Origin of the sequence: Streptomyces sp. NPDC058773, assembly GCF_042746015.1 — a bacterium.
Taxonomy (GTDB): Bacteria; Actinomycetota; Actinomycetes; order Streptomycetales; family Streptomycetaceae; genus Streptomyces.
On sequence record NZ_JBHYPE010000003.1, the window covers coordinates 243,344 to 300,015 of the forward strand.

General features: G+C 72.1%; 49 protein-coding genes, 1 tRNA gene and 1 riboswitch (1 of these 51 cut by a window edge). Of the genes, 26 read left to right on the forward strand and 24 right to left on the reverse strand.

Annotated elements, in window-relative coordinates:
• Positions 1–136: 136 nt before the first annotated feature.
• Positions 137–928: a DUF4190 domain-containing protein gene (locus ACFW5B_RS04465; RefSeq protein WP_386433060.1), complete on the reverse strand. Its 792-nt coding sequence runs from the start codon at positions 926–928 to the stop codon at positions 137–139.
• Between the two features lie 193 nt (positions 929–1,121).
• On the opposite strand from ACFW5B_RS04465, the gene ACFW5B_RS04470 reads away from it, so the two are divergent.
• The 3 genes from ACFW5B_RS04470 to ACFW5B_RS04480 all read left to right on the forward strand — a co-directional run bounded on the left by ACFW5B_RS04470 (position 1,122) and on the right by ACFW5B_RS04480 (position 6,040).
• On the forward strand, positions 1,122–3,335 hold the full coding sequence (locus tag ACFW5B_RS04470) for an N-6 DNA methylase (RefSeq protein WP_386433062.1): 2,214 nt from the start codon (positions 1,122–1,124) through the stop codon (positions 3,333–3,335).
• Between the two features lie 273 nt (positions 3,336–3,608).
• Positions 3,609–4,295: a hypothetical protein gene (locus ACFW5B_RS04475; RefSeq protein ID WP_386433065.1), complete on the forward strand. Its 687-nt coding sequence runs from the start codon at positions 3,609–3,611 to the stop codon at positions 4,293–4,295.
• Positions 4,292–6,040, forward strand: a complete 1,749-nt coding sequence (locus ACFW5B_RS04480; RefSeq protein WP_386433068.1) for a protein kinase — start codon at positions 4,292–4,294, stop codon at positions 6,038–6,040. Before ACFW5B_RS04475 ends, ACFW5B_RS04480 begins: the two co-directional genes overlap by 4 nt.
• A 153-nt stretch (positions 6,041–6,193) precedes the next feature.
• On the opposite strand, the gene ACFW5B_RS04485 is transcribed toward ACFW5B_RS04480, so the two are convergent.
• Positions 6,194–6,742 (reverse strand): GNAT family N-acetyltransferase, encoded by a 549-nt coding sequence (locus ACFW5B_RS04485; protein WP_386433071.1) that lies wholly within the window; start codon positions 6,740–6,742, stop codon positions 6,194–6,196.
• The gene (locus ACFW5B_RS04490) at positions 6,739–7,719 is read right to left on the reverse strand and encodes a hypothetical protein (RefSeq protein ID WP_386433074.1); all 981 of its coding nucleotides are present in this window, start codon (positions 7,717–7,719) and stop codon (positions 6,739–6,741) included. The genes ACFW5B_RS04485 and ACFW5B_RS04490 overlap by 4 nt, the downstream gene beginning before the upstream one ends.
• Before the next feature lie 540 nt (positions 7,720–8,259).
• On the opposite strand from ACFW5B_RS04490, the gene ACFW5B_RS04495 reads away from it, so the two are divergent.
• From ACFW5B_RS04495 to ACFW5B_RS04505, 3 genes are all read left to right on the forward strand, one after another.
• Positions 8,260–8,511, forward strand: coding sequence for a hypothetical protein (locus ACFW5B_RS04495; protein WP_386433077.1), 252 nt, complete (start codon positions 8,260–8,262; stop codon positions 8,509–8,511).
• Between the two features lie 382 nt (positions 8,512–8,893).
• Positions 8,894–9,532, forward strand: a complete 639-nt coding sequence (locus ACFW5B_RS04500) for a SurA N-terminal domain-containing protein (RefSeq protein WP_386433080.1) — start codon at positions 8,894–8,896, stop codon at positions 9,530–9,532.
• A 100-nt stretch (positions 9,533–9,632) separates the two neighbouring features.
• Positions 9,633–10,649, forward strand: a complete 1,017-nt coding sequence (locus ACFW5B_RS04505) for a nucleoside triphosphate pyrophosphohydrolase (RefSeq protein ID WP_386433083.1) — start codon at positions 9,633–9,635, stop codon at positions 10,647–10,649.
• A 99-nt stretch (positions 10,650–10,748) separates the two neighbouring features.
• Here the strand turns inward: ACFW5B_RS04505 and ACFW5B_RS04510 are convergent, their stop codons facing one another.
• On the reverse strand, positions 10,749–12,038 hold the full coding sequence (locus ACFW5B_RS04510) for an MFS transporter (protein ID WP_386433086.1): 1,290 nt from the start codon (positions 12,036–12,038) through the stop codon (positions 10,749–10,751).
• Positions 12,039–12,179: 141 nt separating this feature from the next.
• On the opposite strand from ACFW5B_RS04510, the gene ACFW5B_RS04515 reads away from it, so the two are divergent.
• The 8 genes from ACFW5B_RS04515 (at position 12,180) to ACFW5B_RS04550 (ending at position 20,730) form a co-directional block, all read left to right on the forward strand.
• Positions 12,180–13,046 (forward strand): LysR family transcriptional regulator, encoded by an 867-nt coding sequence (locus tag ACFW5B_RS04515; protein ID WP_386433089.1) that lies wholly within the window; start codon positions 12,180–12,182, stop codon positions 13,044–13,046.
• 59 nt (positions 13,047–13,105) lie between these two features.
• Positions 13,106–14,413 (forward strand): cytochrome P450, encoded by a 1,308-nt coding sequence (locus ACFW5B_RS04520; protein WP_386433092.1) that lies wholly within the window; start codon positions 13,106–13,108, stop codon positions 14,411–14,413.
• Positions 14,414–14,735: 322 nt separating this feature from the next.
• Positions 14,736–15,758, forward strand: coding sequence for a transglycosylase family protein (locus tag ACFW5B_RS04525; protein ID WP_386433095.1), 1,023 nt, complete (start codon positions 14,736–14,738; stop codon positions 15,756–15,758).
• Between the two features lie 210 nt (positions 15,759–15,968).
• Positions 15,969–16,180, forward strand: a riboswitch (cyclic di-AMP (ydaO/yuaA leader).
• 7 nt (positions 16,181–16,187) lie between these two features.
• Entirely contained in the window at positions 16,188–16,841 is a 654-nt protein-coding gene (locus tag ACFW5B_RS04530; RefSeq protein WP_386433098.1) for a transglycosylase family protein, read from the forward strand.
• A 313-nt stretch (positions 16,842–17,154) separates the two neighbouring features.
• Positions 17,155–18,477 (forward strand): phosphopyruvate hydratase, encoded by a 1,323-nt coding sequence (gene eno, locus ACFW5B_RS04535; RefSeq protein ID WP_085926317.1) that lies wholly within the window; start codon positions 17,155–17,157, stop codon positions 18,475–18,477.
• A 157-nt stretch (positions 18,478–18,634) separates the two neighbouring features.
• Positions 18,635–19,087: a septum formation initiator family protein gene (locus tag ACFW5B_RS04540; protein ID WP_386433099.1), complete on the forward strand. Its 453-nt coding sequence runs from the start codon at positions 18,635–18,637 to the stop codon at positions 19,085–19,087.
• A gap of 132 nt (positions 19,088–19,219) precedes the next feature.
• The gene (locus tag ACFW5B_RS04545; RefSeq protein WP_386433101.1) at positions 19,220–19,780 is read left to right on the forward strand and encodes a DUF501 domain-containing protein; all 561 of its coding nucleotides are present in this window, start codon (positions 19,220–19,222) and stop codon (positions 19,778–19,780) included.
• Positions 19,777–20,730, forward strand: a complete 954-nt coding sequence (locus tag ACFW5B_RS04550) for an exopolyphosphatase (RefSeq protein WP_386433102.1) — start codon at positions 19,777–19,779, stop codon at positions 20,728–20,730. Before ACFW5B_RS04545 ends, ACFW5B_RS04550 begins: the two co-directional genes overlap by 4 nt.
• 51 nt (positions 20,731–20,781) lie before the next feature.
• On the opposite strand, the gene ACFW5B_RS04555 is transcribed toward ACFW5B_RS04550, so the two are convergent.
• Complete coding sequence (locus ACFW5B_RS04555; protein ID WP_386433105.1) at positions 20,782–21,051, reverse strand: type II toxin-antitoxin system RelE/ParE family toxin; 270 nt, start codon at positions 21,049–21,051, stop codon at positions 20,782–20,784.
• Entirely contained in the window at positions 21,048–21,320 is a 273-nt protein-coding gene (locus ACFW5B_RS04560; RefSeq protein ID WP_386433108.1) for a type II toxin-antitoxin system Phd/YefM family antitoxin, read from the reverse strand. Before ACFW5B_RS04560 ends, ACFW5B_RS04555 begins: the two co-directional genes overlap by 4 nt.
• A gap of 29 nt (positions 21,321–21,349) precedes the next feature.
• Here ACFW5B_RS04560 and ACFW5B_RS04565 point away from each other — a divergent pair, with 29 nt between their 5' ends.
• The 3 genes from ACFW5B_RS04565 to ACFW5B_RS04575 all read left to right on the forward strand — a co-directional run bounded on the left by ACFW5B_RS04565 (position 21,350) and on the right by ACFW5B_RS04575 (position 24,967).
• Positions 21,350–21,565: a hypothetical protein gene (locus tag ACFW5B_RS04565; RefSeq protein ID WP_386433111.1), complete on the forward strand. Its 216-nt coding sequence runs from the start codon at positions 21,350–21,352 to the stop codon at positions 21,563–21,565.
• Between the two features lie 500 nt (positions 21,566–22,065).
• Positions 22,066–23,451 (forward strand): NAD(P)/FAD-dependent oxidoreductase, encoded by a 1,386-nt coding sequence (locus ACFW5B_RS04570; RefSeq protein ID WP_386433113.1) that lies wholly within the window; start codon positions 22,066–22,068, stop codon positions 23,449–23,451.
• Positions 23,452–23,650: 199 nt separating this feature from the next.
• A complete protein-coding gene (locus tag ACFW5B_RS04575; RefSeq protein WP_386433116.1) occupies positions 23,651–24,967 on the forward strand; it encodes a class I SAM-dependent methyltransferase in 1,317 nt (438 codons plus the stop codon).
• A 47-nt stretch (positions 24,968–25,014) separates the two neighbouring features.
• On the opposite strand, the gene ACFW5B_RS04580 is transcribed toward ACFW5B_RS04575, so the two are convergent.
• Together ACFW5B_RS04580 and ACFW5B_RS04585 are read right to left on the reverse strand one after the other, a co-directional pair.
• Positions 25,015–27,549: an ABC transporter permease gene (locus ACFW5B_RS04580; protein WP_386433119.1), complete on the reverse strand. Its 2,535-nt coding sequence runs from the start codon at positions 27,547–27,549 to the stop codon at positions 25,015–25,017.
• A 49-nt stretch (positions 27,550–27,598) separates the two neighbouring features.
• Positions 27,599–28,402, reverse strand: a complete 804-nt coding sequence (locus tag ACFW5B_RS04585) for an ABC transporter ATP-binding protein (protein ID WP_386433122.1) — start codon at positions 28,400–28,402, stop codon at positions 27,599–27,601.
• Positions 28,403–28,877: 475 nt separating this feature from the next.
• Here ACFW5B_RS04585 and ACFW5B_RS04590 point away from each other — a divergent pair.
• A tRNA-Leu gene (locus ACFW5B_RS04590) sits at positions 28,878–28,959 on the forward strand.
• A gap of 88 nt (positions 28,960–29,047) precedes the next feature.
• Here the strand turns inward: ACFW5B_RS04590 and ACFW5B_RS04595 are convergent.
• A complete protein-coding gene (locus ACFW5B_RS04595) occupies positions 29,048–30,217 on the reverse strand; it encodes a glycosyltransferase (RefSeq protein WP_386433125.1) in 1,170 nt (389 codons plus the stop codon).
• The gene (locus ACFW5B_RS04600; protein WP_386433260.1) at positions 30,217–33,063 is read right to left on the reverse strand and encodes a CDP-glycerol glycerophosphotransferase family protein; all 2,847 of its coding nucleotides are present in this window, start codon (positions 33,061–33,063) and stop codon (positions 30,217–30,219) included. Before ACFW5B_RS04600 ends, ACFW5B_RS04595 begins: the two co-directional genes overlap by 1 nt.
• A 463-nt stretch (positions 33,064–33,526) precedes the next feature.
• Here ACFW5B_RS04600 and ACFW5B_RS04605 point away from each other — a divergent pair, with 463 nt between their 5' ends.
• Both ACFW5B_RS04605 and ACFW5B_RS04610 read left to right on the forward strand, forming a co-directional pair.
• Entirely contained in the window at positions 33,527–33,712 is a 186-nt protein-coding gene (locus ACFW5B_RS04605; protein WP_386433128.1) for a hypothetical protein, read from the forward strand.
• A 67-nt stretch (positions 33,713–33,779) separates the two neighbouring features.
• Positions 33,780–34,667, forward strand: a complete 888-nt coding sequence (locus ACFW5B_RS04610; RefSeq protein WP_386433131.1) for a Bax inhibitor-1/YccA family protein — start codon at positions 33,780–33,782, stop codon at positions 34,665–34,667.
• A gap of 140 nt (positions 34,668–34,807) precedes the next feature.
• On the opposite strand, the gene ACFW5B_RS04615 is transcribed toward ACFW5B_RS04610, so the two are convergent.
• Positions 34,808–35,035, reverse strand: a complete 228-nt coding sequence (locus ACFW5B_RS04615; protein ID WP_018093122.1) for a DUF4287 domain-containing protein — start codon at positions 35,033–35,035, stop codon at positions 34,808–34,810.
• Between the two features lie 98 nt (positions 35,036–35,133).
• Between ACFW5B_RS04615 and ACFW5B_RS04620 the strand changes: the two genes are divergently transcribed.
• Positions 35,134–35,493: a hypothetical protein gene (locus ACFW5B_RS04620; protein WP_386433135.1), complete on the forward strand. Its 360-nt coding sequence runs from the start codon at positions 35,134–35,136 to the stop codon at positions 35,491–35,493.
• A gap of 28 nt (positions 35,494–35,521) precedes the next feature.
• Here ACFW5B_RS04620 and ACFW5B_RS04625 read toward each other — a convergent pair whose 3' ends face one another.
• The 3 genes from ACFW5B_RS04625 to ACFW5B_RS04635 all read right to left on the reverse strand — a co-directional run bounded on the left by ACFW5B_RS04625 (position 35,522) and on the right by ACFW5B_RS04635 (position 39,615).
• A complete protein-coding gene (locus ACFW5B_RS04625) occupies positions 35,522–36,487 on the reverse strand; it encodes a hypothetical protein (protein WP_386433138.1) in 966 nt (321 codons plus the stop codon).
• Positions 36,488–37,178: 691 nt separating this feature from the next.
• Positions 37,179–38,399 carry an acetyl-CoA C-acetyltransferase gene (locus ACFW5B_RS04630; protein WP_386433141.1) on the reverse strand — a complete coding sequence of 407 codons (1,221 nt, stop codon included), beginning with the start codon at positions 38,397–38,399 and terminating at the stop codon, positions 37,179–37,181.
• A gap of 202 nt (positions 38,400–38,601) precedes the next feature.
• Positions 38,602–39,615: an SGNH/GDSL hydrolase family protein gene (locus ACFW5B_RS04635; RefSeq protein WP_386433144.1), complete on the reverse strand. Its 1,014-nt coding sequence runs from the start codon at positions 39,613–39,615 to the stop codon at positions 38,602–38,604.
• A 197-nt stretch (positions 39,616–39,812) separates the two neighbouring features.
• Between ACFW5B_RS04635 and ACFW5B_RS04640 the strand changes: the two genes are divergently transcribed.
• Positions 39,813–41,201, forward strand: coding sequence for a cystathionine beta-synthase (locus ACFW5B_RS04640; RefSeq protein WP_386433147.1), 1,389 nt, complete (start codon positions 39,813–39,815; stop codon positions 41,199–41,201).
• A 352-nt stretch (positions 41,202–41,553) separates the two neighbouring features.
• Here the strand turns inward: ACFW5B_RS04640 and ACFW5B_RS04645 are convergent, their stop codons facing one another.
• The 4 genes from ACFW5B_RS04645 to ACFW5B_RS04660 form a co-directional block, all read right to left on the reverse strand.
• Positions 41,554–41,967, reverse strand: coding sequence for a hypothetical protein (locus ACFW5B_RS04645; protein WP_386433150.1), 414 nt, complete (start codon positions 41,965–41,967; stop codon positions 41,554–41,556).
• 41 nt (positions 41,968–42,008) lie between these two features.
• A complete protein-coding gene (locus ACFW5B_RS04650; protein WP_386433153.1) occupies positions 42,009–43,421 on the reverse strand; it encodes a purine-cytosine permease family protein in 1,413 nt (470 codons plus the stop codon).
• A gap of 157 nt (positions 43,422–43,578) precedes the next feature.
• Positions 43,579–44,133, reverse strand: coding sequence for a cysteine dioxygenase (locus ACFW5B_RS04655; protein ID WP_386433156.1), 555 nt, complete (start codon positions 44,131–44,133; stop codon positions 43,579–43,581).
• Complete coding sequence (locus ACFW5B_RS04660) at positions 44,130–45,047, reverse strand: amidohydrolase (RefSeq protein ID WP_386433159.1); 918 nt, start codon at positions 45,045–45,047, stop codon at positions 44,130–44,132. The genes ACFW5B_RS04655 and ACFW5B_RS04660 overlap by 4 nt, the downstream gene beginning before the upstream one ends.
• Before the next feature lie 217 nt (positions 45,048–45,264).
• Between ACFW5B_RS04660 and ACFW5B_RS04665 the strand changes: the two genes are divergently transcribed.
• Positions 45,265–46,308: a LacI family DNA-binding transcriptional regulator gene (locus tag ACFW5B_RS04665; RefSeq protein WP_386433162.1), complete on the forward strand. Its 1,044-nt coding sequence runs from the start codon at positions 45,265–45,267 to the stop codon at positions 46,306–46,308.
• Positions 46,309–46,458: 150 nt separating this feature from the next.
• The gene (locus tag ACFW5B_RS04670) at positions 46,459–47,532 is read left to right on the forward strand and encodes a sigma-70 family RNA polymerase sigma factor (RefSeq protein ID WP_386433165.1); all 1,074 of its coding nucleotides are present in this window, start codon (positions 46,459–46,461) and stop codon (positions 47,530–47,532) included.
• Here ACFW5B_RS04670 and ACFW5B_RS04675 read toward each other — a convergent pair.
• The 4 genes from ACFW5B_RS04675 to ACFW5B_RS04690 are packed head-to-tail and all read right to left on the reverse strand — an operon-like array spanning position 47,510 to position 51,045.
• Complete coding sequence (locus ACFW5B_RS04675; protein WP_386433168.1) at positions 47,510–48,436, reverse strand: ABC transporter substrate-binding protein; 927 nt, start codon at positions 48,434–48,436, stop codon at positions 47,510–47,512. The two genes, ACFW5B_RS04670 and ACFW5B_RS04675, sit on opposite strands and share 23 nt — an antisense overlap.
• Before the next feature lie 44 nt (positions 48,437–48,480).
• The gene (locus ACFW5B_RS04680) at positions 48,481–49,152 is read right to left on the reverse strand and encodes an ABC transporter permease (RefSeq protein ID WP_386433171.1); all 672 of its coding nucleotides are present in this window, start codon (positions 49,150–49,152) and stop codon (positions 48,481–48,483) included.
• A gap of 7 nt (positions 49,153–49,159) precedes the next feature.
• The gene (locus ACFW5B_RS04685; RefSeq protein ID WP_386433174.1) at positions 49,160–49,834 is read right to left on the reverse strand and encodes an ABC transporter permease; all 675 of its coding nucleotides are present in this window, start codon (positions 49,832–49,834) and stop codon (positions 49,160–49,162) included.
• Positions 49,831–51,045 carry an ABC transporter ATP-binding protein gene (locus ACFW5B_RS04690; RefSeq protein WP_386433177.1) on the reverse strand — a complete coding sequence of 405 codons (1,215 nt, stop codon included), beginning with the start codon at positions 51,043–51,045 and terminating at the stop codon, positions 49,831–49,833. The genes ACFW5B_RS04685 and ACFW5B_RS04690 overlap by 4 nt, the downstream gene beginning before the upstream one ends.
• A 206-nt stretch (positions 51,046–51,251) precedes the next feature.
• Between ACFW5B_RS04690 and ACFW5B_RS04695 the strand changes: the two genes are divergently transcribed.
• A complete protein-coding gene (locus ACFW5B_RS04695; protein ID WP_386433263.1) occupies positions 51,252–52,736 on the forward strand; it encodes an aromatic amino acid ammonia-lyase in 1,485 nt (494 codons plus the stop codon).
• A 221-nt stretch (positions 52,737–52,957) separates the two neighbouring features.
• Positions 52,958–53,983, forward strand: a complete 1,026-nt coding sequence (locus tag ACFW5B_RS04700) for a MurR/RpiR family transcriptional regulator (protein WP_386433180.1) — start codon at positions 52,958–52,960, stop codon at positions 53,981–53,983.
• 185 nt (positions 53,984–54,168) lie between these two features.
• Here ACFW5B_RS04700 and ACFW5B_RS04705 read toward each other — a convergent pair whose 3' ends face one another.
• Both ACFW5B_RS04705 and ACFW5B_RS04710 read right to left on the reverse strand, forming a co-directional pair.
• On the reverse strand, positions 54,169–55,503 hold the full coding sequence (locus ACFW5B_RS04705; RefSeq protein WP_386433183.1) for a diaminopimelate decarboxylase: 1,335 nt from the start codon (positions 55,501–55,503) through the stop codon (positions 54,169–54,171).
• Between the two features lie 326 nt (positions 55,504–55,829).
• On the reverse strand, positions 55,830–56,672 hold the 3' portion of the coding sequence (locus ACFW5B_RS04710; protein WP_386433186.1) for an ABC transporter permease. The gene runs 147 nt beyond the window's last position; 843 of the gene's 990 nt are visible here — the last part of the coding sequence; its start codon lies off the right edge, out of view; its stop codon occupies positions 55,830–55,832.

Genomic DNA, 56,672 nt, shown 5'->3' on the forward strand with positions numbered 1-56,672 from the left:
GGGGGCGTGGGTGCGGCCGGCGGGGTGTCTGACGCGGGCGTGGGGGGGCGCGTGCCGGGCGCGGGACGCCAGGCGGCCCGGCCGGGGGGGGGCGGGGGGCCGGGCCGGGGGCGGCGCGGGGCGGGGAGCCGGTGGCTCAGAGGGCCAGCTTCCAGGTCACGGTGTCGAGCAGGAGGTCCGGGGTGACCTCGACGTCGAGCTGCTTGGCCGTCGGCGGCGCGTCGAAGACCATTTCCACGCTGGCGCTCTCGCCGGGGCTGATCGCGTTGCCGAAGTCGTGGTGCAGGATGCCGTGCTTGTCGTCGTCGACCTCCTCGGCCTCCTTGCCGTTGACCCGGGCCTTGGTCTGCACGAGGGGCTTGTCGAAGGCCTTGCTGCCGGTGTTCTTGATCGTGACGGTGAGCTTGTAGGCCTTGTTGCCCTGGGTGTGGCCGCTGACGACGGTGCTGGGGTCGACGGTGTAGGGGGCGGTCTTCGAGACGGTGACCTGGACGCCGTTGTTGTACTTCGCCGTGTCACCCGGCCCGAGGTCCTTGGCGCTCTGGCCGGAGCCGCCCTTCGGCTGGCCGGAGCTCTGCTCCACCTGCTTGTGCACCTCGTCGACGGCCTCGTTGACCGCCAGGACGGTGACGATGACGCCGACGACCGCCAGGACGAGCGCGAGGGCGCCCAGGACCGTGCCGGTCACCGCCACGCCCTTGTTCGTGGCCTGGCCCTTCTTGGCGCGGCTGAGGCCCACCAGGCCGAAGATCAGGGCGAGTACGCCGAGCGGTCCGGCGAGCCAGAACAGGATCATCGGGATGCCGCTGAGCGCGCCGATGATGCCGAGGACCAGGGCGGCGACACCGAGCCCGTTGCGGGCCTGCTGGGGGGCCGGAGCGCCGGTGGGCCCCTGTGGTGCGGGCTGGTAGTGCATCTGCTGAGACATGCGAAGGGGCCCCTTCCGGGCGCTCGAATCGATTGCTGCCGAAGCGATGGGTCAATAAGAGCAGGTGCTGTGAACCGAGTCAACATGAACATCTGTGAATGGTGAGAGTTCACGCTGTGAAGGGGTGTGTGCAGTGGTGCTGGGTATGCTTGCGGACACAGCGAGTCGGGGGCCACGGATGGGAGTCAGCCAGGTGCCGGACAACGCATCACCGGACAACACGACGGGCCGCACGGGCGGGGTGGCCGCCACCGGCACCGCCGAGGTGACGGCCGCCGGAATCGCCCGGCTCGCCGGGGTCGGCCGGGCCGCGGTCAGCAACTGGCGGCGGCGGCACGCGGACTTCCCCAAGCCGGTCGGCGGCACCGAGACCAGCCCCGCCTTCGCCCTCGGTGAGATCGAGCAATGGCTGCGCGACCAGGGCAAACTCGCCGAGGTCCCGCTCCGCGAACGGGTCTGGCAGCAGCTCGTCGGACACCCCTCCGGCACCGCGGCCGCGCTCCGCCAGGCCGGCGCCGTCCTGCTGCTGGTCCACGAACGGCCCGCGGTCTGGCAGCAGTTGCGCAGCGCCGCCGACGACGCCGAACTGACCGGTGTGCTCCCCGCGATGCTCGATGCCGTCCTCGCCGGCCGGCTCGGCCCGGAGCACCCCGTACGCGGGCTGACCCGCAAGGCGCTCGCCCCGTCCGCCGCGCTGGTGCGGGCCGCCGGTGATCTCGCGGCCGCGGAGGGCGCCCCGCAGGCGTACGCCTTCCTGCTCGGCCGGCACCTGGACGCCAACCCCCGGCAGTACACCCTCACCCCGCCGGGACCGGCCGCGCTGATGGTCGAACTCGCCGCTTCCGGCGGCCCGTTGGGTGCCGTCCTCGACCCGGCCTGCGGCGCCGGCGGTCTGCTCACCGCCGCCCAGGAGCGCGCGGCTCAGGAGCCCGGCGACGCGACGGACGGTGCGGCGGGCGGCAGCGCTGAGGCGGACGCCCCGGCAGAGCCCGTCACCCTGCACGGCCAGGAAGCCGACCCCGACCTCGCCGCGCTGACCGCGCTCCGGCTGGCCCTGAACGTCCCCGGCGACCGGGTCCGGGTCCGGGCCGCGGACACCCTGCGTGCCGACGCCTTCCCGGACCTCGCCGCCGACGCCGTCCTGGTGCACCCGCCGTTCAACGAACGCAACTGGGGGCATGACGAACTCGCCTACGACCCCCGGTGGGAGTACGGCTTCCCGGCCCGCACCGAATCCGAACTGGCCTGGGTCCAGCACGCGCTGGCCCGGCTCCGGCCCGGCGGCACCGCCGTCCTGCTCATGCCGCCCGCCGCCGCCTCCCGCCGCTCCGGCCGCCGTATCCGTGCCGACCTGCTGCGCCGCGGCGCGCTGCGCGCGGTCATCGCGCTGCCCGCCGGCGCCGCCCCGCCCAACGGCGTCCCGCTGCACCTGTGGGTGCTGCGCAGGCCCGGCGGCGGCCAGCCGCCGGCGCCCCAGCTCCTCGTCGTCGACACCGCCGACCTCGCCGCCGGCGCCCCCGCCGGCCGCGACAAGCCCGACTGGCAGAGCGTGCACACCACCGCCGTCGAGGCCTGGCAGACCTTCGACCGCGAGGGCGGCATCGAGGAACGGCCCGGTGTCCACCGCTCGCTCGCCGCCATCGACCTCCTGGACGACGATGTCGACCTCGCCCCGGCCCGGCACCTCCCGCCGCCCGCCGCGGCCGGCGGCCCCGCCGAACTCGCCCGGGTCCGCGACCGGCTGACCGCCACCCTCGCCCGTACGACGGAGCTGACCCCGCGGCCCGCGGCCGACGACACCCGCCCGGACCCCGCCGCCACCGCCCGGTGGCCGCTGACCACCGTCGGCGAACTCGCCCGCTCCGGCGCCCTGGTGCTGCGCGCGGGCGGCGCCGGCACCGCCCCCGCGCAGGGAGCGCCCGCGGTGCTCACCGACCACGACGTGCTCGGCGGCTCCGCCCCGTCCGGCGCCCTCCCCGAAGCGCCCGCCTCCGGGCCCGCCGAGGAACCGGTGCTGGTCCGCGCGGGCGATGTCGTCGTCCCGGTCCTCGGCGGCGGCGCCACCGCCCGGGTCGTCGACGACACCACCGCCGGCGCCGCCCTCGGCCGCAACCTCACCCTGCTGCGCCCCGACCCGGCCGCCCTCGACCCCTGGTTCCTCGCCGGCTTCCTGCGCGGCACCGCCAACACCCGGCAGGCCAGCAGCTACGCCTCCACCGCCACCCGGCTCGACGTCCGCCGGCTGCAACTGCCCCGGCTGCCCCTCGCCGAGCAGCGGCGCTACGGGCAGCGGTTCCGCGAACTGGCCGCCTTCGAGGAGGCGCTGCGGCTGGCGTCCCGGCTGGGCGAGCAGCTGGTCCAGGGGCTGCACGACGGGCTGACGGAGGGGGCGGTGGCGCCGGATTGACGGGGCTCGGCGGTGCCGGCCCGATGGGGGCCGGGCGGTGGCGGGCCGATGGCCCGGGGAGCCGCGTCGCGATGGAGTGCCGTACGGGGCGCGGGGGCGGAGATCGGGCCGTCCAATCCGTACAACCCCGCACGCGCGCTCGGCGTCGTCTATACGCTCGCAGACACATGCGTATCGCGGCGCATCGCGGTGGCTCGCACGCCCGCGCCCGCGCGCGAGGCCGTCGTGGCAGCACGGCCCCACCGGCCACGAACCGATCCACCAGGAGCAGTGATGCACGGCCCCGTCCCGGCCCTCCCGTCGCACCGTCCCCCGGCGCGGGGCGCGGTCATCCTGCTGCGGGTGGTGTTCGTGGCCGTCACGGTGCTCAGCCTGGGCTTTCTGGCCTGGGCCGCGCTGCTGCGGGCCGCGCTCGTCCAGCGCAAGCCGCTGGGATGGTGGCTGTTCGGCGCCGATCTGGCTCTGCTCACCGGCACCATCGTGTGGTCGGGCGGCTATCCCGACACGGACTGGCACATGGACGTCGCGGTGGCCGTGATCCTGCTCCAGATGGCCGGCACCGTGGCCTACTACCTCGTGGTCGACCAGCGGGCGCAGCGCACGGCCGGGCAGATGTACGGCCCGCCGGCCGGACAGGTGCCGGGCCACGGGGCCGCGTACGGTGCCGGACCCGCGGGCTACCCGGCCGCCCCGCACCCCTACGGCCCGGCCCCGCACCACGCCCAGGAGCCCCCGCCGTACGCGGCACCGGGCGGCGCCGCCCCCGTCAACCCGTACGCCCTGACCGAGACCCGGCTGCCCCGGCCGGGGCAGCCGGGCGCCCCGTCCCACCCCGCACCGCCGCCCGCGGGCCCGTATGCCCCGCCCCCGGAGTGGCCCCAGCCGCCGCAGCGCATTGACCGGGTGCGGGCCGAGCTCGATGAGCTCAGCGACTACCTCCGCAAGGAGGAGGGCCGGTGAACGGCCGTGTCATCGGGGGGCGTTACGAACTCTCCGCGCTGCTCGGCCAGGGCGGGATGGGCCAGGTCTGGATCGGCTACGACCGCCGGCTGGACCGTCGGGTCGGCGTCAAACTGCTGCGCCCCGACCGGGTGGCGGGCACCCCGGACGGCGAGGAGATGCGCCGCCGCTTCGTCCGCGAATGCCGGGTCACCGCGCAGGTCGACCACCCCGGGCTGGTCACCGTCCACGACGCCGGCAGCGACGACGAGGACCTCTACCTGGTCATGCAGTACGTCGAGGGCGCCGACCTCTCCGACCATCTCGCCGAGCACGACCCCTACCCCTGGCCCTGGGCGGTCTCCGTCGCCGCCCAGCTCTGCGCCGTACTGGCGTCCGTGCACGCGGTGCCGATCGTCCACCGCGACCTCAAGCCCCGCAATGTCATGATCCGGCCGGACGGCTCCGTGGTCATCCTCGACCTGGGCATCGCCTCAGCCCTGGACACCGACACCACCCGCCTCACCCACACCGGCTCCCCTATCGGCAGCCCCGCGTACATGGCGCCCGAACAGGCGATGGGCGGAGCCGTGGGCCCGCACACCGATCTCTACGCCCTGGGTGTGCTGCTGCACGAACTCCTCAGCGGCCAGGTCCCGTTCGCCGGTTCCACGGCCCTCGGTGTGCTGCACCGCCACCTCCACGAGGAGCCCGCCCCGGTCCGTACCCTGCGCCCCGACGTTCCCGAAGCCCTCGAAGGCCTCGTCCTCCGCCTCCTCCGCAAGGACCCCCAGGCGCGCCCCGCCGACGCCCAGGAGGTCTACCAGGCGCTGGCCCCGCTGCTCCCCACGGCCACCATCGGCCCGCAGGCCGACCGGTCCCCGCCCGTCCCACTGGCCCCCATGGATCCCACCCGCCCCTTCCGCCTTCCCCACGCCCCCTGGCCGGCCCGCGCCTCCGGCCCCCTGGCGCCCGCCCCCACCCCGACGGCGCTCGCCACGCCGCAGGTGCCACCCCCTCCGGCGCCCGCCGGGACCGGCTCCTCCGCCCGCCCGTCGGCCGACCCTCGCCCGGCCGCCGACCCGCGCACCTCCGCCGTCCCCGCCGACCCGCGCACCTCCCGCCCGGGCGCCTGGACCTCCGCGGCCGTCCCCTATATACCCGCGCCCCCGACCGCCCCTTCCGCGGCCGGCTCCGCCACGCCCCCGGGCCCGGATGTCGCCGCCGCCGTCGACGAGGTCAAGAGCCTGCTCGACCAGGGGCGGATCACCCGCGCCGTGGACATCCTCGGCGGCATCCTCCCGGCCGCCGCCGAGCGGCACGGCGCGCACTCCCCGGTCGTCCGCACCCTGCGCAAGCAGTACGCAGCCACCCTCATGGACGACGGCCAGTACCGCCGCGCTCTGCCCGAACTCCGGCGACTGGCTGACGAGTTCGGCCAGGAGTCCGGCGCCGGCGCCACCCGCCAGGCCCTCCAGTTCCACTACGAGGCGGCCCAGTGCCTGGAACAACTCGGTGAGGTCGCCCAGGCGTTGGAGGAGTTCCGCGCCCTGCTCCCCTACTTCGAGCACTACGCCGACGATCCCGTCCGCCCCCTGGAAATCCGCCGCTCCATAGGCCACTTGCTCCTGGCCCAGGGCGAACGCGGCGCCGCCCGCGAAACCCTCTCCCGCCTCCTCCACGACGCCGAGCGCCTGCACGGCCCACACCACCCCTTCCCGGAGGAGCTGCGCCGGACGCTGTATTGGCTGGGGCGGGTGCAATGAATGCTGACGAGTCGGAGACGGTCAAGCGGTCGAAGCCCGGACCCGCCCTTCTGAGCCACGTAGCACTGTGCCCGCCTGCCGGGAGCTGGCCTCGGCATCTGGGAGCCGCGGCGGTTGACGAGGTCGCCCAGGAAACCCTCTCCCGCCTCCCTGTCAGCTACGTGCGCTGGCGCGCACCGAGCGGGCCATGCATGTCAGGACGGGTGATTCCGGCGACGGCTGGACCTCTCCGATGACTGCGTACCCCCATCCCTCGTAGAGCCGCTGAACCTTCCCGTCGCCGGCGGCCGGGTTCACCATGAGAGTCGCGTACCGTTCGCTCCGGTTGGCCAGCAGAGCATCGTGGATGCAGCGGGCAACTCCGCGTCCTCTCCATGGTGTTGTCACTCCGATCTCCTTCACCGCAACTGCGGGGGCGGCTGTGTAGAGCGCGGGAACGGGTGTGCTCATCCGGGCCCACCAGCGGTCATCGGGTTGGATGGTGTTGGCGTAGGCGTAGCCGATGGCGGCATTGCCCGCGTAGGCGATGACGCTTTGCCAGCCGGGTTCAGCGGCATGGCGGTCGAGACGCTCGGCGAACACGTCTGCGCGGTAGTTCGGCAGGTGCAGCAGCTCTGCCCGTACGTCCGTGTACAGGTCGATGAGCTTCTGCCGGACGCCCGGCAAGGCTGCGTAGTGCTGAAGCTTGACTGGTGCGGTCATGCCAGGGTCTCTCGCTCGTACTGCGTCCAGGCGCGGGTGTGGGGGCTACGCGGCGCGCACCTGCGCAGATGGTTGTCGAATGCGCGAAGCATCCCGGAAATGCGGGGATGGCGCACGGCTGCGTGCGGGATGCTCATCGCCGTGGAAACGGCCGGTTCGAGATCTCCTTGTCCGAGCTGAGCGCGGGCAAGCCGTGCCGTGGTGATGGCGCGAGACCGGTGCATGTGGGTGCGGAGTGCTGCCAGGCTGCGATGCGCGTGTGCCTCCGCTGTGCTCCAGTCGCCGAGGGCTAGGTGAGCGGCGAGGGCGAGACTGTCCAACTCGGACTGGCCGTAGAACGCTTCGAGCCATACCGGCCGAGGTGCGGTGCTCTCCGCTCGGTCAAGCGCTTCCTGCGCATGGCCGAGTAACCGGCGCACCGTTGACCGGTCGCCAGTGGTGCCGTGAATGGCGGCATGCCGGGCGTGCCCCAGGGAGCCGAAGAGCGGATCACGCCGGGCAAGGGAGAGGGTTCGCGCCACGTCGTTGGCCGCGAGTGCGTCCGAGGGACGGCCCAGGTGCCGGTACAGAGTTCCGGCGTGCGACCAGATCCGGAACTGGATCGCCTGGTCGCCGGACATTCCCGCCAGACGGGAGGCTCTGTCGTGGTGCCGCTGCGCCGCATCGAAGCGGCGCCCGTCGATCGCTGCCCACATCGCGCTGGACGTGAAGGCCGCGGCCACGGCATAGAGCTGACCGCGTACGCGCTGACCGGCAGACCCGCGGTCCTGGAGATCCAGGGCCTGGGTGGCCAGTTCGAGTGCCTGGGTTTCAATGCCGCGCATGCCGCCGTGCTGATGGTCTCCGGCCACAACGGCGGCGAACTTGCTCTGGAGACGGGCTACATCAGACATCCCGATGCGGTGAGGTGCGGTGCCGGTGGGGAGGGGCGCGACGGCGGAGGCCGCGGTGGCGGTGAGGAAGCTGCGGCGGTTCACGGGGTCCTCCTGCGAGGGTGCCGGGACGGGTGCGGCGCGGCCCCGGGGCACGAACCCCAAGGCGGTGGCCGGTAGACCGGTGACCTTCTCCAGGGCGGCCCGGGTGGCGGACTTCGGCCAGCGGACCCGCCCCGCCTTCCAGTCCCGTACCGATGACCCGTCCAGCCCTCCGGTCCGGCCGGTGAGGTCACCGACGGCCCGGTTGACCGCGTCGGCCAGTGAGTTGGAGCTGTAGCCGTGCTCAGCCATCCACGCTGTGAGCGCTTGATTCCGCGTGGTGTCCATGCCCGCACGGTAGGCCCCGGAGCACCCGGCAGTCAGGCCAAAAGACGGTCAAATCGCCCTAGGGGCGCGATCAGAGGCCTGCCGTAACGCACTAACCGTGTGCCCTGGCTGCCGCGTTGGCTGAGCGAAGCTGCCCGCGGCTCTGGGTGCCGACGGAAGTTCCGTCGGCTCTCCGACGCTGCGGCGGCTCGCGGTCCGGCGTCACCTCGCGTTGCGGACCGTCTCGCTTCAGGACGTTCAGGAAAGGACCCTCCGATGAAGACGACGTCGCAACACCGGTCGCTCGGCCTGGGCCACTGGTCGCACCCCCTGCTCGGCCAGCGCGTGATCGACCACGCCCACAGTGACCGGGTCGGGGTCCTCCGCGCTCTCGCCCCCGACGTAGAGGGCGGCAGTCTTGATCCGGTTCTCAAGGTTCCGGACACACCGCCCGTGGCATGGCTCTCGCCGGAGGGCGGCGGCATCGAGTGGACGACCGGCCTGGACACGATCGAGGCCGCGCAGTGAGCCCCGGACAGCGCCCGGAAGTCGGCGACGAGGTCGAGTACGCCCCAGGGCGTCGGGCCGTAGTGACGGACATTCGCAAGGGCGTCATTTATTTACGGGGACGAGGAAGCCGGGAGTGGCCGGCGGAGGAACCGTCGGCACTGTCCGTGTCGCGGACCCGGGCGGAACGGATCGCGGCAGACGACGCGTGGTGAGGGCAGGTCCGGGACGGGGCCGGCGGCAACACCCCCGCCCGGTCCCCCTGGGGCGCCGTTCCCTCCGCGGAAGGAGAACCCGCCCCCGCCGCAGATCGTTGGCCGAAGCAGTGGCCTGGGCCACGCCGACTCCATAGCATCGATCAATCAAGGTCGAGACTCCGTCGCACGATCTGCCGGGAGGCCATGTGTTCCGCCGAAGGACAGCGCTCTCCGTATCCGCCACCGCCGCCCTGCTGGCCGCGACCCCGTTGCTCGCCGCCTGCGGGAACGACGCCCACCCCGGTGCCGCGGCCATCGTGGACGGGAAGCGGATCACCGTCTCGCAGTTGCAGGCGAAGGTGAAGGACGTACGCGCCGCCCAGGCCGAGTCCCCGCAGGGCGGCCAGCTGATCATGAACACCGGGCGGCTGAGCCTGGCCACCCTCAACGGCATGATCTTCGACGAGGTGCTGGCCCGCAGCGCGAAGGACGCCGGGGTGACGGTCAGCCGCGGCGACATCCAGAAGTGGCGGGCCCAGGCCGAGCAGCAGGCGGGCGGCGCCCCGCGGCTGAAGGCGATGTGGCTCCAGCAGGGCGTCGCCCCGGATGAGATCGACGCGATGGTCCGCAATCAGCTGCTGCTCGACGGCGTCGCCGAGCATCTGCACGCGGACCGCCGTGCGCCGCAGGGTCAGCAAAAGCTCGCCCGCGCGCTGGCCACGACCTCCCGGTCCATGGGGATCGACGTCAATCCGCGGTTCGGCAAGTGGGACGACCAGCAGGTCATCCTCGGCGAGACCAAGGACCCGTGGCTCACCAGGGAGCCGGCGAGGCAGCAGGCCTGAGCGGGGAGACGGCCACCGGAGCCGGGCGCCGGACCCGGTGGCCGGCAGTCCGCCCGGACCGGCGCCGGGCGGTGCCGACGGGGTGCGTTACGTTCGAGGCGTGAACGCTGACGCCTCCGCCGCCGAGACCGGCGCCGCCCCCCGCCCCGAGGGCACCGGCACCGGACGCCTGGTGCTGCTCACCACCAGCCACCGGGTCGCCCCCGGACTCCTGTCCTGGCCCGCCTGGCAGATGCTGCGCGCGGCCGACCGCGTGCTGAGCGCCGATCCGGACCACCCGCAGCTCCCCTATCTGCGGGAGGCCGGCATCGAGGTGGAGACCGCCGCGCCCAGCGCCCGCGAACTGGTCGACTACTGCGTCCCCAAGGCCCGTACGGCCGTCGTGCTGACCTCCGCGGACGGCGAGAGCACGCTGACCGACGGCCTGGCCCGGCTGGCAGGTTCGGGCCGCGAGACCATGCCGGACCTGGAGCTGCTGCCCGGCTCCTACGACCTGCCCGGCGCCCGGCTGCTCGACCTCGTCCAGGTCATGGACCAGATCCGCGCCGAGTGCCCCTGGAGCAGCGTCCGTACCCACCGCGACCTCGCCAGGTACGGCATCGAGGAGGCGTACGAGCTGGTCGAGGCCATTGAGGAGGGGGACCGCACGGAGCTGCGGGAGGAGCTCGGCGATGTGCTCCTCCAGGTCGTCTTCCACGCCCGGATCGCCCAGGACGACCCGGACGAGCCGTTCTCCATCGACGAGGTGGCGGGCACGATCGTGGAGAAGCTGCTCCACCGCCACCCCCATGTCTTCGGGGAGGAGGAAGCGGCCACCCCGGAGGACGTCAAGGCCACCTGGCTGCGGACGAAGGCCGAGGAGAAGCAGCGGGAGTCCGTGACCGAGGGCATTCCGCTGGCACAGCCGGGCCTGGCGCTCGCGGCCAAGCTGGCGTCGCGGGTGCGGTCGGCCGGACTGGACGTGGCCCTGCCGACGGGCGACGGGATCGGCTACGACCTGCTGGCGATGGCCGTACGGGCGGAGGCCGACGGCGCCGACCCGGAGGCCGCGCTGCGGGCGGCGGCGCGGGCCTACCGGGACGCGGTACTGGCCGCCGAGGGCGGCGCCGGTCGGTAGCGGTGGCGATCGGTGGGCGAGCGGGTAGGCACCGGTCGCGGTCGGCAGGGGGCCGGCAGGGGCGCCGCCGGGCGTGGTCCGGCGCGGAGGCGTCGCCGGTCAGGACGTGAGCGACGACGCCGGGACGTCGGCGGTGGCCGCCGCCGTGCCCTTCCCGCCCGAGGCCCGCCGCCGCATCCGGTCCGCCACCCACAGCCCCGCCACCACGAGCGCCAGCCCCGCCCCCAGCGCGCAGACGCCGCTCCAGCCGGCCAGGCCCCAGACCGCCGAGGTGAGGGCCGAGCCCACCGCACCACCGGCGAAGTAGCTGGTCATGTAGGCCGAGTTGAGGCGGTTCCGGGCGTCGGGGCGGACGGCGTAGACCAGGTGCTGGTTGCTGACGTGGACCGCCTGCGCGGCGAGATCCAGCACGATCACCCCGGCCAGCAGCGCCGCCGGCGACCAGCCGCCGCCCGCACCGCCGAGGGCCAGCAGCCCCCACGAACCCAGCAGCAGGAACGCCGCCGCGCCGGTGATCCGGTGCGCCAGCCCGCGGTCCGCCAGCCGCCCGGCCGCCGAGGCGGACAGCGATCCGGCCGCGCCCACCAGCCCCAGCAGACCGATCGCCGACTCCTGCCAGCCGTAGGACGGGCCGGACATCAGGAACGCCAGCGCCGTCCACAGCACGCTGAAGCCCGCGAAGGTGAGGGCGCCCAGCGCGCCCCGCCACCGCAGCACCGGCTCCTGGCCGAACAGCGCCACCGTGGAGCGCAGCAGCGCCGGATAGCGCAGCCCGACGGTGGTGCGCAGGGCCGGCAGCCGGAGCCGCAGCAGCACCGCCATCAGCAGCATCAGCGCCGCGTTGACCCAGTAGACGGTGCGCCAGCCGCCCAGTTCGGCGAGCAGCCCGGCGGCCGTACGGGCCAGGAGGATGCCGAGCAGCAGCCCGGTCATGACGGCGCCCACGGTCCGGCCGCGCTCGGCGGGCGGTGCGAGGGTCGCCGCGAACGGCACCACCACCTGGGCGGCGACCGAGGTGAGCCCGGTCAGGGCGGTGCCGGTGAGCAGCAGGGCGGCGTTCGGGGCGCTCGCGGTGACGGTGAGGAAGAGCGCGGTCGCCGCGGTCAGGGTGACGGCCAGCCGGCGCCGCTCCAGCAGATCGCCGAGCGGGACGAGCAGCAGCAGGCCGAGACCGTAGCCGACCTGGGCGACGGTCACCACCAGCGCGGCGGTGGCCGCGGGCAGATGCAGATCGCGCCCGATGACGTCCAGCAGCGGCTGGGCGAAGTAGTTGCCGGCGACGGAGAGTCCGGCGGCGACCGACATCAGCAGCAGGGTGCCGCGGCCCGGGCCCGGCCCGGTATCCGGCCCGTCCCCCGCGGCCCGCTCCGGTATGTGCTCGGTTGCCATGCCCTGACCTCCCCGGTACGCCCGCGGCCACCGTGGCGGCGGGCACGTCCCAGCCTGGGGCCGGCCGATCGATGAGTCCAACACATCGTTTTCATCGCATCCATCGTGGATCGTGATCAATGCTGGTTAGGGTGGGTGGATATGGAGCTCCAGCAGATGCGGTACGTGGTGGCGGTCGCCGAGACCGGTGGGTTCACCCGGGCCGCCGAGCGCTGCCATGTGGTGCAGTCCGCGCTCAGCCATCAGATCGCCCGGCTGGAGAAGGAGCTCGGGGCCCGGCTCTTCGACCGGACCAGCCGCAACGTCCGGCTGACCACCGCCGGCGAGGCCTTCGTCCCGGTCGCCCGGCAGGCGCTGGAGGCGGCCGAGCGGGCCCGCGCCGAGGTGGCGGCGGCGACCGGTGAGCTGCGCGGCCGGCTCGCGGTGGGCGCGATCTCCACCGTCGCGGCCGTGGACCTCGCCCGGGAGCTGGGGGAGTTCCGCAGGCGGTTTCCGCAGGTGCGGATCAGCCTGCAGACCGAGATGAGCGATCGGCTGATCGAGCAGGTGCGGCAGGGCGTGCTGGATGTGGCGTTCGTCGGGCTGGTGCCCGCCGCGCGGACCGTCGGCGTACGGGAGAAGGAGCTGGCGCGCGGTGAGCTGGTCGCCGTCGTGCCGCCGGGCCACGCGCTGGCGGGGCGGCGGTGGACCACGCTGGCGCGGGAGACCTTCATCGATTTCACGGCCGGGTCCGCGGCCAGCCGGCAGCGCGATGACGCGTTCCGGGCGGCGGGGCTGACGGCGGAGGTGGCGTTCGAGGTGACCACGGTCGAGTTCCTGGCCAAGCTGGTGCGGGCGGGCCTGGGCGTCGGCATGGTGCCGGAGGCCGTCGCCTCCGAGCTGTCCGGGCTGCACATCGTGCGGGTGCGGCCGGCGCCCGAGCGGACCGAGCGGGTGGTGTGGAGCGGCCTCGGCCCGTCGCCGGCGGCGGTGGCGTTCCTCAGCGGTCTCGGGGTGGACACGGCGTAGCGGAGGCCCCCGCCGGTGCGCGGGCGCGCCGGTGTGCGCCCAGCGGTTACGGTCGGAAGGTGCACGCCGAGCCACCCACCCCCGACGCCGACGCCCCCGCGGGCTGCCCCGCCGCCGGGCCCGCTCCCGCCCTCTTCACCTGGGAGTTCGCCTCCGATCCGTACCCCGCGTACGCCTGGCTGCGCGAGCACGCGCCGGTGCACCGGACCGAGCTGCCCAGCGGTGTCGAGGCCTGGCTCGTGACGCGGTACACCGAGGCGCGGCAGGCGCTCGCCGACGCCCGGCTGTCCAAGAACCCGGTCCACCACAGCGAGGCCGCGCACGGCAAGGGCAAGGTCGGCATCCCGGGCGAGCGCAGCGCCAACCTGATGACGCATCTGCTCAACATCGACCCGCCGGACCACACCCGGCTGCGCCGGCTGGTCTCGAAGGCGTTCACCCCGCGCCGGGTCGCCGCCTTCGCCCCACGGGTCCAGGAGCTGACCGACCACCTCATCGACCGGTTCGCGGCGAAGGGCGAGGCCGACCTCATCCACGAGTTCGCCTTCCCGCTGCCGATCTACGCGATCTGCGATCTGCTGGGGGTGCCGCGCGAGGACCAGGACGACTTCCGGGACTGGGCGGGCATGATGATCCGCCACGGCGGCGGACCGCGCGGCGGTGTCGCCCGTTCCGTGAAGAAGATGCGCGGCTATCTCGCCGAGCTGATCCACCGCAAGCGCGAGTCCCTGGGCCCGGCCCCCGAGCCGGACGAGGACCTGATCTCCGCCCTGATCAGGGCCTCCGACCACGGTGAGCACCTCACCGAGAACGAGGCCGCCGCGATGGCCTTCATCCTCCTCTTCGCGGGCTTCGAGACCACCGTCAACCTCATCGGCAACGGCACCTATGCGCTGCTGCGCCACCCCGCCCAGCGTGAGCTGCTCCAGAAGTCGATCGAGGCGGGCGACACCGAGCTGCTGACCACCGGCATCGAGGAACTGCTCCGCTACGACGGCCCCGTGGAGCTGGCCACCTGGCGGTTCGCGACCGAGGAGCTGACGCTCGGCGGGCAGCGGATCGCCGCGGGGGACCCGGTCCTGGTGGTGCTGGCCGCCGCCGACCGAGACCCGGCCCGCTTCCCCGAGCCGGACGTGCTCGATCTGACCCGGCGTGACAACCAGCACCTGGGCTACGGACACGGCATCCACTACTGCCTGGGGGCGCCGCTCGCCCGGCTCGAAGGACAGACCGCGCTGGCGACCCTGCTGACCCGGCTCCCGGACATCCGGCTTGCGGCGGAACCTGATGATTTGCGCTGGCGCGGCGGGCTCATCATGCGCGGATTGCGTTCGCTTCCTGTGGAGTTCTCTCCGGAGCGGCCCTGACCAGCGACGAAGCATATGTGACGCAGAGTCAAGTGCGTGACCTTTACGTGATCCGCGCTACATCGACTTGTGACTACCCGTGACCCCGGCTACCTTTCGACCCGACGATCGACAGGTTTCACTCGATCGGCCGAAGCGGTGATGTGGGGGGCCGGTGTAACGGCGCCGCTCGCGTGCGTCGGCCGGCCGGAGACCCGTCGAGCAGCTCTCGACGAGCTCGTCGCAACAACTCAACCGCCGCGCGAAAGGCATCCGCATGCGTTCCGGGAACGGCCGACATCGTCGCCCCCGTCAGGCACCGGCCATCTTTGTCACGGCGGGAGTGACCGGCGCCGGCTTCGCCCTGCCCCTGCTCGGCGCGACCGGTGCACACGCCGCCGACACCGCGACCTGGGACAAGGTCGCCCAGTGCGAGAGCGGCGGCATGTGGAGCGCGGCGTCGGGCAACGGCTACTACGGCGGCCTGCAGCTCACCCAGGAGATGTGGGACAACTACGGCGGCACGTCCTATGCGTCGCGCCCCGACCTCGCCAGCCGCTCCCAGCAGATCGCGGTCGCCGAGTCGATCCTCGACGACCGCGGGCCGGACACCTGGCCCAGCTGTGCGGTCAACGCCGGGCTGACCGACGACGGCCGCGCGCCCGAGGTCGACCCGGGCAGCACCAGCACCCCGGCGCCCGACCCGTCGGACGCCGGGGGCTCCCTCGATCCCTGGGACACCCCCGGCTCGTCCGATTCCCACGACGACGAGGGCTCGTCCGGCAGGCAGGACGAGCCGGGCGGCCGGCCCGACGCCACCCCCTCGCCCGACGCCTCGGACTCCGGGAAGCGCGACCAGTCCAAGGAGCGGGAATCGTCCGGCCCGGCGGCGCCAGGCGACCGGGACGACGAGCCGTCGAGGTCCACCGGCCCGTCCGATGACCCGTCCGCCGAGGACCCGTCCGCCGAGAACCCGTCGGAGGACCCGTCCGACGACCCCGCCGCCGACCCGTCCGGGGACGGCAGCCGTACGGACAGCAGCGGCACCCCGCGTGACGTGCCCGCCAAGGGCAAGCACCGCGGTCCGGCGGGAGACGGGGGCGACGAGCGCGCCGGGGACGACGGCGCCGGCCGGTCGGCCGGGGGCCTGCACGCCTCGCGCGGCGACGACGCGCACCGTACGGGCCCGGCGGCCGGCGGGGACTACACCGTGCGCCCGGGTGACAGCCTGTCAGCCATCGCCACGGCGCACCGGCTGTCCGGCGGCTGGCACGCGCTCTACGACCGCAACGAGGGCGTCATCGGCTCCGACGCGGACCTGATCCAGCCCGGTCAGCAGCTCGACCTCGGGCGGAACGCAGGGTAATTCGCCCTCCTTCGCCCTCTTTTGGGAAAGTGAGACAAGGGTCTCGTTGACTTCTGTGGGGCTCGGTGTGCCCAACCCCGGCATACCGGGCCCCACCTGCGATTTCGTGACCAAACCGCCTTCAAAATCGGGCAACTCGGTTCAGAAGGTGGGGTTTGAACCCCAAGGGGATTACTGCTTAACGTCAGGACCGCTCGCCAAAGCGGGCCCTTCGATCACACGCCGAATCCTGCCGGTGGTCGGAGGCACTTGACGCGCAAGCGCCGAAGGCAGGAGCGGGGGACCCAAGGTACGTGCCGGCCCCGCCCGTGAAAGCGGGTCAACCGGCTTGGGGTGAAGCCACGTGCGCGCCGCGCACACGGCCGGGCGACTCATCAGTCCGAACCCGACAGCTCACCTCGCAGGCGTCGGTGAGGAAACGAACGAACCATGCTGATCTTCAAAGGCAAGCACCGTCGTCCCTCCAAGGCCGTCCGCGTCGCCACCCTGGCCGGTGTCGCCGGTGCCGCCGTGGCCGTCCCGATGATGGGTGCCACCTCCGCCTCCGCCGCCACCGTCGCCACCTGGGACAAGGTCGCCCAGTGCGAGTCCGGCGGCAACTGGTCGATCAACACCGGTAACGGCTACTACGGTGGCCTGCAGTTCTCCAACTCCAGCTGGGCCGCCGCCGGTGGCACCCAGTACGCGCCGCGCGCCGACCTGGCCACCAAGTCCCAGCAGATCGCCGCCGCCGAGAAGCTCCTCGCCATCCAGGGCCCGGGCGCCTGGTCCTGCGCCGGGGCGGGCAACCTGACCGCCGGCGGCCCGGCCGCCGACGTCGACACCTCCGCGCAGACCAAGTCCGCGCCCAAGCAGGAGTCGGCCAAGCCCGAGGTCAAGAAGGCCCCGTCCGAGGACCGCGCCTCGCGCTCCACCGAGCGCAAGTCCACCGGCCACGGCAACTACACCGTCAAGGCGGGCGACACCCTCGCCAAGATAGCCAAGGCCCACGGCACCGACTGGAAGTCCGTCTACAAGGCCAACAAGTCGGTCATCGGCGGCAACCCGAACCTGATCATCCCCGGTCAGCACCTCACGGTCTGAGCCACCCGCCCAGCGGGGCTCCGGGGCCCGAGCGGCGGGCCCCTCCCTCACCGTGAGACCGCCCCGCCACGGCGCGCCCTTCCCCTGCGCGCCGTGGCGGGGCTTCTCGCTTCCCCGGCCGCGCGCCCGCCCGCACGCCCGCGCCCCCGGGCCGGACACCCGCCGCAAACCGGTTGCGGTTCAGCGCCTTTTCCCGTTCGGCGAACAATGTGCCGAAAGGTCCCGTGAACTGGGACTTCGGTAAGTTTTCCGGGGCCTTCCGTCCCACGGAGCGGGCCAAGGGCAGGCGGACGAGCCCGGGGCCGTTAGGCTCATGCGCAGAACGCCAGACACCCACGAAGGAGACAACGTGCCGTCGATCGACGTCGTCGTAGCCCGCGAAATTCTCGACTCGCGAGGTAATCCCACGGTCGAGGTCGAGGTCGGCCTCGACGACGGCAGCACGGGCCGTGCCGCCGTGCCGTCCGGTGCCTCCACCGGCGCCTTCGAGGCCATCGAGCTCCGTGACGGCGACCCGAACCGCTACCTGGGCAAGGGTGTGGAGAAGGCCGTCCTGGCCGTCATCGAGCAGATCGGCCCGGAGCTCGTCGGCTACGACGCGACCGAGCAGCGGCTGATCGACCAGGCCATGTTCGACCTGGACGCCACCGACAACAAGGGCTCGCTGGGCGCCAACGCCATCCTCGGCGTCTCCCTCGCCGTCGCGCACGCCGCTTCCGAGGCCAGCGACCTGCCGCTGTTCCGCTACCTGGGCGGCCCGAACGCGCACGTGCTGCCCGTCCCGATGATGAACATCCTGAACGGCGGCTCGCACGCCGACTCCAACGTGGACATCCAGGAGTTCATGATCGCCCCGATCGGCGCGGAGTCCTTCTCCGAGGCGCTGCGCTGGGGCACCGAGGTCTACCACACCCTCAAGAAGGTCCTGAAGGAGCGCGGCCTGTCCACCGGTCTCGGTGACGAGGGCGGCTTCGCCCCGAACCTGGGCTCCAACCGTGAGGCCCTCGACCTCATCCTGGAGGCCATCAAGCAGGCCGGTTACGCCCCCGGCCAGGACATCGCGCTCGCGCTGGACGTCGCCGCCTCCGAGTTCTACAAGGACGGCAAGTACCAGTTCGAGGGCAAGGACCGCTCGGCCGCCGAGATGACCGAGTACTACGAGGAGCTGGTCGCGGCCTACCCGCTCGTCTCCATCGAGGACCCGCTGTTCGAGGACGACTGGGCCGGCTGGAAGGTCATCACCGACAAGCTCGGCGCCAAGGTCCAGCTCGTCGGCGACGACCTGTTCGTCACCAACCCCGAGCGCCTCGCCCGCGGCATCGAGGAGGGCTCCGCCAACGCGCTGCTGGTGAAGGTCAACCAGATCGGCTCGCTGACCGAGACCCTGGACGCCGTCGAGCTGGCCCAGCGCAACGGCTTCAAGTGCATGATGTCGCACCGCTCCGGTGAGACCGAGGACGTCACCATCGCCGACCTCGCCGTCGCCACCAACTGCGGCCAGATCAAGACCGGCGCCCCGGCCCGCTCCGAGCGCGTCGCCAAGTACAACCAGCTGCTGCGCATCGAGGAGATCCTCGACGACGCCGCGGTCTACGCCGGCCGCTCCGCCTTCCCGCGCTTCCGCCACGGCAGCTGACGAAGACGGCCCGCTGCCAGGCCGGACAGGGCAGCAGGGGCTGAACGGGCGAGGCAATCGCCCCGCGCCCCGTACGTCCCCGGCAACGGTCCCGTACCGTTGCCGGGGACGTACCTGCTTGAAGCAGTCAGGCGTCCGTCAGTGAAGGGGAGACGACGTGCCCGCGGACCGGTTCTCGACCGCGACCCGACTCAAGGCGCTCGGCGAGCAGGCCGCCGCCCGCGTCTACCGCGCCCGCCCGCCCCGCCGCAACCGCCTCACCGGCCGCGCCGCCCTGCTGGCCCTGGTGATGTGCTCCCTGGTCGTCGCCCTCGCCTACCCCATAAGGCAGTACGTCTCCCAGCGGTCGGACATCGCCGAGCAGCGCCGCAAGGCGCAGGACGCCGGCGCCGCCCTGGAGCGGCTGCGCGAGCAGAAGGCCCGCTGGCAGGACCCGGAGTACGTACGCCAGCAGGCCCGCCGGCATCTGCACTACGTCCGGCCGGGCGAGTCCGGCTACATCGTCCCGGACGGCTCCGGCACCGGCTCCGCGCCCAAGGGGGCGCGAGCGGCGCAGCGCCCCTGGTACGAGAATCTGTGGGACGCCGTCGACACCGCCGACAAGCGGTAGGACGGACCGCGCCCGCCGGACCGCCGGCGCCCGTACCACCGCCGCCCGGCACCCCGTACTGTCGACAGCGGACGGTCCGCACCGCCCGCACCGCCGCCCCCCGCCACACCACTCACCTCACCGAAAGCGCACATGGACACCCCCCCGCCCCAGACCGAGCCCACCGAGCCCACCGCCGCGGACATCGCCGCCTTCAAGGAGCAGCTCGGCCGCCCGCCCCGCGGGCTGCGCGCCATCGCGCACCGCTGCCCCTGCGGCCAGCCGGATGTCGTCGAGACGGCGCCGCGCCTGGAGGACGGTACGCCCTTCCCCACGCTCTACTACCTCACCTGCCCGCGCGCGGCCTCCGCGATCGGCACGCTGGAGGCCAACGGCGTGATGAAGGAGATGTCCGAACGGCTGGCGACCGACCCCGAGCTGGCCGCCGCCTACCGCGCGGCACACGAGGACTACATCCGGCGGCGGGACGCCATCGAGGTGCTCCAGGGCTTCCCGAGCGCGGGCGGTATGCCCGACCGGGTCAAGTGCCTGCACGTCCTGGTCGGCCACTCGCTGGCGGCCGGACCGGGCGTCAACCCGCTCGGTGACGAGGCCCTCGCGATGCTGCCGGAGTGGTGGCGGAAGGGCCCCTGCGTGACCCCGTGCCAGGACACCGCCGGAGACCGGGACGCCCACGAAGGAGACGCCACGTGAAGCGGGTCGCCGCCATCGACTGCGGTACGAACTCCATCCGGCTGCTGGTCGCGGACGCCGACCCGGCGACCGGCGAGCTGAAGGACCTCGACCGCCGGATGCAGATCGTCCGGCTCGGCCAGGACGTGGACCGCACCGGGCGGCTGGCGCCCGAGGCGCTGGAGCGCACCTTCGCGGCCTGCCGGGAGTACGCCGCGGTGATCAAGGGCCTGGGTGCCGAACGGGTCCGCTTCGTGGCGACCTCCGCCTCCCGCGATGCGGAGAACCGCGACGACTTCGTCCGCGGCGTCGTGGACATCCTGGGCGTCGAGCCCGAGGTGATCACCGGTGACCAGGAGGCCGAGTTCTCCTTCAACGGCGCCACCAAGGAGCTCACCGGCCACGACGGGCACGAGCGGCCGTTCCTGGTGGTGGACATCGGCGGCGGCTCCACCGAGTTCGTGCTCGGCTCGGACGCCGTGCGCGCCGCCCGCTCGGTCGACGTCGGCTGCGTCCGGATGACCGAACGGCATCTGGTGCACGGCGGCGATATCAGCGACCCGCCCGCCGAGGGCCAGATCGCCGCCATAAAAGCCGATGTCGCCGCGGCCCTGGACCGGGCCGAGGAGACCGTCCCGCTGCGCGAGGCGGCCACCCTGGTCGGGCTGGCCGGCTCGGTGACCACGGTCGCCGCGATCGCGCTGGGCCTGGACGGCTACGACTCCGAGGCCATCCACCACTCCCGGATCTCCCTGGCCACGGTCCGCGAGATCACCGGCCGGCTGCTGTCGTCCACCCACGCCGAGCGCGCGGCCATCCCGGTCATGCACCCGGGCCGGGTCGACGTGATCGGCGCGGGCGCGCTGGTGCTCCTGTCGATCATGGAACGCAGCGGCGCCGAGGAGGTCGTCGTCAGCGAGCACGACATCCTGGACGGCATCGCCTGGCACGCCGCACTCGACGAAGAGTGACCCTCTGGCTGTGAGGCGGCCCGGAGTCTCAGGGCTCCGGGCAGCCTGCTCTCAGATGTTGCGGTAGACGTCGCGCCGATCGCCGATCTTGACGACGAGGATGATGAGCTCGCCGTCTTCGACCTGATAGGCGACCCGGTAGCTGCCGACCCGGAGCCGATAGAGGCCCGACGGGCCGGTGAGTTTCTTGATGTCGGCGTCCTCACGGTACGGATCGTCGCCGAGCGCGGTCAGTGCGGCCAGGATGCGCATGGCAGCAGGCCGGTCAATGGCTCGAAGTTGCCGCTGTGCCGCTGTAGTGAACCGGAACGCGTACTTCACGCCGCGTCGTCAGTGCGATCGGCGAACAGGTCTGCCAGCAGCTCAGCCATAGGCACCGTCGGGCCGCCCTGGGCCAGGACCGCTTCCGCCTCCCGGGCCAGCAACACGTCGGCTGCTTCCTCCAGCGCGTTGAAGTCCGCGATCGGCACCACGGCCGCGACGGGCTCGCCGTTGCGGGTGATCACCGTAGGGGTGCCCTCCTCGGCACGATTGATGTGGTCCGCCAGGTGTGCCCGGGCTTCGCGTACAGTCACAGTGTTCTCGGCCATAACGGAAGTGTACGCATGATTGTGTACACGTGCACGGGCTCGGCCCGGGACCCGGGACCTACCTGGTGGACAGCGACATGGACGCCACCGACGTCTGGGTGGTGGAGGACCAGGCGATGGCGGTCGGCGGGACCAGCTCGCACAAGCTGCTGGTCGTCTACTCCCCGGACATCGACCCGTTCCTCCTCGAAGCGTTCGCGCCGGAGTACGCCGACTCGATGCGCGAGGCCATCCACCCGCGTTGATGTCCAGGGCCCTGGTCGGGCCGCGGTCTCGCCATGGCTCCGCACGAGGTCGGCAACGGCCTCTGCCGCACGGCTTTTTGAGCGGGCGGCAGGCGGGTCCGGGCGGTCTCCGGGCGGCTTTCCGGGGGCTTGGCGGGGCTCCGTGGAGGGTTCCGGAAAGAAAGTTCGTGAAATCCTTCACATGAAAAAGCCTGTCGTTGGGCGAACAATCTCAGCCCTCGGCCCTCATTCGAAGGTCCTAGGCCTTCTCGACCCGGTGAATGCGCGGTTCCGCGGAGTGCTTCGGCGCGCCCGCCGAGGCGGCGGTGCAGTGGTCCGACCGGCCGTGACGCGGGAACAACGCCTGATCAACGCGGGTCTCCAACGCCTCGCGGCATAAGGTGGTTCCGCTTTGGACTATGGCGTCGGTCACGAAGCCGGCGGAGTGTAGCAGATGCCCCTCCGGTGCTTGTGAAGGGGCTCACGAGCGACCCCCCATGTGGGGGTGGATACTCGATTGCATGAGCACCACGGAGCGTCCCAGGATCCTCGTTGTAGGCGGTGGGTACGTAGGCCTGTACGCGGCACGCCGCATCCTCAAGCAGATGCGGTACGGCGAGGCGACCGTCACGGTCGTCGACCCGCGCTCGTACATGACGTACCAGCCCTTCCTCCCCGAAGCTGCAGCCGGCAGCATCTCCCCCCGCCATGTCGTGGTGCCGCTGCGGCGTGTGCTGCCCAAGGCGGAGGTCCTCACCGGCCGGGTCACCACCATCGACCAGGACCGCAAGGTCGCCACGATCGCGCCGCTGGTCGGCGAGGCGTACGAGCTGCCCTTCGACTACCTGGTCATCGCGATGGGCGCGGTCTCCCGTACCTTCCCGATCCCCGGCCTGGCCGAGAACGGCATCGGCATGAAGGGCGTGGAAGAGGCGATCGGCCTGCGCAACCACGTGCTGGAGCAGCTGGACAAGGCCGACTCCACGACCGACGAGGACGTCCGCCGCAAGGCGCTCACCTTCGTCTTCGTCGGCGGTGGCTTCGCGGGTGCGGAGACCATCGGCGAGGTCGAGGACATGGCCCGCGACGCCGCGAAGTACTACAACAACGTGAAGCGCGAGGACATGCGCTTCCTGCTGGTCGACGTCGCCGACAAGATCCTCCCCGAGGTCGGCCCGAAGCTCGGTGCGTACGGCAAGGAGCACCTGGAGAGCCGCGGCGTCGAGGTCTACCTCAAGACCGGCATGGACTCCTGCGTCGACGGCCACGTGAAGCTCAACAACGGCCTCGAGGTCGACTCCAACACCATCGTGTGGACCGCGGGCGTCAAGCCGAACCCGGCGCTGTCCCGCTTCGGTCTGCCGCTCGGCCCGCGCGGCCACGTCGACACCGCCGCCACCCTCCAGGTGCAGGGCACCGACTACATCTGGGCCGCGGGCGACAACGCCCAGGTCCCGGACCTGGTCGGCCGCAAGAACGGCAACGAGAACGCCTGGTGCCCGCCGAACGCGCAGCACGCGCTGCGGCAGGCCAAGGTCCTCGGCGACAACGTGCTCTCCGGTATGCGGGGTTTCCCGCAGAAGGAGTACAGCCACGCCAACAAGGGTGCGGTCGCCGGTCTGGGCCTGCACAAGGGCGTCGCGATGATCGTCATGGGCAAGGTGAAGATCAAGCTCAAGGGCCGTCTCGCCTGGTACATGCACCGCGCGTACCACGGCATGGCGATGCCGACGTTCAACCGCAAGATCCGCGTCTTCGCGGACTGGACGCTGGCCACCTTCCTCAAGCGCGAGGTCGTCTCGCTCGGCGCCATGGAGAACCCCCGCGAGGAGTTCTACGAGGCCGCCAAGCCGGCGCCCGCGCCGGCCGCGGCCGCCGGTGACAAGCCGAAGGCCAAGGCTTCCTGAAACCCCGGTCGGCTACTCCGACCAGCCCGAAGGGCGTCCGCCATCCGTGGGGCGGGCGCCCTTTGGCGTGTCCGCTCTGGCGCAAAACGGGCGGTGTGCGGTTCTCTTGCGTGTGAACGGGACTAACGGGGCGCCCCATTGGCGTTTACGTGGTGGGTGAATCTTCTTTGCCCGACTCGTCAACACGGAGGTGTGCGACATGGCCGATGCCGCTGGACGGCTCACCAAGCTCGCCGAGGAGCTGCTGGGAGCCCCGCTCCCGGTACGCATCCGCGCCTGGGACCGCAGCGAGTCGGGCCCGCCGGGGGCACCCACCCTCGTCATCCGCCACCGCCGGGCACTGCGCCGGCTGCTGTTCAGGCCGGGCGAACTGGGCCTGGCCCGCGCCTGGGTGGCCGGCGACCTCGACATCGAGGGCGATCTCTACGAGGCGCTCGACCGGCTCGCCGGACTGATCTGGGAGCGCGACGACACCCCCCGGCCGCCGCGCGCCGCCGTACTCCGCGCCCTGGCCCGCCCGGAGATCCGCGCCGCCGCGAGGGAACTGCTCACCCTGGCCGGCGCCCCGGTCCCGCCCGCGCCGCCCGCCGAAGAGCTGCGCCGCCGCCGCGGACCGCTGCACACCCTGCGCCGCGACAAGGAAGCCATCAGCCACCACTACGACGTCGGCAACGACTTCTACGCTCTGGTGCTCGGCCCGTCCATGGTCTACTCCTGCGCCTACTGGGGGACCGGCGAGGACGGGGCGGCCGGCCTGGAGGACGCCCAGCGCGACAAGCTCGACCTGATCTGCCGCAAGCTCGGCCTCCGCAAGGGGCAGCGGCTGCTGGACGTGGGCTGCGGCTGGGGCTCGATGGTGCTGCACGCGGCCCGCGAGTACGGCGTCCGGGCGGTCGGCATCACCCTCTCCGAGGAGCAGGCCACCCACGCCCGCAAGCGGATCGCGGAGGCCGGGCTCGCCGACCGGATCGAGATCCGGGTGCAGGACTACCGCGAGATCCACGACGAGCCGTTCGACGCGGTCTCCTCGATCGGGATGGCCGAGCACGTCGGCCGCACCCAGTACGCGGAGTACGCCGCCGCCCTGCACGCCCTCCTGAAGCCCGGCGGGCGGCTGCTCAACCACCAGATCGGCCGGCGGCCGGTCGCGGACGAGGAGGCGTACCACGTCGACGAGTTCATCGACCGGTATGTCTTCCCGGACGGTGAGCTGGCGCCGGTCGGCCGGACCGTCGGCCAGCTGGAGGAGGCCGGGTTCGAGGTGCGGGACGTGGAGGCGCTCCGGGAGCACTACGCGCTGACGCTGCGGGCCTGGGTGGCCAATCTGGAACGGCACTGGAGCGAGGCGGCGCGGCTCACCTCCCCGGGCCGGGCCCGGGTGTGGCGGCTCTACATGGCCGCGTCGGCGCTGTCCTTCGAGCGCAACCGGATAGGAGTCAACCAGGTGCTGGCGGTCCGGACCCCGGACACCGGGGCCTCCGGGATGCCGCTGCGGGCGCGGGACTGGCGCGGCTGACACGGCGGTGCGCCGGACCCGTCCGGGCCCGGCGCACCCACCGGGTGCTACTCCGCCTTGATGGCCTCCAGGATGTTCAGCCGGGCCGCCCGGCGGGCCGGCCACAGGGCCGCCAGGACACCGATCAGCGCTGCCACCGCGAGGAAGAGGACGATCCGCCCCCAGGGCACCACCAGCTCGAATCCCCTGATCGACTTGCCGAGCACCTCACCGCCCGCCCAGCCGAAGAAGACGCCCAGCCCGATGGCGAGCACCCCGCCGAAGAGCGAGATCACCAGAGACTCCAGCCGCACCATCTGCCTGATACCGGGTCGGTCCAGTCCGATGGCGCGCAGCATGCCGATCTCTTGGGAGCGTTCGAAGACCGACATCGCCAGGGTGTTGATGACACCGAGCACCGCGACGATCACTGCCATGGCGAGCATCGCATACAGCAGGTTCAACATCAGGGTCAGTTGGCTGGCGATCTCTGCGGAGACCTGCTGTTTGTCGGCGACGGAGATCGCCGGGTTCTTGCCGAGCGCCGTGGTCAGCGCGTCCTTGGCGGCGTCGGTGGCGCCGTCCTTGGTCTTCACCAGCACCCCCTGATCGGCCGTCTGCTTCTGGTGCGGGGCCACGGTGGCGTTGTCCACGATGACGCCCCTGAACAGGTCGTTGCCCTCGTAGACACCCGAGACGGTGAACGTGCTCTTCGTGCCGTCCTCGAAGGTCACCGGGATGCGGGAGCCGGGGTGCAGGCCGCCCCTCGCGGCGGTGGCCTCGTCCACGATCACCCGGTCGCCCCGGATCTCGCCCAAGGAGCCCTGCGTGAAGTCGAGTTGGGTGAGCTTGCCGAAATCCTTGCCATCGACGGCGGTCAGGGTCGGCGAGTCGGCGCCGCTGGTGCCGGACTGGCGCAGTGGGCTGACGGCGGTGATCTCGTCCAGGGCGCCGAGCTTCTTCGCCACATCGGGGGAGAGCGGCGCGCCATCTTGGCTGGCCATGGAGACCACGTAGTCGGCCTTGAGCGAGGCGACGGCCCTCTTTTCGATATTGGTCTGCGCAGTGGTCGCGATCACCGTCAGACCGGTGATCAGGGTGAGTCCCACCATCAGCGCGGAGGCGGTGGCGGCCGTCCGGCGCGGATTGCGGACCGCGTTCAGCCGGGCGAGGGTGCCGGCGACCCCGAAGGTCTTAAGGACCGGCGCGGCCAGTGCGATCAGCGGGCGGGACAGCAGCGGCGTCAGGATGAACATGCCGACCATCACCACCGCCGCACTGAGAGCCATCACCAGCATGCTCGCCTTGTCGTCGGATATCCGGAGAGCGGCGAGCACTCCGGCCGTACCGGCGCCCGTGACGAGCGCACCGATGGTGTTGCGCACCACCAGCGACTTGAGGGTGGGGACGGCGTGCACACTGCTCATTGCGGCGACCGGCGGGATCTTCGCGGCGCGCCGGCCCGGCAGCCAGGCGGACAGGACGGTGATGAGGGTGCCGACGAGCGGGGCGCTCACCACGGCCGAGAGCGGGACCACCAGGGGACCATCGGGAATACCGCCACTCAGGCTGCCGGCCAGGGCGCGCATTCCGGCGCCGACGCCGATTCCGGTGACCAGGCCGATGACGGAGGCGACCACGCCGACGGCGAACGCCTCGATCAGCACCGAGCGGGTGACCTGGCGGCGGCTGGCGCCGACTGCGCGCAGCAGCGCCAGCTCCTGGGTGCGCTGGGCGACCAGCATGGTGAAGGTGTTGACGATGAGGAAGATGCCGACGAAGAGCGCGATTCCGGCAAAGACCAGGAGGCCCGTCCGCAACTGGGCAGAGTCCTCGCTGATCATCTCGGCCAGGGCGTCGGCGCGTTGCTTGCCGGTGCTGGCCTCGGCGTGGCCCTTGGGGAGCACGGTCTCGACCGCGGACTTCAGGGCCGTCTGGGAGGTGCCCGCGGCGGCCTTGATCTGGATCTCGTTGAAACCGCCGGGGGCACCCAGCAGTTTCTGGGCGGTCGGGGTGTCGAACAGGGCGAGGCTGCCACCGGCCGTGACCTGGCTGTCGTCGGTGGTGAAGATGCCGGTCAGCTTCTGCTCGTGGACCGGTCCGTTGCCGGCTACCCGTACGGTGTCGCCGACTTTGTAGCCGGCCTTGTCCGCGGTGTGGGCGTCCAGTGCGAACTCGTGGGGGCCGTGCGGGGGCACGCCGTTGCGCATCGGGTAGCGGGCGTCCGTGCCGTCGGCGCCGGGGAAGTAGTTGCCGCCCCTGCTGGTGGAGGCGTCGCCGATCAGCTCGCCCTTCCGGTCGGGGATGGCGGTGAAGCCGGAGACGATGCCGGTGGCGGAGGCCGCGCCGGGCACCCGGGCAGCCTTGTCGAGGAGCTTCTGGTCGATCACGGGGGCCGCCGCGGAGCTGCTGCCGGACCGCGGCTGGATGGCCACGTCGACGTTGCGGAGGTTCTGCTGCATTGCGGCCTGGGAGGCTTGGGAGATGGTCGAGGCGAAGACCAGGATGCCGGAGACGAAGGCCACGCCGAGCATCACGGCGAGGACGGTCATCAGCAGCCGGGCCTTGTGCGCGAGCACATTGCGCAAGGCGGTACGGAACATGAGGGGTCCTGGAGGAGAGATCCGAAGTACGGGTGGCGGCTGCCGCTGGTCAGTTCGTACGGCTCTGGGGGCCGGCGTGCTGGGCGTGCCCGGACAGCCGGCGCATGCGCTCCAGCACCGAGTCGGCGGTCGGGCCGGGCATGTCGTCGACGATCCGGCCGTCGGCGAGGAAGACCACCCGGTCCGCGTAGGAGGCGGCGACCGGGTCGTGGGTCACCATCACCACGGTCTGGCCCAGTTCGCGCACGGAGTTGCGCAGAAAGCCGAGGACCTCGGCGCCGGATCGTGAGTCGAGGTTTCCGGTGGGCTCGTCGGCGAAGATGATCTCGGGCCGGGAGGCGAGCGCGCGGGCGACCGCGACCCGCTGCTGCTGGCCGCCGGAGAGCTGGCTGGGGCGGTGCTTGAGGCGGTCGGCCAGGCCGACGGTGGCCACCACGCGGTCCAGCCAGGCGCGGTCCGGCTTGCGGCCCGCGATGTCCATGGGCAGCGTGATGTTCTCCAGCGCGGTCAGGGTCGGCAGCAGGTTGAACGCCTGGAAGATGAACCCGATCTTGTCGCGCCGGAGTTGGGTGAGCTTCTTGTCCTTGAGCCCGGTCAGCTCGGTGTCGCCGATCCGTGCGGAGCCGCCGGATATCGCGTCCAGCCCGGCCATGCAGTGCATCAGCGTCGACTTGCCGGACCCCGAGGGGCCCATGATCGCGGTGAACTCGGCCTGCCGGAAGTCGACGGAGACCGCGTCCAGGGCGACCACCTGGGTCTCGCCCTGTCCGTAGACCTTGGTGAGGTCCGTGGCGCGGGCGGCCGCCGTGGTGGCGCGGGTGGCGCTGGCGACGCCGGAGTGGTGGGTGGTCACGGGAGGTGCTCCTGTCGTACGAGGGGCCATCGGATCCGCCGCGAGCCTCGGGGCGCCGGGTTGCGGACGGGAGGCGGACGACTTCCATCGTGGGTCAGGAGGCGGGGCCGGAGCGTCAACCCCTGTGCTCGCTTTCGACCACCCCTGGGGCGTATCAGGGGTCCGGCCGTCATCCCTGCGGAGGAGAGGACTCCAGATGCTGTTGCCGTGCGGGCGGCGGCCGGAGGGGTAGTCCGGCGGGGCCGGCGGGCCGGCTGACGAGGCGTCGAGTTTCCGTCAATCCGGGCATGAAAATGCCTCGGGGGGCTTCCCGGCGAAGGTGGCCTTCAGGCATGTGCCGAAGGCCTGTACCGGCCGCTGATGCTCACTCAGTTGCCAATAAAATAAGACAACCTCGGGAAGAGCGGCCGATCTGCGTGGTGCCCTGCGGGCTACGCTCGTGCTGCCCTCTTTGAGGTGGCATGGGGGAGCCCAGGCCCGGATGGTGGAATGCAGACACGGCGAGCTTAAACCTCGCTGGCCTACGGGCCGTGCCGGTTCAAGTCCGGCTCCGGGCACTCCGCACGCTGCGGAGCTTAACTGAATTTTCAACGAGAAGGGCCGCCGGAGAAAGCCGACGACCCTTCTCCCATAGTGTGTTGTCGCTCAGCGCTCCACGAGCGCGAACAAGCTCTCCCAGCGGCCGACAATCTCCTCCGTGGAGAACCGCTGGATGTTCTCCCGGGCCGTTTCGCCCATCGTGTCCCGCAGCTCCTTGTCGGACATCAGCGCGTCGAGATGCCGGGCGAATTCGGTGACATTGCCCGGCGGGGCGAGGAATCCGTCCTCGCCGTCCGTGATGATCTCGTGGACGCCCGGCGCCACATCGAACGCCACACACGGCACGGCCGTCGCCATCGCCTCCATGGGCGCCAGCGGGAAGCCCTCGCCCCGCGAACTGAGCGCGAACACCGCGCTCTCCCGCAGCGCCCCGGGCACATCCCCGGTCCGGCCCATCCATGCCACCGAGGCGGCGATCCCCAGCTCCGCGGCCTGCTTGCGCAGCGCCTCGTCCTCCTCGCCGGAACCGTAGACCCGCAGCGTCCAGCCGGGGTGTTTGGGGGCGACTCTGGCCCAGGCCTCCAACAGCAGGTCCACGCCCTTCTCTTCGTGCAGCCGGCCGATGCTGACGACGCATTTTCCGGAGCGGTCCGAGGGCACCTCGGGGAAGAAGGGCAGCGGGTTGGGCATGAAGCCGACGTTGTCCATCCGCTGCCGGATCCAGCGGTCCGCGTCCTCCCGGGTGAGCGTCAGCATCCGGTCGACGTCCTGGTAAAACCGCTTGACCCGGGCGAAGCGGGAGGACTTGCGGCAGGTGTCGAAGGACTCATGGCTCATTCCGATCACCGTCAGATCCGCGGTATCGGCCAGCGCGACCCATTCCATGGCCCAGACCTGTGTGACGATCACCACCCCGCCCGGCTCGGCCGCCCGGAACAGCGCGCTGAGCTTGGCCGCCTGCTCGCGCATCCCGGCTTCCCGGGCCGACCGGCGGCGCTGCTCGACGAGGTTGAGCCTGTCCCTGAGGCCACGGACGGGGGTCACCGCCGGCGGGTGCCCGTCGTAGAGCGTGGTGGTCCGGAACGGCAGGTCGGGGGCGAGCTCCTGGACCCGTCCCTCGGGGGCCGGCACCACACCGACGAGGTGCACCCGGTGGCCCCGCTCGCTGAACAGCCGGGCCATCTGGTGCGACCAACTGGTGATGCCGCCCAGCTCGTTGACGCTGTTGGACACGAAGAAGATGTCCCGCGGCCGGGCTTCGTTCGACTTGGTCATCAACGGCTCCACTGCGCGAAAAACTGGTCGACGATGCTCCGGGCGGCGTCGCCCCGGTCGTATTCGCCGAACTTGGCGACGAATTCCCTGCGGCGCTGCGCGTATTCCAGCGTCTGCGACTCGAACGACTTGATCGCCTCGTGGAAATCGTCCTCGGTACGGACCACCGGACCCGGTGCGTGCTCCAGCAGATCGAAGTAGGTGCCGCGGCCCTCGTGCACATACGCGTCGTAGTCATAGGTGAAGAACACCAGCGGACGGTCGAGCAGCGCATAGTCGAACATCACCGACGAATAGTCGGTGATCAGCCCGTCGGCCAGCTCCAGCAGGGGCGTCACATCATGGCGCGCCGATACGTCGATGACCCGGCCCTGCACGGTCGGTGGCAGCACCACGTGATTGAGGTAGTGCGAACGCACCAGGAGGACATAGCGGTCGCCGAACTGATCGGCGAAACGCTCCACGTCGAAGGGCAATTCGAAGCGCCCGTGCCGGCCCCCCGCCTTGCGGAACGTCGGCGCGTAAAGCAACACCGTACGGTCCTCCGGAATGCCCAACTCCGCGGCCAGCGGCCCGCGTTCACGCACGCCCCGGTCGGCTTCCCGCTGCCGGGCGTGCACCAGCGCGTCATTGCGCGGGTAACCCACCCGCAGCAGCGTCTTCTCCTGGAGCCGGAAAGCCTTTGCCAGGGTGTGCACATCGTGCTCGGAGCGGATCAGGAAGCGGTCGAAGCGGTCCAGCGAGCGCTGCTGCTCCGCCTGCTGCTGCCGGGTCTGCGCCTTCAGCGCCGGCTGGTCGAAGCCCATGTTCTTGAGCGCCGAGCCGTGCCAGGTCTGGAGGTAGGTGGTCTCCGGGCGCTTGGTGAGCTTGAGCGGGTAGCTCTGGTTGTCCACCCAGAACTCGGCCTGCGCCAGCGCCTTGAGGTACGCCAGGGACCAGCGCCGTACGAGGGTGACGCCCTTCGGGAAGTCCTTCGGGGAGCCGGTGTACGACCAGATCGCCTCGAACTCCAGGCCCTGCCGCTTCATCTCCTCGTAGATGGCGCGCGGGCTGTCGCTGTACTGCTTGCCCAGATGGCTCTCGAAGACCACCGTGCGCTTCTTGAGGGGCAGCCGGCAGAACACCTCGTGGTAGGCGCGGAGTTTGTTGTCGCCGGAGGTGACCTTCTTGCGCAGCGCCTTCGCCTTGCGGTAGCCGGTCTTGGCCAGCGTCCCCGGCGTGCCGTGCACCCCGCGGTGGATCAGCTCCTGGACGCGCTCGGCGTTGCGGCCCTCGCTGACCAGGCGGAACGCCAGATGTCCCTTCGCCGAGACATGCGGCTGGAGGTGGTCGGCGACCATCCGCGTCAGCCGCGGCCGCACCGGCAGCGGGTCGGACAGCGGGGTGTCGGCGACGGTGAGCCGGGTCGTGGTGCGCACCCCGTCGACGTCCAGGCGCAGCCGGACGTCCCAGATGGAGTCGACGATGCCGAGCGGGCGCAGCTTGGCGGTGAGGTCCGCGGTGGCCGTCCAGTGGATGCTGTCGCCGTCGTGGCGCAGCTCGCGTACCGGGAAGTGGAAGGACTGCAGACTGCGCCGCCGGGCGCTGAACTCCAGCTCGCCCTTGAGCCGGGCACCGGGCGGGATGACGCCGAGCGGGTTGGTGATCCGGCCCTCCAGCGCGACCGCCCGGCCGGACCCGCCGAAGCGGGTGAGCTGGTTGCGCAGGAACAGCTGGTTGACCGGCTTCTCGTGGTAGCCGATGTCGGTCACGTCCAGGATCTCGCGCCCGAACGCGTCATCGAAATGGCCGTCGCACCAGTAGATGCGCCCGTCGTGCTCGGTGAGCGGCGCGGAGACCTTGTCGCGGTTGATGAGGGTGTCGACCGCGGGGATCAGGTGGTCCCAGTCACCCTGCTGGAGCAGGTAGGCGCAGATGGCCTGTATCGGCTGGACCCGCTCATACGCCTCGGGGGCAATGCTCGCGAGGTATTCCCGGGAGAGCTCGGAGAATTCCTGGCGATAGGAATCGTCGCGGAACGGCAGGTCCCGCAGATGCAGCACCAGATCGTGCTTGAGGAATTTCACGTCCTTGGCGAGCTTCAGCTCGTCCAGGCCGCGTTCCGCCAGCAATGCGTCGATACGCCGGTGGATCTCCAGCCGGTGCGTGTAGTTGGTCATTTCGTGGCGCCGGTTCGTCACCGACTTCACGGCGGCCCGTTCGTATACGTGCCAGAAATAGACCTGATTGGGAATCAGGGTGATGCGGCGCGCCGCGAGATACGCGTCGGCGATAAACATCAGATCCTCGTAGAACATCCCCTTGGGGAATCGGAGATTGTTCTCGATGAGGAAATCGCGGCGATAGCACTTGTTGGTGGACAGGGTGTCCCAGACGAACAGGTCCGGCAATTCCGTGACGGACTCCAGCGTGCGGGTCGTGGAATACAGCCAGGCGTACCACTCGTCGCGCTTCTGGTTGCGGGTGTCCTTGTGCAGCCGGACGCACAGACCGGAAACAATGTCCGACCCGGTTTCCTCGGCGGCCTCCAGCATATTGCGGCACGCATTGATCTCCAGGACGTCATCGCTGTCCAGGAACATGACATAGCGGCCCTCGGTGTGCTGGATACCGGCATTGCGCGGTTCGCCTCCCGCGCCGCTGTTCTCCGGCAGCTGGAAGGCTCTGACCCGGCCCGGGTGGTCGGCCGCGAGCCGCTGCGCCACTTCGAAAGAACGGTCGGTGCTGCAATCGTCGACGATCACCACCTCGACGTCCCGGAGCGTTTGGTCCAGCACGGACTGGACCGCGGTCGGCAACCGGTTGGCGTCGTTGTAGACGATGACGACTACTGAGACGTCAGGCACAGGCACCTCAACCCTCTTTCGCTGCTGTTTCCCGCCAGAATAGCCCTATCTGTACCCTCGGATTGCAACCGATCGCGCCCATAGCATCACGGACAGTGAGCTGCGGAGGCATTGTCAAGGGGCACTCCGGTGCGGATCTTGACCATGCGTCAGCCCGGCGATGCACCCACCGGGGCGGGTTCCGGTCGGCAGGGAAGACGGCCCCTCCGGTGAATCGGTTGCCTGCTGTGTCCGGTGACGTCCGTTGCGATCAGACATTTATCGGATTCCGTCCGGGCGGTGCAGGGAAGGAGCATCGGACGGAACAGAAGGAAAATCCCAGTTCGCGGCGGGAGGACACACCCGCCGGCCGCGGACGGGAGCAAGAACGATGGCAACAACGGCAACGCCAACAGCGACAAGAACCACGACAACGGACGACGGCAAGAGGACGGCAAGAAGGCGACAAGAAGGTGACACGGTCGTGACGGGAGACCGAATACCCGGAATGCGGGGGCGGGTGGCCGAGGGGCGGCACGACATCGGGACGGCGGGCCGGAGGCGCGACGAGGTCCGCATCCTCCCCGGGCACGTCTCCGGCCGCCCGTACGTCCTCCTCATGGCGGATGTGCCGTCCCGGGTTCAGGGAAAGATCCTGCTCAAGAACTAGCGACGCGCCTTTGCCAAGCCATTACGCTTGCCGTCAAGGCCGCGCAGGGCGGCCATGGAGGAGTGAGATGAGGAGCAGCAACCCGGTCTTCTCGCGACGGGGGTTCAGCCGCGACACCGGCTACGCGGGCTTCAACGCACCGCCGCAGGCCGGGGGCCCCGCCGCGAACCCGTACGCCGGAGCGAACCCCTACGCGCAGGGCGGTAACCCCTACGCCGCGGACGCGACCAACCCGTACGCCCAGGGCCAGCAGTCCGTCACCCAGGCACCGCCGCAGTACGCGCCGCAGACCCGCCCGATGACGATGGACGACGTCGTGGCCCGTACGGGCATGACGCTCGGCACGGTCATCGCCGGCGCCACCGTCGGCTGGCTGTTCCTGACCGAGAGCCTCGGCTTCGCCGTCGGCGCCGGTCTGGTCGCGATGGTGCTGGCGCTCGTCCAGTCCTTCAAGCGCAAGCCGTCGCCCGCGCTGATCCTCGGGTACGCGGCGCTGGAGGGCCTCTTCCTCGGCGCGCTGAGCGGCTACCTCAACGGCCTGCCGAACATGAACGGCGCCCCGATGCAGGCGGTGCTGGGCACGATGGCGGTGTTCGTCGCCATGCTGGTCGCCTACAAGACGCGGATCGTGCGGGTCACCGCCCGCTTCACCCGCTTCGTGATGATCGCGGCGCTGGGCTTCGTCCTGCTGTCGCTGGTCAATGTGCTGTTCATGGCGTTCGCCGGCAGTGAGGGCCTCGGCTTCCGCAGCGGCGGCCTGGGCATCGTCTTCGGCATCGTCGGCGTGGTCCTCGGCGCGCTCTTCCTGGCGCTGGACTTCAAGCAGGTCGAGGACGGCATCGCCTACGGCGCTCCGCGTGAGGAGTCCTGGCTGGCGGCGTTCGGCCTGACGCTGACCCTGGTGTGGATCTACATGGAGATGCTGCGGCTGATCTCGATCCTCCGGGGCGACTGACGCCCGGCCGCCCGGCGCACCCTGCGCCGGGCGCAACCGCCGAAGGGCCCGCGGGCGAACTGCCCGCGGGCCCTTCGGCGTGAGTGTGTCGGGTGGGTGAGCGTCCTGAGCCGCACCGGTACGGAGCCCGGCACCGGGGATCAGAACTTGCGCGCGGCGCGCCTGAGGTCATATTCGTGGACGATTGCCTTGGCGTGGCCGTAGGCGAGGTTGTGCTCGCCGCGGAGCCAGCTGACCTTTTCATCGAAACGGAAGAGAGCGGGGCCTTCGTCAACGGCGCGCAGCCAGTCGGAGATTTCCCGGCCGGTGCACTGCGGGATACGAGAGAGCATGTTCCGGTGGGTCTCTTCGGAGAAGAGCTGAGACATCGGCGCCTCCGGACGCGGTCGATGCTGGTTCTTCAGCCCACCGTGCCTGAGCGTTCGGGCGTTGGCAACCACCCGGGAGTGGCGCATAGGCTCACGGCGTGCTTGACGTGACCCCCTTGCAGACCGCCGTGGACGCCCTCGCCGACCGCCTCCGGTCGCTGCCCCAGAGCAGGCTCGACCAGGGCGCCGCGGCCGAAGCGCTCGCCCTGGCACGGCAGTTGGCGACCCGGGCGCAGCTGATCGAGCGGCCGGGGGAGCCCCCGTACGAACTGCCGGACGCCGGGATGTTCGAGGTCGGCGACCAGCTGGCGGTGGCGGGTCACGATCTGGTCGAGGCGCTGCGGGCCGCGGCCGTGCGGATGGCCGGCAAGACGGTGGATTCTGACGCGAATGTGGCCCCCGCCGACGAACTGGCGGGGGCCGTACGGGACGTCCGGGCGGTCGCGGAACGTTGGTAGGCGTCCGGGGCGCGTGTGACGCCTCGGGTCAGAGTGAGGCGATGACGCGGTCCGCGAGGATGTAGACGCTCTCGTCGCGGGACTCGCCCCAGGAGAAGGTCAGCGCGTACGCCCCGGAGATGCCGGAGCCGCCCAGCAGGACGGGGGTGCGCCCCGCGTGCAGTGCGTCGGCCACCCGCTCCGCGGTCTCCCGCTGGCCGGGGGTCAGGCAGAGCGTGGTGCCGTCGGCGAAGACATAGACGTCGAGGGTGCCCAGCGGGCCGGGGCGGACGTCGGCGAGCGGGGTGGCGTCCTGTGCCAGCTCCTCCAGGCGCGCCACGGTGCGCTCATGATCACTGATCACCGGGGACGGGGAGAAGTCCGGGTGCGAGGGGTGGCGCCGGCGCGCGGCGGCCAGCTCGGCGGACTCGGTCTCCTCGACCGGCTCCAACTCCGGCGCGTCCAGGGCGTCCAGCGCCTCCACGGCCTCCAGGGGGTCCATCGCCTCCAGGGCGTCCGGGCCCAGCAGCGGTTCCAGACCGGCCGGGTCCGACTGGCGGGGCAGGAACGGATGGGTGTCGAGCCGGTCGAACTCCGGGCGGTCGGACGGCTCGCGGTGGTCCGCGCGGGGGTCCAGCAGGCCCTCGTCGCCGAGGCCGACCAGCCCGCCGAGCAGGGACGGGGCGTCGGCGGCGTCCCGGGCCTCCTGGGCGGCCCAGAAGGCCCGGGCCTCGGCGAGTTCGCGCTCCCGCTCCTCGGCCAGCGCGTCCGCGACGGCGGCGCGTATGTCCGCGAGCGGGGTCTCGGCGGCCGGGACGGTGCGGGCGGTCGGGATGGCCGCGGCGGCCGGGTGCGCCGGCGCGGGGCCGGCCGCGGTGTCCTGGTGGACGGCGAGGAGATCGGCGTGCAGTCCGGCGATCTGGCGGCGCAGGCCGCGGGCGGTGTGCAGGGCGGCGGCGCCCAGCGCCACGGCGGTCGCCGTGGTCAGCAGCAGGACGACGTTGGTGACACTCATGCCGAAACCTCGCTTCGCTCGGCCTCGCGCGTGCGAGGCGCGCCCCCTGCCATGGTTCGCTCGTTGGGCTCGCTCACGCCGAAACCTCTCTGTTCGGTCCCGCATGCGCGAGACGCGCACCTCTCGACTCGCTCGGGGCGCTCGCTCATGCGTCCTCCCCACTTCGCTCGGCGGCCCGGTTGGCTGGGGCCGCGCATCGGTACCCGGACTTCCCCCGGCCGTCCGGCGGGGGCCCCCTTGTTGATGCGCTCGCTGGAGATCACGCCGGGTAGTGGATCGGTCACCGGCGTACTCCCGTTAACAGAATGTTCTCCGACTTCCTACATCAGCCTGCGGGGGGTCGGCGACCGCACCTTGTGCCCTATGCCCCGAAATGGCGGGGAGTCAGGGCTCTGTATGGAGCGGTGCCCCCGTGCTGACCTGCAAGAACGTGTCTGCCCCGGGGTGTTGGTCACAATCCTGGGGGAGATTGGGTCGCGATCTCGTTAACGAGTGGTCCAGGTCACGCCGTGTCGCCGCCCGTGTTCACGCGAGCGCAAAGGGTGTGCGCGGGGTGGAAGTTGGTCCGTTTTCTCCCCGCGCACACCCTGGGTGGTGCAGAGGAGGGCAGGAGCGCGAACCCCTACCCTCCGTTACTGCTCAGCTCGGCCGCGCGTGCCTGTGGCCGCGCCGGGCTTCGCTACAGCTCGGCTCAGCTCAGCCGCTCGATCACCATCGCCATGCCCTGGCCGCCGCCCACGCACATCGTCTCCAGGCCGAACTGCTTGTCGTGCCACTGGAGGGAGTTGATCAGGGTGGTGGTGAGGCGGGCGCCGGTCATGCCGAAGGGGTGGCCGACGGCGATCGCGCCGCCGTTGACGTTCAGGCGGTCCAGGTCGATGCCCAAGTCCCGGTAGGACGGGATCACCTGGGCGGCGAACGCCTCGTTGATCTCGACCAGGTCGATGTCGGAGACCGAGAGGCCGGCCCGCTGGAGGGCCTGCTTGCTGGCCTCGACCGGGCCGTAGCCCATGATCTCGGGGGAGAGGCCGGAGACGCCGGTGGAGACGACCCGGGCCAGCGGGGTCAGGCCCAGTTCGCGCGCCTTGGTGTCGGACATGATGACCAGCGCCGCGGCGCCGTCGTTCAGCGGGCAGCAGTTGCCCGCGGTCACCAGGCCGTCGGGGCGGAAGACCGGCTTGAGGCCCTGCACGCCCTCCAGGGTGACGCCGGCGCGCGGACCGTCGTCCTTGGCGACGACTGTGCCGTCGGGCAGCGTGACGGGGGTGATCTCGCGCTCCCAGAAGCCGTTCTTGATCGCCTGTTCGGCGAGGTTCTGGGAGCGGACGCCGAACTCGTCCATGTCCTGGCGGGTGACGCCCTTGAGGCGGGCGAGGTTCTCCGCGGTCTGGCCCATCGCGATGTACGCGTCCGGGACCAGGCCGTCCTCGCGCGGGTCGTGCCAGTCCGTGCCCTCCTGCTCGGCGCGGGCCGCGGTGCGGGCCTCGGCGTCGGCGAAGAGCGGGTTGTGGGTGTCGGGCAGGCCGTCCGAGGAGCCCTTGACGCTGCGCGAGACGGTCTCGACACCGGCCGAGATGAAGACATCGCCCTCGCCGGCCTTGATGGCGTGCAGCGCCATGCGGGTCGTCTGGAGCGAGGAGGAGCAGTAGCGGGTGATGGTGCAGCCCGGGAGGTGGTCCATCCCCATCTGGACGGCCACGATGCGGCCGAGGTTGTGGCCCTGCTCGCCGCCGGGCAGGCCACAGCCCAGCATCAGGTCGTCGATGTCCTTGGGGTCGAGCTCGGGGACCTTGGCCAGGGCGGCCTCGATGATCTTTGCGGTCAGGTCGTCCGGCCGCATGTCCTTGAGCGAGCCCTTGAAGGCGCGGCCGATCGGGGAGCGGGCGGCTGAGACGATCACGGCTTCGGGCATCACGGCTCCAGAAAGGCGAAGAAGGCTGGACTGTGAGGGAAGTTACCTGCACGTACAGCTGAGGTCACGGGGTGCGTGCTGTGATGCGGGCCTCTTTTCTAAGCGGGCGCTTATGGGAACGGGGCGGGGCCGCCGGGTATTCCCGTACGGCCCCGCCCCGTTCCACCGCGCCGCGCTCACCGCCGGGCCGGCGGCCGGTCGCTCACGGGATGACGGACGACGGACCGGTGGCCTCCGGCGCCGGCAGCTGGCGGCGCCTGCGGTGCTTGAGCAGCGCCCAGGGGGCGCGGGAGGCGGTGACCTCCGTGCCGCCCTCGGAAGCCGCCTCGGCGGCCGCCTGCTCGACCGGCAGGATGCCCTCGCCACGGGCGGGCTCGGGGCGCTCCTCCTCCGGCCACAGGCCGAGCGAGGCGCACAGCGTCGGCAGCACGGCCATCGCGGCGGTGGCGTACCCCTCGGCCGACGGGTGGTAGTTGTCCGGCCCGAACAGTTCCCTCGGACGCGCCTCGAACTCGGGGCCGAGCAGATCGCCGAGCGAGACCGTTCGGCCGCCGCTCTCGATCACGCCGATGGTCTGGGCGGCGGCCAGCTGCCGGGAGAGCCGCCGGGCCACCCAGCGCAGCGGCTGGTAGACCGGCTCGATGGTGCCCAGATCCGGGCAGGTGCCGACGACCACCTCGCAGCCCGCCGCGCGCAGCCGGCACACCGCCTCGGCGAGATGGCGGACCGACTGCGCGGGCGGCATCCGGTGGGTGACGTCGTTGGCGCCGATCATGATGACGCAGACGTCCGGGACCTCGTCACCCGCCGTCAGCATCAGCTCCACCTGGCGCTCCAGGTCGTCGGACTGCGCGCCGGGCAGCGCCACGTTGCGGAAGTCGACGGGCAGCTCGGAGAGCGCGGCGAGGCCGGAGGCGAGCAGCGCGCCCGGGGTCTGGGAGGCGCGGTGCACGCCCTGGCCCGCGGCGGTGGAGTCGCCGAGGAATCCCAGGCGCAGCGGCGGGCGGTCGTTGCGGTGACCGAAGGCGGCGCCGTAGCGGCCGTCGGCGCACGGCGGGATGTCGCTGGAGCCGCCGACCGTACGACGGGCCAGCCGGACCTCGGTCAGCAGCACCCCGACGGCGGCGACGCCGAGCAGCCCGACCCCGCCGCCGCCGAACGCGGCCGCGGTGGCGATCCGGCGTGCCACTCGCGCCCTGGACATCGTCATCGGCATGGGCCGGGCACCTCCCCGTGCAGTGCGGGCGCGCCGCGGCCCCGCGGGCCGGACGCGCACTTGAATCGGCAAGAACTCCTACAACAGGGTGTTGCCCGTTCCTGCACGGAACGCAACGCACCCTTCCTCTAACGGACCCGGGCAATAGGCTGGCCGCACGGGCGCAGGAGAGCGTGCCCCCGACCGCGGAGACCACCGTGCAGTTTTACGATTCGATGATTGAGCTCGTCGGCAACACCCCGCTGGTGCGGCTCAACAACGTGACCAAGGGCATCCAGGCCACCGTCCTGGCGAAGGTCGAGTACTTCAACCCGGGCGGGTCGGTCAAGGACCGGATCGCCGTGCGGATGATCGAGGCCGCCGAGCAGTCGGGTGAGTTGCAGCCCGGCGGCACGATCGTCGAGCCCACCTCCGGCAACACCGGTGTGGGCCTGGCGATCGTCGCCCAGCAGAAGGGCTACAAGTGCATCTTCGTCTGCCCGGACAAGGTGTCGACGGACAAGATCAATGTATTGCGGGCCTACGGCGCCGAGGTGGTGGTCTGCCCCACCGCGGTGGACCCCGAGCACCCGGACTCGTACTACAACGTGTCGGACCGGCTGGTGCGCGAGACGCCCGGTGCCTGGAAGCCCGACCAGTACAGCAACCCGAACAACCCGCGCTCCCACTACGAGACGACCGGTCCCGAGCTGTGGGAGCAGACGGCCGGGCGGATCACCCACTTCGTGGCGGGCGTCGGCACCGGCGGCACCATCAGCGGCACCGGCCGCTATCTGAAGGACGCCAGCGAGGGCCGGGTCAAGGTCATCGGCGCCGACCCGGAGGGCTCCGTCTACAGCGGCGGCTCCGGGCGCCCGTATCTGATCGAGGGCGTCGGTGAGGACTTCTGGCCGACCGCCTACGACCGGACGGTCGCCGACGAGATCGTGGCGGTCTCGGACAAGGACGCCTTCCAGATGACCCGGCGGCTGGCCAAGGAGGAGGGCCTGCTGGTCGGCGGCTCCTGCGGGATGGCCGTGGTGGGCGCGCTGGAGGTCGCCGCGAAGCTCGGGCCGGACGACGTGGTGGTGGTGCTGCTGCCGGACAGCGGCCGCGGCTACCTCTCCAAGATCTTCAACGACGAGTGGATGGCCGACTACGGCTTCCTGGAGGAGGGCGGGCCCTCCGCCCGGGTCGGCGAGGTGCTGCAGCACAAGGAGGGCGCGCTGCCCTCGCTGGTGCACATGCACCCGGAGGAGACCGTCGGCGAGGCGATCGAGGTGCTGCGCGAGTACGGCGTCTCGCAGATGCCGATCGTCAAGCCGGGCGCCGGGCACCCCGACGTGATGGCCGCCGAGGTCGTCGGCTCGGTCGTCGAGCGGGAGCTGCTGGACGCGCTGTTCACCCAGCGCGCCTCGCTGACCGACCCGCTGGAGAAGCACATGTGCCCGCCGCTGCCGCAGGTCGGCTCGGGCGAGCCGGTCGCCGATCTGATGGCCGTTCTGGAGACGGCGGACGCCGCGATCGTCCTCGTCGAGGGCAAGCCGAAGGGCGTGGTGAGCCGGCAGGACCTGCTGGCCTACCTGGCGCGCGAGGCCGGCAAGTAGCAGTGGTTCCCTGCGGCCGCCCCCAGTGGCGGCCGCCGCGCGCCGCTCCGGTACCCGTCACGGCGTCATGTGGCCGTCAGGAAACGGGGCGTCGACGCAAGGTGTACGTATGCGTCATGTGCGCGCAGCACGCCCTTAACGCGCGTCGGGCAGATTGAGGGGCACGGCGACAAGGACCTCCGGAGCGGCTCCCGGACCTCCGCCCTCGCCGCCCGGACGTGCGGCCGGCCCTGACCCGGTCCGCGTCCCCCGCGGGGACCGCCGTCGTCCCGCCCCTGGCCTCCCGGCCGGGGTGCGGCGGTCCCCGCCACGCTCCTTCGCCCGCTCCGGCCGGCCCGCTCCCGCCGGGGCGTCAGTCCGCGGCCCCGTCGCGGCGGCCCGTCCGCGGACGCAGCGGACGCCACCCACCCGCCCCCTGCACGGCGTTGACGCCGACCAGACCGGCCCAGGTCACCAGCAGGCCCGGCAGCCCGGTGTGCACCACCGCGACCGTGGACATCGGGATGGCCAGCACCAACGAGAAGGCGGCGAACCCGAAGCGCTCCCAGAACTCCCTGCCCTGGCCCGTACGGCGGGGCGGCAGGACGCCGCGCGCCACCTGGACCTGCTGCTCGGCCAGTTGCCGCCGCACCCGCCGGTCGACGCCCTCCTCCAGCTTCTCCAGGAAGGATTCCAGCAGTTCCGCCTCGTACTCCGGCCCCAGTTCCTTGCGCGTCTGGAGGGTCGCATGGAGTTCTTTGCGGAGATCGGGGTCGTGTGTCGCCATACCGCCGAGCGTACGGACGGCGGGCGGGCGGCGCCCTGGGGTTAACCCCCCGATCCGGCGGGGGAACGCTCCCCGGGGAGCGGGTCGGGTGCCGCGGTGCGCGCGGTGTCGTGGCGGGCGGTGAGCCAGTACAGGACGGCCGGTACGGCGAGCCCGACCAGCCAGGAGATGTCGGCGCCGCTGAGCGGTGCCACCAGCGGGCCGGTGTAGAAGTGCGTGGCCAGGAACGGCAGTTGGGCCAGTACCCCGAGGGCGTAGACCGTCAGCGCCCGGACGTTCCAGGCGCCGTAGCGGCCGGCCGGGTCGCTGAGCGCCGGGATGTCGTAACGCTCCTTGGAGAGCAGGTAGTAGTCGACGAGGTTGATCGCCGACCAGGGCGTGAAGAAGGTCAGCAGGAAGAGCAGGAAGTCCTTGAAGGCCGTCAGGAAGGAGTCCTTCCCCAGGAGCGCGACGGCGGTGCCGGCCACCATGATCCCGGCGATGTAGGCGGCGCGGCCGCGCGCGGAGAGGGTCCGCTGTCCGCGGAAGCCGCTGACGCTGGTGACCAGCGACATGAACCCGCCGTAGGTGTTGAGGACGTTGATGGTGAGTTTGCCGAGGGCGATCACGAAGTAGAGGAACGAGGCGATCAGCCCGGTGCCGCCCAGGCCGACGAGGTAGCCGACCTCGTGGCCCACGAACGCGGTCGGCGCCGCGGCGGCCGCCAGCGCGCCGAACGTCATCGACCACTGCGAGCCGAGCACCGAACCGGACAGCGTCCACCAGAACGTGGCGCGCGCCGAGGTGTGCCGCGGGAGGTAGCGCGAGTAGTCGGCGACGTACGGGCCGAACGCCAGCTGCCAGGACGCCGACAGCGAGACGGCGAGCAGGAAGACCGGCAGCCCGAAGCGGTGGTCGGCGAGCAGGGTGCCGAGGTCGGCGCGCTGCAGCAGCCGGATGCCGAGGTAGACGAAGGCCAGCGCGCAGACCAGGCCGGCGATCTTGCCGAGGGCGTGGATGAGGCGGTAGCCGACCGTCGCGGCGACGGCGGTGACCGCGGCGAAGAGCACGATGCCCGGTGTCTCGCCGAGGTGGGTCAGCTCGCCGACCGCCTGCCCGGCCAGCACGCTGCCGCCGGCGAAGAACCCGGTGTACATCACGATGACCAGCGCCAGTGGGACCACCGCACCGCGCACCCCGAACTGGGCCCGGGAGGTGATCATTTGCGGCAGTCCGAGCCGGGGCCCCTGCGCGGAGTGCAGCGCCATCACCGCACCGCCCAGGAGGTTGCCGAGCAGCAGGCCGATCACCGCCCAGAAGGCGTTCGCCCCGAAGACGACCGCCAGCGCGCCGGTGACCACGGCGGTGACCTGGAGGTTGGCGCCCAGCCAGAGGGTGAACTGACTGACCGCGCTGCCGTGGCGTTCGTCGTCGGGGACGACGTCGATGGACCGCTGTTCGACCACACCTGCCATGAATCCGCCTCGGGTCGCGCCTGTATGGATTCATGCAGGATCGATGGCGGTGAATGGAAGGTCAATAGGCGGGGCGCGCCGACATGGCAATCGGCGTGGTCATGGACGTGGCTCTCGGCGCGGTCGTCGCGGGGGTCACCTGCCGGTGGCGGCCGGCTCAGGCGGCGGGCGCCGCGTCCATCGGCCGCAGCTCATCGGCGTACGAGACCGAGACCCGCCGCATCAGGCCGTCCTCGGTGATGTCGTACTGGCCCAGGCGCCACAACGGCGGCGAATAGGCGTGCACCGACACCGCGTCGTCGGTCGCGCCGGTGAGGCGGTGGATGTGGTCCGGGCCGAAGCAGAACGAGGAGCCCGCGCCGACCGTGGTGGCCAGGTGCTCGCCGCCGATCCGGGGGTTGGACTCGGTCAGGGCGCCCTGGACGACGCGCACCGCCCCCGAGGAGAGGTCGTGGTCGTGCCAGCCGGTGTCGTTCCGCCGGGTCCAGCACAGCAGCCAGACGTCCACGAACTCGTCGCGGTACAGGGAGGCGTAGTGCCGCTCGGTGTCGGAGAACGCCACTTGCTCGCGCCACAGGCCGGGGCGGGCCGCGAGCGTGTCGACCAGGGCCCGCAGCTCGTGCTTGCCGAGGTTGCGCTCGGGCAGTGCGGAGAACGGCTGCGCGCCGTCGGGGACCTCACGGGCGGCGGCCTGGGAGGTGTGGTCCGTCATGGGCGGGCTCCTTTCGTCGGGCCCAGCAGGCGGGCCGGATTGGTGTGGCGCAGGGCGTGGACGGCGGCGTCCGCGCCGAGGTCGGGGAGGGTGGGCGCGGCATAAGGGCGGTCGCTGCCGTTGACCACCACGTCGATGCCGACGGCCCGTACGAGGGCGTCCACCGCGCGCGTCCCGTAGGAGGACGTCTCGTAGAAGGCGCGGCAGTCCACCCGGCCGCGGTCCCGTCCGCCGCCCCGGGCGACCAGCCGCTCCCCGTGCAGCGGCGCCAGCCCGGCCAGCGCGGCGAAGCACACCCGCAGCTCCGGGTGGCGCGGCCGCCCGAAGGCCCGGAAGGCGAACCAGGAGGCGTGCAGCTGCTGGACGTACGGGACCAGGGCGGGCCACCAGGCGGGCGCGGCGGGTCCCGCGGCCGGGGCCGCGCCCGGGTGCACGAACAGCGGCTTGTCCTGCTCGGCGAGGGCGTCCAGCAGCGGTGCGCAGCGGTCCCAGCCCGCGGCGTCGAGCAGTGCGGTGGCGGGGAGCTGGAGGCCCACGCAGCCACGCGCCAGCTCGCGCCGCAGCGCCGCGGTGTCCGGCTCGGCGGCGGACAGGCAGGCCGACGCCCAGACGCCGAAGGGGGTGGGCAGGTCCAGCGCGCCGTCATGGAACGCGGCGAGCAGCGGCGCGGCCTCCGCGGGCGGCAGATACTCGATGCCGAGCGGGCTGGAGAGCGACACCAGGGCCAGGTCCAGGCCGTCGGCGCGGGCGAGCCGGGCGCGGGCCGCGGGGTCGTGGTCGGCGGGGTCGACCGCGTACGGCGGCTCACCGGGCAGGTGCAGGGTCCAGCCGTCGAGCCGGGGCGGCGCGGTGCGGGACCGCAGCAGGGCGAGGAACCCGGGCGGCCAGAGGTGCTGGTGGACGTCGGTGGGCACGGGCCTCCCTCCGGGGCGGCGCGGTCGGCCGGACGGTACCCGCGGCCGGGTCCGCGGCACTGAACCGTTTCACTTAACCGATTAACTGATGCGTTTAAGTGAAACGGTTAACAACTGCAGCTGTCAAGGTCGCACCAGCTCCGCCGGGCCGTGGGCGCCCTCGGGAGGGGCCACATCGTGGACAGGTCCGGCACCCTCCTTGGGTAGGCTTCCGGACATGGCCAGGCCCAATAAGCGCACCACCCTCCGTGAGGTGGCCGAGGCCACCGGACTCTCCACCGCCGCCGTCTCCTACGCGCTGCGCGGCAAGCATGTCTCCAAGGAGACCGAGGAGCGGGTGCGCCGGGCCGCCGCCGAACTCGGCTACGAGGCCGACCCGATCGCCCGCGCGCTCGCCAGCGGCCGGACGAGCACGGTCGGAGTGCTCGCCGGCGATCTGCAGGACCTGTGGCAGCAGCAGCTGATGGCGGCCATAGGGCGCGAGTTGCTGGCCGGCGACCGCTATGCGCTGATCCTCGACGCGGGCGGCGACCCCGGACGCGAACTCTCCCTCGCCAAGCAGCTGCGCGACCAGCGGGTGGACGGTCTGCTGGTCTCGCCCGTCGACCCGTCCGCCGAGGGCTGGTCGAAGATCGCCGACGCGGTGCCGGTGGTCTCCATCGGCGACGCGCTGAGCCGGGCCCGTACGGCGGGCGAGGTGCTTTTTGACAACCGGGCGGGCATCGACGCCGTGCTCGACTACCTCCGCGGACTGGGCCACCGCCGGGTCACCGTGCTGACCCCCACCGGCCCCTCCACCCCCGACCGCCCCGCCGACGTCTACGTCCGCGAGGCCGCCGACCGCCTCGGCATCGAGGTCGTGGTGCTGCCCTGCCCCCAGGAGTTGGACGCGGCGACCGCGATGGCCCGCCGCGTCCTGGCCAACAGCCCGGACGGCCACCGCCCGGCCGGCGCGCTCGCCCCGCCCACCGCCGTCTTCTGCTTCTCCGACTCCATCGCCTACGGCGTCTACGCGGCCGCCGCCGAGGCCTCGCTCACCATCGGCCGCGACCTCTCCGTCGTCGGCTTCGACGACCACCCCGTCTCCCGCGTCCTCACCCCGCCCCTGACCACCGTCGACTGGGGCCTCACCGACATCGCCAAGGAAGCCGCCCGCCTCGCGGTCGCCGCCATCGAGGGCCGTCGCGTCCGCCGCAAGCGCATCCTCTGCGCCCCCCGCCTCTCGGAACGGGGCTCGGCGAGCCGGCTCGCGCGGGGGTGAGGGCGTAAGGATGCCCGTCGGACGCCGACGCCCACGTCCCGTTCCCCGGCTGCACCGCACCCCGGTGAGGCGCAGACTGGTGCCGGGCGCTCCGGTACGGTCGGGGCGTGTGTGCCGGTGTCGGCCTGTGGGCGGATGGGCGGGTGTGCGATGAAGCGGTCCTCGACGGGTGAAGCCGACGCGGTGGACGAGAGCGCGGGGCGGCGTGGCGTCGCGACGGCGGACGGGGCCGGGGCGGGTGTGCCACAGGGGGAGCCGGTGGAGCGGCTGGAGGCGCACCGCAGCGAACTGACCGGCTACTGCTACCGGATGCTGGGGTCGGCGTTCGAGGCCGAGGACGCCGTGCAGGAGACCATGGTGCGGGCCTGGCGGAGCTACGACCGGTTCGAGGGGCGGTCCTCGCTGCGGTCCTGGCTCTACCGGATCGCCACCAATGTCTGCCTGGACCTGCTCAAGGGCAGTCAGCGCCGGGCCCGGCCGATGGATCTCGCCTCGCCGTCGAGCGTGGACACCCCGATCGGCACCGGGCTGCCGGAGGCGACCTGGATCGGGCCCGTCCCGGACCAGCGGGTGCTGGCGTCCGCCGGGGACCCCGCGGAGACCGCCGTCGCCCGGGAGTCGATCCGGCTCGCGTTCGTCTCCGCGCTGCAGCGGCTGGCGCCCCGGCAGCGGGCGGTGCTGATCCTGCGCGAGGTGCTGAGCTGGTCGGCGAGCGAGGTCGCCGAGCTGCTGGGCAGTTCGGTCGCCTCCGTCAACAGCGCGCTCCAGCGGGCCCGTGCCACCCTCGCCGCGTCCGGCGAGGACGCCGCCGACGCCCCGCGGCAGCCGCTGGACGAGGCCCAGCAGGCGCTGCTGCGGCGCTATGTCGACGCCTTCGAACGGTTCGACATGGACGCGCTCACCGCCGTGCTGCACGAGGACTCCACGCTGTCCATGCCGCCCTACGCCCTGTGGCTGCGCGGCCGTGCGGACATCCTGCGGTGGCTGCGCGGGCCGGGCTGCGGCTGCGAGGGGTCGCATCTGGTGCCGGTCAGCGCGAACGGCCGGGCGGCGTTCGGGCAGTACCGCGCGGACGGCACGCCGTGGGCGATCCAGGTCATCGAGGCGGCGGACGGCCGGGTCACCGCGCTGCAGTGCTTCCTGGACACCGAGCGGCTGTTCCCGCTCTTCGGGCTGCCCCCGCGCTACGACGGCCCCGGGGTCAGCTCAGCTTCTGCTTCTTGAGCCAGGCAGCGGCCACCCGGTCCGGGTCGCGCTTCTCCTTGTCGACCAGGCGGTTGAGCTCGGTGAGCTGCGGGGTGGTGAGGGTGTTGCCGAGGCGGGCGAGGGCCTTGCGGACCCTGGCGTCGGCCTTGCGGGCGGCGATCAGCGGGACGATGTGCTGGGCGGGGATCAGCTGCTTGGGGTCGGCGAGCAGGACCCAGCCGTTCGCCGCGGTGTCGACATCGGTGGTGAAGACGTTGCCGACGTCGATGTCCCCCTTCTTCAGGGCGCCCTTGACCAGCGGGCCGGACGAGTCCAGCGCCTTGAACTCCTTGAATTCCACGCCGTATTGCTCCTTGAGGCCGACCAGCCCCACCACGCGCTTCTTCATCTCCGCGGCGGCGCCGAAGACCAGCTTGCCGTTGACCTTGCGCAGATCGGCCAGCGTCTTCAGCCCGTAGCGGTCGGCGGTCTCCCGGGTCACGGCGAAGCTGTCGCGGTCCTCGGCGGCGGCGTACGGGAGGACTTCGAGGCCGTTCGGCAGCACGGTGGTCAGCGCGTTCTGCATCGCGCCCGCCTCGGTCGCGGTGGCGTTCTTGTCGAGGTAGAGCAGCAGGCTGCCCTGGTACTCGGGGAGCAGGTCGATGTCGCCGGAGCGCAGCGCGGGCACCACGATCTCGCGGGAGCCGAGGTTGGGCTTGACGGTGGTCTCGACCCCGGCGGCGTTGAGCACGCCCGCGTAGAGGTGGCCGAGGATCTGGTTCTCGGTGAAGTTGGCGGTGCCGATGGTCAGTCCGTCCTTGCTGCTGCCGCTGTCACCGCCGACGCCGCTCCCCTTGAGGGAGGTGATGCCGGAGGAGCAGGCGGCCAGCAGCGGGGCCGAGGCGCCGGCCAGGAGTGTGGTCAGGACGGTACGGCGGTTCATGGGCGGGACTCCTCGGGAGGGACGGAGGGGGCGGGCGGCGGCGCTCAGCGGGCGGCGGCCGGGCGGCCGCGGAACAGCAGCCGGGTCAGGCCGCCCAGCGCCAGGTCGGCGACCACGGCGAGCACGGCCACCAGAGCCGCGCCGCCGAGGACCTGCACCAGGTCGCGCTGCGCCAGGCCGTCGAAGACATAGCGGCCCAGCCCGCCGAAGCTGACGTAGGCGGCGATGGTGGCGGTGGCGACCACCTGCACGGTCGCCAGCCGGATGCCGGTCATGATCAGCGGCAGCGCGAGCGGGAGTTCGACCTGCCAGAGGACCTGGCGGCCGCGCAGCCCCACGCCCCTGGCGGCGTCCTTGACCTCGGGGTCGACGGCGGCCATGCCCGCGTACGTATTGGTGATGATCACGGGCACGGCGAGCGCGACCAGCGACACGTACACCGGCCAGACGCTCAGCCCGCCCGCCAGGAACACCAGGGTGACCAGGCCGACGGTGGGCAGCGCCCGGCCGAAGGAGGAGAGGTTGACGGCGAGGAAGGCACCGCGGCCGGTGTGCCCGATGAGCAGCCCGACCGGCAGCGCGATCACGGCCGCGGCGAGGGTGGCGAGCACCGAGTACTCCAGGTGCTCCAGGACGCGGGTGGCGATGCCCTCGGGGCCGGACCACTGATCCGCGCTGGTCAGCCAGGCGGCGAGGTTCTTCAGAAGTTCGAGCATCGGCGCGTCACGCTGCCTTCCGCCAGGTGGAGGTGCGCTGCCGGGAGGTGCCGCGCCGCCAGGGGGTGCACAGCCACTGGACGGTCACCAGCAGCGCGTCGGCGACCAGGGCGAGCAGCAGGGTCAGGGCCACGCCGGCGACGACCGGGGTGGGGAAGTTGCGCTGGAAGCCGTCGGTGAAGAGCTGGCCGAGGCCGCCGTAGCCGATGTAGCTGGCCACGCTGACCAGGGAGATAGACATGACGGTGGCGACCCGTACGCCCGCCATGATCACCGGTAGGGCGAGCGGCAGCTCGACGGTGAGCAGGGTGCGCAGCGGCCGGGAACCCATCGCCTCGGCGGCCTCGCGGGCCCTGGCCGGGACCGCGTCCAGGCCCTCGACGGTGTTCCGTACCAGCACGACCAGGGTGTACGCGGTCAGCCCGACGATCGCGGTGGTGCGGGTCAGCCCGGTGACCGGCAGCAGCAGCACGAAGAGGGCCAGGGAGGGAATGGTGTAGAGGATGTTGGACACGCCGAGGACGAGGCCGCGCAGCGGCCGTACCCGGTGCGCGAGGACGGCCAGCGGCAGCGCGATCAGCAGGCCGAGGAGGACCGCGGGGACGGCGGTGGCGAGATGGTCGGCGGTCAGCCGGGCCAGCTCGTCGGCGTGGTCGGGGAACCAGCCCCATTCGATGGTCATGCGGAGCGCTCCGGGGCCTCGGCGGACGTGTCCGGCGCGGTGTCGTCGGCGTCCCGGGAGGCGGGCGGCTCCGTTGCGGGCGGCTTGACGGCGGACTCCGTGACGGCCGCCGCCCGGCCCGCCTCCGCGTGGCTGCGGCCCGCCCGTTCGTGGATGGCGTCGCGGGAGGTGATCCCGGTCAGCACCCCGTCGGCGGTGACCCGGGCGACCGCGGCGGCCGGGGAGGAGACCGCCTCGTTGAGCGCGGAGAGCAGCGAGTCGGTGTCGCGCAGCGGCCGTACGGCCTCCAGCGCGGCCTCGCCGGCCGTGCCCCCGGCGGGCAGTGCGTCGGTGTCCAGCCAGCCCAGCGGTTCGCCGCGCGGGGAGGTCACCAGGCGCCAGCGCTCCCCGTCGCGGGATATCGCGCCGACCGGCTCGTCCGCGCGTATCGCCCGGCCGGGAGCGTGCGGCACGTCCGCGAGGCCGGTGAGGGAGAGCAGTTTGAGACCGCGCTCGGCGCCCAGGAATCCGGCGACGAAGTCATCGGCCGGACGGGCCAGCAGCTCGGCGGGCGCGGCGCACTGCACCAGCCGCCCGCCGGTGCGGAAGACCGCGATCCGGTCGCCCAGCCGGACCGCCTCGTCGATGTCGTGGGTGACGAAGACGACGGTCTTGCGCAGCTCCTCCTGGAGCCGCAGCAGTTCGTTCTGGAGCTGGGTGCGGACGACCGGGTCGACCGCGCCGAACGGCTCGTCCATCAGGAGCACCGGCGGGTCGGCGGCGAGCGCACGGGCGACACCGACACGCTGTTGCTGGCCGCCGGAGAGCTGGTGCGGATAGCGCTTGGCGGCGTCGGCGGGCAGCCCGACCAGCTCCAGCAGCTCGGCGGCGCGGGCGCGGGCCTTGCGCCTGCCCCAGCCCAGCAGCAGCGGGACGGTCGCGATGTTGTCCAGGATCGTACGGTGAGGGAAGAGACCGGACTGCTGGATGACGTAGCCGATGCCGCGGCGCAGCTCGGCGGCGTCCGTCCGCAGAACGTCGCGGCCGCCGACGCTGACCGTGCCGGACGTCGGCTCGACCATGCGGTTGATCATCCGCAGGGTGGTCGTCTTGCCGCATCCCGATGAGCCGACGAGGACGGTGACACCGCCCTCCGGGAGGTCGAGGGACAGCTCGTCCACGGCGGTGGTGCCGTTCGGGTACCGCTTGCTGACTGCGTCGAACTTGATCATCCGCTGCCCCTTGCCCGGCCTGCATATGGTCATGCAGAGTCTTAGGCACGTGAATAGAAGTCAATAGGTGGAAGGGGGTCGCCCGTTGCCCCGCCCGTTGCTTCGGCTCACCGTACGGAACGAGGTGTCGCACCCTCGGAAGCAGGTGCCGGACTTCCGTCCACAAAGCGCGTTATATGAGGGAGTTGAGCCCCTTGATTTCCCACATGCTGGACAACCGCCCGGACGCCGGACGGCGCATCACCCTCGACGGCAGCGCGCTGCACCCCACCGGCATCGCCGCCCTCGCCGAGCGCACCGCGCACCCCGCGCCTCCCGACGCCCAGGCCTACGCCCGCGCCGAGGAGTCCTGGCGAACCGCCCGCCGCCTCGCTGTCACCGGCCGGATCTACGGCCGCAGCACCGGCGTCGGCGCCAACCGCACGGAGGACGTCGGGGCCGCCGACGCCGACCACGGGCTGCGGCTGCTGCGCAGCCACGCCGGGGCGATCGGCGACCCGCTGCCCGCCCGCGAGGTCCGGGCCATGCTCGCGGTACGCGCCAACCAGCTGCTGGCGGGCGGCGCCGGCCTCAACCCCGCCGTCATCACCGCACTCCTCGCCGCCCTGGAGGCCGGCGCCCACCCCGTCGTCAACGAACTCGGCGCCGTCGGCACCGGCGACCTGGCCGCGCTCGCCCAGACCGGCCTGGCCCTGGCCGGCGAACACCCCTGGCACTGCGCGCCCGGCGCCCGGCCCCCCGCCCCCCTCGCCCTCGACAACAACGACGCCCTCGCCCTGATCAGCAGCAACGCCCTCACTCTCGGCCAGTCCGCGCTCGCCCTCGACGAACTGCGCCGGCTGCTGGCCGCCTCGCTCCCGGTCGCTGCGCTCTCCCTGCTCGCGGTCGGCGGCTCCGCCGAACCCTTCGCCGAACCCGTCCTGCTCGCCCGCCCGCACCCCGGCTCCGTGGCCACCGCCGCCCGGCTGCGCGCCCTCGCCGGCATCCCGTCCCGCCCCACCCCGCCCCTCGGCCGCATCCAGGACCCGTACGGCTTCCGCTGCCTCCCGCAGATCCACGGCCCCGCAGTGGACGCCGCCGACACGCTCGACGCGGTCCTGACCGTCGAGGTGAACGCCGCCGCCGAGAACCCCCTGATCAGCATCGAGGACCAGGCCGCCTACCACCACGGCAACTTCTACGCCGCCCATGCCGCGCTCGCCCTGGACACCTTCCGGCTGGCCGTGCTGCAGACCGCCCGGCTGTCCACCGCCCGGCTCGCCGCGCTCTCCGAGCCCGACCTCACCCGGCTGCGGCCGTTCCTGGGCGACGCGGCGCCCGCCAGCTCCGGCGTGATGATCCTGGAGTACGCGGCCGGCGCGGCGCTCGGCGAGATGCGCGAGGTCTCCAACCCGGCCTCCCTCGGCCATGCCGTCCTCTCCCGCGGCGTCGAGGAACAGGCCAGCTTCGCCTCCCTCGGCGCCCGCCAGGCCCTGCGCGCCTGCACCTACTACCGCCAGATCCTCGCCTGCGAACTGGTCGCCGCCATACGGGCATTGCGGATGCGCTCCCTGGAACCCGACCCCGGCCTGCCCCTCGCCACCGCCTACACCCGCGCCGCCGCCTCCCTCGACCCGAGGATGGAGGACCGCCCACTGACGGAGGACGTGGCGGTGGCGGCGGGGGTGCTGGAGGGGTTGGGGGAGGTGTGAGGGGGGCGTTGTGGGGGCTGGGGCCGGGGCCGGCTGGGGCTTGGGCGTCGTGTTCGGGGGCCGGGGTTGTGGTTCGTGCGGCGTGCCGGGTACGGCCGGTTCACGCGCCGTACCCGGCACGGCCGGATCGCGCGGCCCCGCCCGGAACCGGAGCGGACCAGGAATTCCGTACAGTCGGTCGACACAGGACAAGGCCCCGACCGGGCCGGGAAGAAGAGGCGATGAGCGGGGACGGGGCAAACGGCGGTGGCATCGGCGGCGCGGCCGACGGCGGGCCGCGGGACGAGTCCGGCACGACGCGGGACGCCGCGGGGACGGGCGATGGTGCGGATGCCGGGGCGGGGGCCGGGAAGGACGCGCCGACGGGTGCCGGCACGGGCGCCAGTACCGGTGCCGGTGCGGAGGTCGGCATGGACGCCGGTATCGCCGCCCGGCTGCAGAAGCTCTTCGAGGGGCACCGGCTGACCCCCACCCAGCGGCGGATCGCCCACTGCATGGTGCGCCAGGCCGCCGACGCGCCCTTCCTCTCCAGCGTGGAACTGGCCGAACTGGCCGGTGTCAGCCAGCCGTCCGTCACCCGCTTCGCCGTCGCCCTCGGCTTCGACGGCTACCCGGCGCTCCGCCGCCATCTCCGCGAGGTCGCCCCCGCGGACAAGCCCGGCGACACCGGCTCCCTCAACGAGTACCAGCAGGCCGTACAGGCCGAGATCGACAACCTCCGCCATCTCGCCGCCGCCCTCGCCGACCCGTCGCCGGTGATCGAGGCCGGCCGTCTCTTCGCCGCGTCCCGCCCGCTTCCCGTCCTCGGCCTGCGCGCCGCCACCGCCCAGGCCGCCGGCTTCAGCTACTTCGCCCGCAAGGTCCACCCCGACGTCCGTCTGCTGGACGAGGGCGGCACCATGCTCACCGACCGCATCGACGCCGCCGTACGCGCCGGGGCGAGTGCCCTCCTGTGCTTCGCGCTGCCCCGCCACCCCCGCGAGGTCGTCGACGCGCTGGAGTACGCCCGCACGGCCGGCCTGACCGTCGTCACCGTCGCCGACAGCGCCTTCGCCCCCGTCGCCCACCACACCGACCTCCTCCTCCCGGCCCCCGTCGGCACCGGCCTGGCCTTCGACACGGCCTGCGCCCCCATGCTGCTGGGCCGCGTCCTCCTGGAAGCGATGTGCGACGCCCTGCCCGACGCCCAGGCCCGCCTGGAGGAATTCGACGCCAGGGCGGCGGCACGCGGGCTGTTCGTGGAGTAGGCGACACCGTCCGTGGTGTGAGCGGGCCGGTTCGCGGAGTGAGCCGTCCGCTCGCGGCGTGAAGTGAGGGGCGAGGCGGGCGTCACCCGTTCCGGTGGCGCGCGCCGGGGGCAGGCGGCGGTTGGTTCGGCTCTTCGGAGACCGGCCACCCGGCTGTTGGTTCGGGTTCGGTTCGGAGGGGGCCGCTACGGGCGGCCGAGGTCGCGCAGGGAATTCGCGTGGGCCGCGCCGCTCTCCGCGGTGAGTTCCTCCAGGGTCTGCGGGGTGCGGATGGTCGCGAAGCGGATGGCGCCGTCCGCGTCCGGCGCGTAGCCGTAAATGCCGGGGCGGGGGAGGGAGTTGTAGGCGAAGTGGGTGGAGAAGTAGTACGCGCCGGTGTCCAGGAGGGCGGCGTGATCTCCGGCCTCCAGAAGGGGCAGGGGACGGTTCTCGGCGACCAGGTCACCCGCGAAACAGCACGGCCCCGCGATGTCCTGCGCGACCGGAGCGCCCGTCTTGGGCCGCCCTGCGGCGTCGTGGGCGCCGACCCGGATCGGCCAGGCCTCGGGGACGAAGACCGTACGGGTGGCGACCTGGGCCCCGGCGTGGGTGACCGCGATCGGCCGGCCGCCGGCCGACTTCGCGTACTCGACGCGGGCGAGGACCGTGCCGTGCTTGGCCAGCAGAGACCGGCCGAACTCGGTGACCAGGCCGTAGCGTCCGGACAGCAGACCGGGGACGGCGGAGTGCAGCTGCGCGGCGTACTCGCGGTAGGTCGGGGTGTGGGCGTCCGAGGAGAAATTCACCGGCAGGCCGCCGCCGATGTCGAGCGTGTCGATCTGCCGCCGCCCGGCCCGCTCGTTGATCTCCTCGGCCAGGACGTACAGGGCGCCTACGCCCGCGGTCATCAGCTCCAGCGGCATGCCCTGCGAGCCGACATGGGCGTGCAGCCGGGTCAGCCACGGGCGGTCGAGGGCGGCGCGTACGACCCACTCGCGGGCGCCCTCGTCGCGCAGCCCGACACCGAACTTGGAGGTGTCGGTGGCGGTGCTCATCGCCCCGATGCTGCCGCCGCCGATCTGCGGATTGACCCGCAGGCCGATGGGCGCGCTGCTCGGCGCGGAGGCCATCAGCGCGTCGATCCGTGTCAGCTCCTCGGGGTTGTCGGCGTTGACGGCGATCCCGAGGGCCAGTGCCTCCCGCAGCTCGGCGTGGGTCTTGGCGGGCGAGTCCAGGACGGTGCGCGTGACCGGCACCCCGGCGGCACGGGCCAGTGCCAGCTCGCCGGGGCTGGCCACCTCGCAGCCGAGCCCCTCCTGCGCGAGCAGTTGCAGCACGGGGACGAGCGAGGCGGCCTTCACCGCGAAGGCGTGCAGGACCGGGGTGCCGGGAGCGGTGAACTCCTCGAACGCGGCGCGGAGTTCACCTGCCGAACGCCGGATGCCGGCAATGTCCAGCAGCCCCGCCACGGGCTCGTCGGGACCCACCAGCCCCTGCGCAACGGCTGCCTCTACGGCTCGGTCTCGGTCCGTGAACGTCATGGGACAACTCCATCACTGGCTGGGGGGATGACGCCAACGGACACCGGACGCGGGGGAGCGGCCAGGGAGAAGCCACTGGTCAGACGGCGGCGAGCGCCTTCACGGCCCGGTGTTCGTGCCCGAGGCGGGCCTGCTGACCCGGCCCGCTCGGCCACCCGGTCCAGCCCACCCGGCCCCGCCGTCGTACCTGGCCCCCGTCGGGAACCCCGCCCCGCGCCGGGCACCCCGGACCGAGCCGGGACCCTGGCCCGAATGAGGCGCCCACCTGATTCGGGCAATCCGTCCGAGCCAGGCCCAGGCAGCCTGCCCCGAGCCAGGCACCTTCCTCAAACCGCCCCGCCCCCGTTCAGGCCCGCCTTGCGGTGGCGTTCGGTGAGGCGGGAGCCGGATTCTCGGCGGGCGGCTCGGCGGAGGAGGGGGACGGCGAGGAGGAAGCCGAGGACGGCCCAGGCGGTGAGTATCAGGGCCACGGTCGGCAGTTCCCAGGAGCCGGCCGGTTCCGCGGCGCGGGCGGCGTCCGGGAGGAGGGCGGAGCGCAGGCCTTGTGCCATCCACTTGAGCGGGAAGACGGAGGCGATCTTCTGGACCACGTCGGGCAGTGCGGAGAGCGGGAACATCGCCCCGGAGGTGACCAGCAGCCCCATGACGGGCAGCATGATCATCGCGATCGCCTCCCGCGGGTTCGGCAGCACGGCGCCGAGGGCCGCACCCAGCGGTACGACGGCCAGCAGCCCGAGCGCGCTGACCCACAGCAGCGTCAGCCAGCCTTCCGGCCCGTGCGGCAGCGGCCCGTCCACCAGCAGCGCGGCCGCGCCCAGCAGGAGGGCCAGCGTGCCGAACGCCACCGCGACCACCATCAGAGACTTGGCGACCAGATAGGCCGGTATGCCACCGGGGGTGGCACGCAGCCGCAGCAGCGCGCCCTCCTCGCGCTCGGTCACCAGGATCTGCGGGAGGTTGACCAGCCCGATCTGGAACAGCAGATAGGCGGCGAAGCCCGAGAGCGTCAGATGGGCCATCGGGACCTGGGTGCCGGGCACCTTGTCGCTGATGTAGCCGGCCAGCATCAGCGCGACCACGATATTGATCAGATGGCCGCTCAACTCCTTGCGGTTGCGCAGGAGATGGCGCAGCTCGATGCCGCCGCGCCGGAGCCCGGCGCGCCAGTA

Excerpts from the sequence above, each read along its gene's own strand:
- ACFW5B_RS04465 (WP_386433060.1), bottom strand. The coding sequence starts at position 928 with ATGTCTCAGCAGATGCACTACCAGCCCGCACCACAGGGGCCCACCGGC.
- ACFW5B_RS04475 (WP_386433065.1), top strand. The coding sequence starts at position 3,609 with ATGCACGGCCCCGTCCCGGCCCTCCCGTCGCACCGTCCCCCGGCGCGG.
- ACFW5B_RS04485 (WP_386433071.1), bottom strand. The coding sequence starts at position 6,742 with ATGACCGCACCAGTCAAGCTTCAGCACTACGCAGCCTTGCCGGGCGTC.
- ACFW5B_RS04495 (WP_386433077.1), top strand. The coding sequence starts at position 8,260 with ATGAAGACGACGTCGCAACACCGGTCGCTCGGCCTGGGCCACTGGTCG.
- ACFW5B_RS04510 (WP_386433086.1), bottom strand. The coding sequence starts at position 12,038 with ATGGCAACCGAGCACATACCGGAGCGGGCCGCGGGGGACGGGCCGGAT.
- ACFW5B_RS04515 (WP_386433089.1), top strand. The coding sequence starts at position 12,180 with ATGGAGCTCCAGCAGATGCGGTACGTGGTGGCGGTCGCCGAGACCGGT.
- ACFW5B_RS04530 (WP_386433098.1), top strand. The coding sequence starts at position 16,188 with ATGCTGATCTTCAAAGGCAAGCACCGTCGTCCCTCCAAGGCCGTCCGC.
- eno (WP_085926317.1), top strand. The coding sequence starts at position 17,155 with ATGCGCAGAACGCCAGACACCCACGAAGGAGACAACGTGCCGTCGATC.
- ACFW5B_RS04545 (WP_386433101.1), top strand. The coding sequence starts at position 19,220 with ATGGACACCCCCCCGCCCCAGACCGAGCCCACCGAGCCCACCGCCGCG.
- ACFW5B_RS04560 (WP_386433108.1), bottom strand. The coding sequence starts at position 21,320 with ATGGCCGAGAACACTGTGACTGTACGCGAAGCCCGGGCACACCTGGCG.
- ACFW5B_RS04570 (WP_386433113.1), top strand. The coding sequence starts at position 22,066 with ATGAGCACCACGGAGCGTCCCAGGATCCTCGTTGTAGGCGGTGGGTAC.
- ACFW5B_RS04575 (WP_386433116.1), top strand. The coding sequence starts at position 23,651 with ATGGCCGATGCCGCTGGACGGCTCACCAAGCTCGCCGAGGAGCTGCTG.
- ACFW5B_RS04580 (WP_386433119.1), bottom strand. The coding sequence starts at position 27,549 with ATGTTCCGTACCGCCTTGCGCAATGTGCTCGCGCACAAGGCCCGGCTG.
- ACFW5B_RS04595 (WP_386433125.1), bottom strand. The coding sequence starts at position 30,217 with ATGACCAAGTCGAACGAAGCCCGGCCGCGGGACATCTTCTTCGTGTCC.
- ACFW5B_RS04610 (WP_386433131.1), top strand. The coding sequence starts at position 33,780 with ATGAGGAGCAGCAACCCGGTCTTCTCGCGACGGGGGTTCAGCCGCGAC.
- ACFW5B_RS04615 (WP_018093122.1), bottom strand. The coding sequence starts at position 35,035 with ATGTCTCAGCTCTTCTCCGAAGAGACCCACCGGAACATGCTCTCTCGT.
- ACFW5B_RS04625 (WP_386433138.1), bottom strand. The coding sequence starts at position 36,487 with ATGAGTGTCACCAACGTCGTCCTGCTGCTGACCACGGCGACCGCCGTG.
- ACFW5B_RS04630 (WP_386433141.1), bottom strand. The coding sequence starts at position 38,399 with ATGCCCGAAGCCGTGATCGTCTCAGCCGCCCGCTCCCCGATCGGCCGC.
- ACFW5B_RS04635 (WP_386433144.1), bottom strand. The coding sequence starts at position 39,615 with ATGCCGATGACGATGTCCAGGGCGCGAGTGGCACGCCGGATCGCCACC.
- ACFW5B_RS04645 (WP_386433150.1), bottom strand. The coding sequence starts at position 41,967 with ATGGCGACACACGACCCCGATCTCCGCAAAGAACTCCATGCGACCCTC.
- ACFW5B_RS04650 (WP_386433153.1), bottom strand. The coding sequence starts at position 43,421 with ATGGCAGGTGTGGTCGAACAGCGGTCCATCGACGTCGTCCCCGACGAC.
- ACFW5B_RS04655 (WP_386433156.1), bottom strand. The coding sequence starts at position 44,133 with ATGACGGACCACACCTCCCAGGCCGCCGCCCGTGAGGTCCCCGACGGC.
- ACFW5B_RS04665 (WP_386433162.1), top strand. The coding sequence starts at position 45,265 with ATGGCCAGGCCCAATAAGCGCACCACCCTCCGTGAGGTGGCCGAGGCC.
- ACFW5B_RS04670 (WP_386433165.1), top strand. The coding sequence starts at position 46,459 with ATGAAGCGGTCCTCGACGGGTGAAGCCGACGCGGTGGACGAGAGCGCG.
- ACFW5B_RS04675 (WP_386433168.1), bottom strand. The coding sequence starts at position 48,436 with ATGAACCGCCGTACCGTCCTGACCACACTCCTGGCCGGCGCCTCGGCC.
- ACFW5B_RS04680 (WP_386433171.1), bottom strand. The coding sequence starts at position 49,152 with ATGCTCGAACTTCTGAAGAACCTCGCCGCCTGGCTGACCAGCGCGGAT.
- ACFW5B_RS04685 (WP_386433174.1), bottom strand. The coding sequence starts at position 49,834 with ATGACCATCGAATGGGGCTGGTTCCCCGACCACGCCGACGAGCTGGCC.
- ACFW5B_RS04690 (WP_386433177.1), bottom strand. The coding sequence starts at position 51,045 with ATGATCAAGTTCGACGCAGTCAGCAAGCGGTACCCGAACGGCACCACC.
- ACFW5B_RS04695 (WP_386433263.1), top strand. The coding sequence starts at position 51,252 with ATGCTGGACAACCGCCCGGACGCCGGACGGCGCATCACCCTCGACGGC.
- ACFW5B_RS04700 (WP_386433180.1), top strand. The coding sequence starts at position 52,958 with ATGAGCGGGGACGGGGCAAACGGCGGTGGCATCGGCGGCGCGGCCGAC.
- ACFW5B_RS04705 (WP_386433183.1), bottom strand. The coding sequence starts at position 55,503 with ATGACGTTCACGGACCGAGACCGAGCCGTAGAGGCAGCCGTTGCGCAG.